The organism is Arthrobacter sp. 01L42, from assembly GCF_056400005.1.
Map to the genome: position 1 here is coordinate 115344 of NZ_JBFTSL010000017.1, position 54660 is coordinate 170003.

Annotated in this window: 60 protein-coding genes and 4 pseudogenes (2 of these 64 running past the window's edge); 37 read left to right on the forward strand and 27 right to left on the reverse strand. The window is 64.9% G+C overall.

The features are described from left to right. Positions 1-134, reverse strand: partial view of a DNA-binding protein gene (locus tag AC1DN2_RS15700; protein ID WP_476851047.1) — the beginning only. It extends 472 nt beyond the left edge of the window; 134 of the gene's 606 nt are visible here — the first part of the coding sequence; it begins with the start codon at positions 132-134; its stop codon lies off the left edge, out of view. Between the two features lie 381 nt (positions 135-515). Between AC1DN2_RS15700 and AC1DN2_RS15705 the strand changes: the two genes are divergently transcribed. Together AC1DN2_RS15705 and AC1DN2_RS15710 are read left to right on the forward strand one after the other, a co-directional pair. Then, a complete protein-coding gene (locus AC1DN2_RS15705) occupies positions 516-1010 on the forward strand; it encodes a GNAT family N-acetyltransferase (RefSeq protein ID WP_476851048.1) in 495 nt (164 codons plus the stop codon). A gap of 446 nt (positions 1011-1456) precedes the next feature. Next, the gene (locus tag AC1DN2_RS15710; RefSeq protein ID WP_476851049.1) at positions 1457-1726 is read left to right on the forward strand and encodes a hypothetical protein; all 270 of its coding nucleotides are present in this window, start codon (positions 1457-1459) and stop codon (positions 1724-1726) included. A 378-nt stretch (positions 1727-2104) separates the two neighbouring features. On the opposite strand, the gene AC1DN2_RS15715 is transcribed toward AC1DN2_RS15710, so the two are convergent. Beyond that, a complete protein-coding gene (locus tag AC1DN2_RS15715) occupies positions 2105-2281 on the reverse strand; it encodes a CsbD family protein (protein ID WP_476851050.1) in 177 nt (58 codons plus the stop codon). A 457-nt stretch (positions 2282-2738) separates the two neighbouring features. Here AC1DN2_RS15715 and AC1DN2_RS15720 point away from each other — a divergent pair, with 457 nt between their 5' ends. The 12 genes from AC1DN2_RS15720 to AC1DN2_RS15775 all read left to right on the forward strand — a co-directional run bounded on the left by AC1DN2_RS15720 (position 2739) and on the right by AC1DN2_RS15775 (position 12880). Continuing rightward, positions 2739-3191: a hypothetical protein gene (locus AC1DN2_RS15720; RefSeq protein WP_476851051.1), complete on the forward strand. Its 453-nt coding sequence runs from the start codon at positions 2739-2741 to the stop codon at positions 3189-3191. Continuing rightward, a complete protein-coding gene (locus AC1DN2_RS15725; protein ID WP_476851052.1) occupies positions 3188-4417 on the forward strand; it encodes an Nramp family divalent metal transporter in 1230 nt (409 codons plus the stop codon). The genes AC1DN2_RS15720 and AC1DN2_RS15725 overlap by 4 nt, the downstream gene beginning before the upstream one ends. Beyond that, positions 4414-4818, forward strand: a complete 405-nt coding sequence (locus tag AC1DN2_RS15730; RefSeq protein ID WP_476851053.1) for a hypothetical protein — start codon at positions 4414-4416, stop codon at positions 4816-4818. Before AC1DN2_RS15725 ends, AC1DN2_RS15730 begins: the two co-directional genes overlap by 4 nt. Continuing rightward, complete coding sequence (locus tag AC1DN2_RS15735) at positions 4805-5152, forward strand: PRC-barrel domain-containing protein (protein ID WP_476851054.1); 348 nt, start codon at positions 4805-4807, stop codon at positions 5150-5152. Before AC1DN2_RS15730 ends, AC1DN2_RS15735 begins: the two co-directional genes overlap by 14 nt. A gap of 141 nt (positions 5153-5293) precedes the next feature. Beyond that, entirely contained in the window at positions 5294-5680 is a 387-nt protein-coding gene (locus AC1DN2_RS15740; RefSeq protein WP_476851055.1) for a hypothetical protein, read from the forward strand. A 194-nt stretch (positions 5681-5874) separates the two neighbouring features. Further along, entirely contained in the window at positions 5875-6375 is a 501-nt protein-coding gene (locus AC1DN2_RS15745; RefSeq protein WP_476851056.1) for a DUF6328 family protein, read from the forward strand. A gap of 203 nt (positions 6376-6578) precedes the next feature. Further along, the gene (locus tag AC1DN2_RS15750; RefSeq protein ID WP_476851057.1) at positions 6579-7400 is read left to right on the forward strand and encodes a hypothetical protein; all 822 of its coding nucleotides are present in this window, start codon (positions 6579-6581) and stop codon (positions 7398-7400) included. A 316-nt stretch (positions 7401-7716) separates the two neighbouring features. Then, positions 7717-7971 carry a hypothetical protein gene (locus AC1DN2_RS15755; RefSeq protein WP_476851058.1) on the forward strand — a complete coding sequence of 85 codons (255 nt, stop codon included), beginning with the start codon at positions 7717-7719 and terminating at the stop codon, positions 7969-7971. A gap of 294 nt (positions 7972-8265) precedes the next feature. Further along, positions 8266-8403 (forward strand): hypothetical protein, encoded by a 138-nt coding sequence (locus AC1DN2_RS15760; protein ID WP_476851059.1) that lies wholly within the window; start codon positions 8266-8268, stop codon positions 8401-8403. Between the two features lie 195 nt (positions 8404-8598). Beyond that, the gene (locus AC1DN2_RS15765; protein ID WP_476851060.1) at positions 8599-9492 is read left to right on the forward strand and encodes an SDR family oxidoreductase; all 894 of its coding nucleotides are present in this window, start codon (positions 8599-8601) and stop codon (positions 9490-9492) included. A gap of 425 nt (positions 9493-9917) precedes the next feature. Next, the gene (locus AC1DN2_RS15770; protein WP_476851061.1) at positions 9918-12422 is read left to right on the forward strand and encodes a molybdopterin oxidoreductase family protein; all 2505 of its coding nucleotides are present in this window, start codon (positions 9918-9920) and stop codon (positions 12420-12422) included. After that, positions 12419-12880 carry a hypothetical protein gene (locus tag AC1DN2_RS15775; RefSeq protein ID WP_476851062.1) on the forward strand — a complete coding sequence of 154 codons (462 nt, stop codon included), beginning with the start codon at positions 12419-12421 and terminating at the stop codon, positions 12878-12880. The genes AC1DN2_RS15770 and AC1DN2_RS15775 overlap by 4 nt, the downstream gene beginning before the upstream one ends. 150 nt (positions 12881-13030) lie before the next feature. Here AC1DN2_RS15775 and AC1DN2_RS15780 read toward each other — a convergent pair whose 3' ends face one another. Genes AC1DN2_RS15780 through AC1DN2_RS15790 form a run of 3 tightly spaced genes read right to left on the reverse strand, consistent with a single transcriptional unit; the run spans position 13031 to position 15579 of the window. Next, positions 13031-13552, reverse strand: coding sequence for a hypothetical protein (locus AC1DN2_RS15780; RefSeq protein ID WP_476851063.1), 522 nt, complete (start codon positions 13550-13552; stop codon positions 13031-13033). A gap of 54 nt (positions 13553-13606) precedes the next feature. After that, positions 13607-15301 (reverse strand): monocarboxylate uptake permease MctP, encoded by a 1695-nt coding sequence (mctP, locus tag AC1DN2_RS15785; RefSeq protein WP_476851064.1) that lies wholly within the window; start codon positions 15299-15301, stop codon positions 13607-13609. Further along, on the reverse strand, positions 15298-15579 hold the full coding sequence (locus AC1DN2_RS15790) for a DUF3311 domain-containing protein (protein ID WP_476851065.1): 282 nt from the start codon (positions 15577-15579) through the stop codon (positions 15298-15300). Before AC1DN2_RS15790 ends, mctP begins: the two co-directional genes overlap by 4 nt. Before the next feature lie 494 nt (positions 15580-16073). Here AC1DN2_RS15790 and AC1DN2_RS15795 point away from each other — a divergent pair, with 494 nt between their 5' ends. Continuing rightward, entirely contained in the window at positions 16074-16340 is a 267-nt protein-coding gene (locus tag AC1DN2_RS15795) for a GlsB/YeaQ/YmgE family stress response membrane protein (protein WP_476851066.1), read from the forward strand. Positions 16341-16938: 598 nt separating this feature from the next. Further along, positions 16939-17232, forward strand: a complete 294-nt coding sequence (locus tag AC1DN2_RS15800; protein WP_476851109.1) for a YsnF/AvaK domain-containing protein — start codon at positions 16939-16941, stop codon at positions 17230-17232. Positions 17233-17651: 419 nt separating this feature from the next. On the opposite strand, the gene AC1DN2_RS15805 is transcribed toward AC1DN2_RS15800, so the two are convergent. Next, a complete protein-coding gene (locus AC1DN2_RS15805; RefSeq protein ID WP_476851067.1) occupies positions 17652-17822 on the reverse strand; it encodes a helix-turn-helix domain-containing protein in 171 nt (56 codons plus the stop codon). A gap of 99 nt (positions 17823-17921) precedes the next feature. On the opposite strand from AC1DN2_RS15805, the gene AC1DN2_RS15810 reads away from it, so the two are divergent. The 3 genes and pseudogenes from AC1DN2_RS15810 (at position 17922) to AC1DN2_RS15820 (ending at position 20593) form a co-directional block, all read left to right on the forward strand. After that, on the forward strand, positions 17922-18788 hold the full coding sequence (locus AC1DN2_RS15810) for a sulfurtransferase (protein WP_476851068.1): 867 nt from the start codon (positions 17922-17924) through the stop codon (positions 18786-18788). 122 nt (positions 18789-18910) lie between these two features. After that, a pseudogene (locus AC1DN2_RS15815) lies at positions 18911-19912 on the forward strand (IS30 family transposase); the annotation flags it as partial. Between the two features lie 504 nt (positions 19913-20416). Next, entirely contained in the window at positions 20417-20593 is a 177-nt protein-coding gene (locus AC1DN2_RS15820) for a hypothetical protein (RefSeq protein ID WP_476851069.1), read from the forward strand. 191 nt (positions 20594-20784) lie between these two features. Here the strand turns inward: AC1DN2_RS15820 and AC1DN2_RS15825 are convergent, their stop codons facing one another. Both AC1DN2_RS15825 and AC1DN2_RS15830 read right to left on the reverse strand, forming a co-directional pair. Continuing rightward, positions 20785-21303 (reverse strand): SRPBCC domain-containing protein, encoded by a 519-nt coding sequence (locus tag AC1DN2_RS15825; RefSeq protein WP_476851070.1) that lies wholly within the window; start codon positions 21301-21303, stop codon positions 20785-20787. After that, the gene (locus AC1DN2_RS15830) at positions 21300-21626 is read right to left on the reverse strand and encodes an ArsR/SmtB family transcription factor (protein ID WP_476851071.1); all 327 of its coding nucleotides are present in this window, start codon (positions 21624-21626) and stop codon (positions 21300-21302) included. Before AC1DN2_RS15830 ends, AC1DN2_RS15825 begins: the two co-directional genes overlap by 4 nt. Positions 21627-22193: 567 nt before the next feature. Between AC1DN2_RS15830 and AC1DN2_RS15835 the strand changes: the two genes are divergently transcribed. After that, positions 22194-23129, forward strand: a complete 936-nt coding sequence (locus AC1DN2_RS15835) for an alkaline phosphatase family protein (protein ID WP_476851072.1) — start codon at positions 22194-22196, stop codon at positions 23127-23129. Positions 23130-23602: 473 nt separating this feature from the next. Here AC1DN2_RS15835 and AC1DN2_RS15840 read toward each other — a convergent pair whose 3' ends face one another. The 5 genes from AC1DN2_RS15840 to AC1DN2_RS15860 form a co-directional block, all read right to left on the reverse strand. Continuing rightward, on the reverse strand, positions 23603-23983 hold the full coding sequence (locus tag AC1DN2_RS15840) for a VOC family protein (RefSeq protein WP_476851073.1): 381 nt from the start codon (positions 23981-23983) through the stop codon (positions 23603-23605). Between the two features lie 128 nt (positions 23984-24111). Next, a complete protein-coding gene (locus AC1DN2_RS15845; protein WP_476851074.1) occupies positions 24112-24450 on the reverse strand; it encodes a YciI family protein in 339 nt (112 codons plus the stop codon). After that, the gene (locus tag AC1DN2_RS15850; protein ID WP_476851075.1) at positions 24447-25814 is read right to left on the reverse strand and encodes an RNA polymerase sigma factor; all 1368 of its coding nucleotides are present in this window, start codon (positions 25812-25814) and stop codon (positions 24447-24449) included. Before AC1DN2_RS15850 ends, AC1DN2_RS15845 begins: the two co-directional genes overlap by 4 nt. Beyond that, positions 25814-26140: a YciI family protein gene (locus AC1DN2_RS15855; protein WP_476851076.1), complete on the reverse strand. Its 327-nt coding sequence runs from the start codon at positions 26138-26140 to the stop codon at positions 25814-25816. The genes AC1DN2_RS15850 and AC1DN2_RS15855 overlap by 1 nt, the downstream gene beginning before the upstream one ends. A gap of 334 nt (positions 26141-26474) precedes the next feature. Then, on the reverse strand, positions 26475-27254 hold the full coding sequence (locus AC1DN2_RS15860) for an alpha/beta fold hydrolase (protein ID WP_476851077.1): 780 nt from the start codon (positions 27252-27254) through the stop codon (positions 26475-26477). A 520-nt stretch (positions 27255-27774) separates the two neighbouring features. Between AC1DN2_RS15860 and AC1DN2_RS15865 the strand changes: the two genes are divergently transcribed. From AC1DN2_RS15865 to AC1DN2_RS15875, 3 genes are all read left to right on the forward strand, one after another. Further along, a complete protein-coding gene (locus AC1DN2_RS15865; protein ID WP_476851078.1) occupies positions 27775-27939 on the forward strand; it encodes a hypothetical protein in 165 nt (54 codons plus the stop codon). Between the two features lie 354 nt (positions 27940-28293). Then, on the forward strand, positions 28294-28455 hold the full coding sequence (locus AC1DN2_RS15870) for a hypothetical protein (RefSeq protein ID WP_476851079.1): 162 nt from the start codon (positions 28294-28296) through the stop codon (positions 28453-28455). Between the two features lie 78 nt (positions 28456-28533). Beyond that, the gene (locus AC1DN2_RS15875; RefSeq protein ID WP_476851080.1) at positions 28534-28836 is read left to right on the forward strand and encodes a putative quinol monooxygenase; all 303 of its coding nucleotides are present in this window, start codon (positions 28534-28536) and stop codon (positions 28834-28836) included. Between the two features lie 103 nt (positions 28837-28939). On the opposite strand, the gene AC1DN2_RS15880 is transcribed toward AC1DN2_RS15875, so the two are convergent. Then, complete coding sequence (locus tag AC1DN2_RS15880) at positions 28940-29551, reverse strand: ANTAR domain-containing protein (RefSeq protein ID WP_476851110.1); 612 nt, start codon at positions 29549-29551, stop codon at positions 28940-28942. Continuing rightward, positions 29528-29638: pseudogene (locus AC1DN2_RS15885) on the reverse strand (response regulator receiver protein); the annotation flags it as partial. The gene AC1DN2_RS15880 and the pseudogene AC1DN2_RS15885, both read right to left, overlap by 24 nt. Before the next feature lie 36 nt (positions 29639-29674). Between AC1DN2_RS15885 and AC1DN2_RS15890 the strand changes: the two are divergent. From AC1DN2_RS15890 to AC1DN2_RS15910, 5 genes and pseudogenes are all read left to right on the forward strand, one after another. Next, positions 29675-30217: a hypothetical protein gene (locus tag AC1DN2_RS15890; protein ID WP_476851081.1), complete on the forward strand. Its 543-nt coding sequence runs from the start codon at positions 29675-29677 to the stop codon at positions 30215-30217. A gap of 219 nt (positions 30218-30436) precedes the next feature. After that, positions 30437-30628, forward strand: coding sequence for an ANTAR domain-containing protein (locus AC1DN2_RS15895; RefSeq protein ID WP_476851111.1), 192 nt, complete (start codon positions 30437-30439; stop codon positions 30626-30628). 271 nt (positions 30629-30899) lie between these two features. Then, positions 30900-30983, forward strand: a pseudogene (locus tag AC1DN2_RS15900) (recombinase family protein); the annotation flags it as partial. A gap of 370 nt (positions 30984-31353) precedes the next feature. Then, positions 31354-32202, forward strand: coding sequence for a Rieske (2Fe-2S) protein (locus AC1DN2_RS15905; protein WP_476851082.1), 849 nt, complete (start codon positions 31354-31356; stop codon positions 32200-32202). 190 nt (positions 32203-32392) lie between these two features. Continuing rightward, positions 32393-33142 carry a GTP cyclohydrolase II gene (locus AC1DN2_RS15910; protein ID WP_476851083.1) on the forward strand — a complete coding sequence of 250 codons (750 nt, stop codon included), beginning with the start codon at positions 32393-32395 and terminating at the stop codon, positions 33140-33142. A 137-nt stretch (positions 33143-33279) separates the two neighbouring features. Here AC1DN2_RS15910 and acs read toward each other — a convergent pair whose 3' ends face one another. Next, a complete protein-coding gene (acs, locus tag AC1DN2_RS15915; protein ID WP_476851084.1) occupies positions 33280-35259 on the reverse strand; it encodes an acetate--CoA ligase in 1980 nt (659 codons plus the stop codon). 6 nt (positions 35260-35265) lie between these two features. Beyond that, complete coding sequence (locus tag AC1DN2_RS15920) at positions 35266-35940, reverse strand: acetate uptake transporter (protein ID WP_476851085.1); 675 nt, start codon at positions 35938-35940, stop codon at positions 35266-35268. A gap of 296 nt (positions 35941-36236) precedes the next feature. On the opposite strand from AC1DN2_RS15920, the gene AC1DN2_RS15925 reads away from it, so the two are divergent. Further along, positions 36237-36932 (forward strand): hypothetical protein, encoded by a 696-nt coding sequence (locus AC1DN2_RS15925; RefSeq protein ID WP_441410677.1) that lies wholly within the window; start codon positions 36237-36239, stop codon positions 36930-36932. Between the two features lie 272 nt (positions 36933-37204). Next, positions 37205-38443, forward strand: coding sequence for an IS256 family transposase (locus AC1DN2_RS15930; RefSeq protein ID WP_476851112.1), 1239 nt, complete (start codon positions 37205-37207; stop codon positions 38441-38443). Positions 38444-38521: 78 nt separating this feature from the next. Here the strand turns inward: AC1DN2_RS15930 and AC1DN2_RS15935 are convergent, their stop codons facing one another. The 6 genes from AC1DN2_RS15935 to AC1DN2_RS15960 form a co-directional block, all read right to left on the reverse strand. Then, positions 38522-40288, reverse strand: a complete 1767-nt coding sequence (locus AC1DN2_RS15935) for a glycoside hydrolase family 15 protein (protein ID WP_476851086.1) — start codon at positions 40286-40288, stop codon at positions 38522-38524. Between the two features lie 82 nt (positions 40289-40370). After that, positions 40371-41477, reverse strand: coding sequence for an enolase C-terminal domain-like protein (locus AC1DN2_RS15940; RefSeq protein WP_476851087.1), 1107 nt, complete (start codon positions 41475-41477; stop codon positions 40371-40373). A gap of 5 nt (positions 41478-41482) precedes the next feature. Continuing rightward, the gene (locus AC1DN2_RS15945; protein ID WP_476851088.1) at positions 41483-43276 is read right to left on the reverse strand and encodes a thiamine pyrophosphate-requiring protein; all 1794 of its coding nucleotides are present in this window, start codon (positions 43274-43276) and stop codon (positions 41483-41485) included. Continuing rightward, a complete protein-coding gene (locus AC1DN2_RS15950) occupies positions 43254-44915 on the reverse strand; it encodes a GMC family oxidoreductase (protein WP_476851089.1) in 1662 nt (553 codons plus the stop codon). Before AC1DN2_RS15950 ends, AC1DN2_RS15945 begins: the two co-directional genes overlap by 23 nt. Then, complete coding sequence (locus AC1DN2_RS15955) at positions 44912-45562, reverse strand: gluconate 2-dehydrogenase subunit 3 family protein (protein ID WP_441410672.1); 651 nt, start codon at positions 45560-45562, stop codon at positions 44912-44914. Before AC1DN2_RS15955 ends, AC1DN2_RS15950 begins: the two co-directional genes overlap by 4 nt. Further along, positions 45559-46014 carry a hypothetical protein gene (locus AC1DN2_RS15960; RefSeq protein WP_476851090.1) on the reverse strand — a complete coding sequence of 152 codons (456 nt, stop codon included), beginning with the start codon at positions 46012-46014 and terminating at the stop codon, positions 45559-45561. Before AC1DN2_RS15960 ends, AC1DN2_RS15955 begins: the two co-directional genes overlap by 4 nt. Positions 46015-46098: 84 nt before the next feature. On the opposite strand from AC1DN2_RS15960, the gene AC1DN2_RS15965 reads away from it, so the two are divergent. Further along, positions 46099-46584, forward strand: a complete 486-nt coding sequence (locus AC1DN2_RS15965; protein ID WP_476851091.1) for a MarR family transcriptional regulator — start codon at positions 46099-46101, stop codon at positions 46582-46584. Positions 46585-46941: 357 nt separating this feature from the next. Here the strand turns inward: AC1DN2_RS15965 and AC1DN2_RS15970 are convergent, their stop codons facing one another. After that, positions 46942-47961 carry an SDR family oxidoreductase gene (locus AC1DN2_RS15970; protein ID WP_476851092.1) on the reverse strand — a complete coding sequence of 340 codons (1020 nt, stop codon included), beginning with the start codon at positions 47959-47961 and terminating at the stop codon, positions 46942-46944. Between the two features lie 370 nt (positions 47962-48331). Beyond that, positions 48332-48477: pseudogene (locus tag AC1DN2_RS15975) on the reverse strand (IS110 family transposase); the annotation flags it as partial. Positions 48478-49100: 623 nt separating this feature from the next. Here AC1DN2_RS15975 and AC1DN2_RS15980 point away from each other — a divergent pair. The 4 genes from AC1DN2_RS15980 to AC1DN2_RS15995 all read left to right on the forward strand — a co-directional run bounded on the left by AC1DN2_RS15980 (position 49101) and on the right by AC1DN2_RS15995 (position 51545). Further along, a complete protein-coding gene (locus tag AC1DN2_RS15980; protein WP_476851093.1) occupies positions 49101-49715 on the forward strand; it encodes a hypothetical protein in 615 nt (204 codons plus the stop codon). A gap of 394 nt (positions 49716-50109) precedes the next feature. Further along, on the forward strand, positions 50110-50502 hold the full coding sequence (locus AC1DN2_RS15985) for a GntR family transcriptional regulator (RefSeq protein ID WP_476851094.1): 393 nt from the start codon (positions 50110-50112) through the stop codon (positions 50500-50502). After that, positions 50499-50657 carry a hypothetical protein gene (locus tag AC1DN2_RS15990; RefSeq protein ID WP_476851095.1) on the forward strand — a complete coding sequence of 53 codons (159 nt, stop codon included), beginning with the start codon at positions 50499-50501 and terminating at the stop codon, positions 50655-50657. The genes AC1DN2_RS15985 and AC1DN2_RS15990 overlap by 4 nt, the downstream gene beginning before the upstream one ends. Before the next feature lie 60 nt (positions 50658-50717). Continuing rightward, on the forward strand, positions 50718-51545 hold the full coding sequence (locus tag AC1DN2_RS15995; protein WP_476851096.1) for a DUF1648 domain-containing protein: 828 nt from the start codon (positions 50718-50720) through the stop codon (positions 51543-51545). A gap of 346 nt (positions 51546-51891) precedes the next feature. Here the strand turns inward: AC1DN2_RS15995 and AC1DN2_RS16000 are convergent, their stop codons facing one another. Continuing rightward, complete coding sequence (locus AC1DN2_RS16000) at positions 51892-52296, reverse strand: VOC family protein (protein ID WP_476851097.1); 405 nt, start codon at positions 52294-52296, stop codon at positions 51892-51894. Between the two features lie 98 nt (positions 52297-52394). On the opposite strand from AC1DN2_RS16000, the gene AC1DN2_RS16005 reads away from it, so the two are divergent. Continuing rightward, complete coding sequence (locus AC1DN2_RS16005) at positions 52395-53582, forward strand: FAD-dependent monooxygenase (RefSeq protein WP_476851098.1); 1188 nt, start codon at positions 52395-52397, stop codon at positions 53580-53582. An 86-nt stretch (positions 53583-53668) separates the two neighbouring features. Then, the gene (locus AC1DN2_RS16010; protein WP_476851099.1) at positions 53669-53899 is read left to right on the forward strand and encodes an SRPBCC domain-containing protein; all 231 of its coding nucleotides are present in this window, start codon (positions 53669-53671) and stop codon (positions 53897-53899) included. Positions 53900-54007: 108 nt separating this feature from the next. On the opposite strand, the gene AC1DN2_RS16015 is transcribed toward AC1DN2_RS16010, so the two are convergent. Beyond that, positions 54008-54660, reverse strand: the 3' portion of a protein-coding gene (locus AC1DN2_RS16015) for an MIP/aquaporin family protein (RefSeq protein WP_476851100.1). 325 nt of this gene lie beyond the right edge of the window; only the last 653 of its 978 coding nucleotides appear in the window; its start codon lies off the right edge, out of view; the stop codon is at positions 54008-54010.

Genomic DNA, 54660 nt, shown 5'->3' on the forward strand with positions numbered 1-54660 from the left:
CACTCCTTCAAATAACGGGTCGCGTCGGCGTTGCTCACCCCCGCCGCGGCCCGCACCGTCGACACCGTGGGCCGGCGCTCGGCGCTGATCTGCTCCGCGGCAGCGTACACACGGTCCTTCACACTCAACGTCACGGCGCCAACCCTTCAAAAGTAGTAGGAATAGTAGTAATACTACTCCTAACTAACGGCGCGTCATGGCCGCGCGTTTCCGCCGCCATGTTCAGGCGGCCGCTGGCCGCCTCCGACAGAAACGGGGGCACGGAAAGGGGCCGCGTCGGACCGCGAGACCGGTCGAGTCCACTACGGGAAGCCCCCGCCGGAGTCCCGTCCCGTGGCGTCCGATCGTCCCCGGAAGCGGTGATCATGGGCGCTTTAGGACGGTTCATCCGCTGTGGCCCGGCCGGTGTCGGTTCCGCCGGATATCGTTGCGGTCCTGTGTCTTCCGCGCGCGCGGACGATGCCGGACACTGTGTTCAACGGTGCCGCCCGCGCACCGGGGAAGGCATCGCCGTCATGAACGCTTCGATCACCCTGGTTGCCGCGACCGGACACCAGAACACCGCGCCGGCCCGCATCCGGGTCCGGCCCCTGGAACCCGATGATCTACTCGAACTGGCCGATCTGCACCGGCACGCCTACGCCGGCCGTCCCGGACAGCGGGCCGGCGACCCGGTGTGGATCGGACCATCCACCGAGGAGGGCAGCGGCCGCACCACCGAGGCTGCGTCCCTCGTGGCGTTCGGACCCGACGGTCAAATCACGGCCGCCCTCATCGTTACCGAACGCGACGGCGAAGCAGTCATCGATGAACTTTTCACACACCCGGACCACCGCCGCAAAGGCCTGGCCGAAGGACTCATCCGACATTGCATGCACCTCCTGCACACCCTGGGCCGCACCACGGTGAAGGTCACCGTGGAGGACAACAACCCGGCAGCGATGGCCCTGTACCTCTCCCAGGACTTCCGCCGCCTCACCGACGATGACACGGACACCGACTACGACTGAAAACCCGCCCCGAACCACCCTCCACGCCGCAGACCCACAGCATCCCCGGGTCCTGATTCACCCCGGACGCCGCCACTCCTCGTACGGTCGGCAGGACGGGACCGTGGAGCCCCCTGCCGGGATCTGAACAGAGCCGGGGGCGCCGACGGTGCAGTCTCCCGACCTGAGGCAGGAAGGACAGCACCAAAAACGGTAGACGAGACAGGGCCAGAGTGTACGGAGCCCTGCAACGGACGCACGGAACCCCGACGGCCGGCCGCGCCAGCTTTGGAAAGAGACGACGTCTCCTCAGAGCCTCTCTGCCGTCTAGGGCTGCCGCAGCCCTTGGCCGGTCTCGACCCGGACCCTACTACGGAGGGAAGCACCGATGACCATCAAAATCAATGACACGGCACTGCGCCACGCCCGGCAGCTGATCAAGGACGCCAGGATCGCCCGGGATTCCCGTGACGACTGGAGCGAACACGCCCCCCGACACAGAGAAGGAAAACGCGTTCATCGCCAAGCACGGCTACACGGAATACGGAACCTGGCATCTGGGCGAAGACACCGAGAAAACCCACGACACCAAGGGACGCTACAGCTTCCCCTTCGGAGATTTCCGGCGGCTGCACCGTTGCGCGATTCTTGCCATCGAGAGCCGGGCCGCCCAGAACAACCACGACGACATCGCCAAGGCAGCGAAGTCCCTCCTCAACGAACTCGACAAGGACTAGTTATCGCCGCCGCCCTCGATGGGCCCGGGTTGCCTTGTCGGGACAAGGCGTGGGTCCGGTGATCCGCTCGTCCAACGCCGATGATTCCCCGGGCCGCGCACGCCATACGCCAGGCATCCTCATACCGGCCAATGCCACCTACCGCCGACCGGGTCCGGAAACCACACCGCTCAAAACCGGTGCCGGCTGGTCCAACACTGGCGGTTCTTGATTCCGGGTACGGCCTCAGCCGGTCCGCCCTCGCTGCAAAGGTTGACGCATGGGAACGGGCAGCTTTAACCTCATTGGATCCTTCGGCTGGGTCATGACAGCGCAGTAAGGGACGGCCGCACTGCGGCCGTCCCCTGTTACCGTTACCGGCTCCGACTGATCCGCGTGTCAATCCTTCTTGAATGCGTCTTTGACTTTCTCGCCGGCCTGTTTGAGGTCGGCCTTCGCCTGGTCGCTCTTGCCTTCGGCTTCCAGAGACCGGTCGTCGGTGGCTTTCCCGGCCGCTTCCTTACCCTTGCCGGCGAGCTTCTCGGCGGTGTTATCGATCTTGTCTCCCAATCCCATGACGGACCTCCGTGGCTGGACGCAGACACTACGCCTGCGGCGATACCGTCAATTTTAGGCGCCACGAGGACTCGGATAAAGATACTTGCCTCGGCTGCGGGCGTGCCGACCCGTCCTGGCAGATCCTGTTTTCATGCCAGCTAGAACCGTCTGGGTGTCGGCTCCGGATCAGCCACGGCTGGTTCAGTGCGGGGCTCGCGATGACGGGATCGGCCGGCAGTCGTGGCTGCGCCACGCCGGAGTGGGGAAATCGCAGGGGTGCCACTGCGGCTGAGGGTGCGGTTCTCCGCGGCAGATGTGGGACGGCACGTCCTGGTCTCAGTTGTGCGTGAGCTACGCCGTTCCGGGTTGTGCCTCAGCTTTTCTCAGGCCGGGAGTGCTATACCTAGCTCAATGGCGCGGTCCTGCCGCGGTCTTGCACCGTTGCGGGCTTGGACTCCCTTGAGGCGGAGGTGAAATGGCGATCTGGCCACGGAGCGGGCTCTGCCTCTGGATTGCGGGGTCGGCACTCCTCAGCGGCTGCAGCGGCGCGTCTGGCGGCACGCGGGACAGTGTGTCCACAGCGCTGAAGGACAGTTCCTCCGCGGTTGCCACCGCCCGGCTCGCGCTGGCGCTCGACGCCGGGGGCAAGCTGACCATGGCGGCAACGTCCACGACGCTCGACGACGTCCTGAAAGACCTCGAAACCACCCGGACCACCGTCCTCCAGCTCTCCCCCACCGTCCAGGACGACCGTGAGACGCGCCGGGAGGCCCTGACCGTCCTGGATGAAAGCATCGCAGGGGTGACCACGGCGCAGGACGCCATTGCCAGCACCGACGGCAGCCCCACACTCCAGGACGGCGACAAGCTGCTGGAGAACGCCGCCGGCAGGATGGCCACACTCAAGAATCAGCTGGGGGGACAATGAAGCGCCTGCTCGGGGTGGCCCTGGGGGTCCTGACCGCGATCGGCGGGTTCGTGGACATCGGCGATCTGGTCACGAACTCCGTCGTCGGCTCACGGTTTGGGCTCTCGTTGGTCTGGGTCGTCGTCGTGGGCGTGGTCGGTATCTGTGTGTTCGCGAACATGTCCGGGCGGGTAGCCGCCGCGTCGGGCCGGGCGACGTTCGAAGTGATCCGGGAACGGTTGGGGCCCCGGGCCGGTCTGGCCAACCTGTCAGCGTCGTTCCTGATCAACCTGATGACGGTCACGGCGGAAATCGGAGGCATCGCCCTGGCGCTGCAGCTGGCCAGCAGCGTTCAGTACCTGCTGTGGGTTCCCGTGGCCGTGGTTGCGGTATGGCTGGTCATCTGGCGGGTGAGGTTTTCCATCATGGAAAACGTCACCGGGCTGCTGGGCCTGACGCTCATTGTTTTCGCCGTGGCACTGTTTCTGCTGAAGCCGGACTGGGGTGCCCTTGGCGCCCAGGTCCTGGCCCCGTCCGTTCCGGAGCAGGAAACAGCCGCCTCGTACTGGTATTACGCGGTGGCACTGTTCGGGGCGGCCATGACGCCCTATGAGGTGTTCTTCTTCTCCTCCGGGGCCTTGGAGGAAGGCTGGACCATCAAAGACCTGGCCCAGTCCAGAATCAACGTACTCGTCGGGTTCCCGCTCGGCGGCCTGCTCTCGGTGTCCATTGCCGCCTGCGCCGCGGTGGTTCTGCTCCCGGCCGGGATCGCCGTCACCTCACTGTCCCAGGTCATCCTGCCCGTCGCCGAGGCAGCCGGGAAAGTCGGTCTCGCCTTCGCCCTCGTCGGGATCGTCGCGGCGACCTTCGGAGCGGCCCTGGAGACCACCTTGTCCAGCGGGTATACCCTGGCGCAGTTCTTTGGGTGGTCCTGGGGCAAGTTCCGCCGCCCGGCCCAGGCCGCCCGCTTCCATTTGTCCATGATCATCTGTCTCCTGATCGGCGCGGCGGTCCTGGCCACCGGGGTCGATCCCGTCCTGGTCACGGAGTACTCGGTCGTGTTCTCGGCCATCGCGCTGCCGCTGACCTACCTGCCCATCCTGATCGTGGCCAACGACCCCCAGTACATGGGTAAACACGTCAACGCCCGCACGGTGAATGTGCTGGCCATGATCTATCTGGTCATCATCCTCGCCGCGTCCCTCGCCGCCATACCACTGATGATCGTCACGGGAGCCGGATCATGACCACCGCACCCCTGCCCAGATACGTCCGGGCCGCCGGGCGGACCCTCGACGCGCAACTTCACCTGCTGGACCGGCAGGTACTCGATGTCGACGGCGTCCCCGTCACCACGGTCGATGACATCGAAATCAGCGCCCCTCCCCCGGACACACCCATACCGGCCGGAACCCCGGCCCCGACACTCACCGCGCTGCTCACCGGCCCCGTCCTTGGAACGCGGATTTTCGGCGGCCGGCCCCCGTCATCACGGCTCATCCGCATCCCCTGGCGTGACGTCGCCTACGTCGGGGTCGTCATCCGGCTGGGCGTCCGCGGCGAGCCCCTGGACGCGGACTGGGTCGAACGCTGGATCCGCGACAAGATCATTGCCCGCATCCCCGGAGGCCGCCATGATCCTCGGTGATCTCCTCGGCACACCCGTGCACGACCCCGGCGGACTCCGCCTGGGGCGGGTGGCTGATGCCCGGTTCACTATCGACGGACCACCGGGCCAATTGCTCGCCGGCGCCAGCTTATTGGGCCTGGTCGTCAGCCCGCACAGCGCCTCCTCGTTCCTGGGCTACGAACGAACCGGTCTCGCCCGGCCTTGGCCCGTGGCCCACCTGCTCCGGTGGCGGCATCGCGGCTCGTTCCTGGTGCTCTGGGCCGACATCGACATCATCGGCACGGACTCCGTCCGGCTCCGGGAAGGATTCACCCCGTACAGCCCGGTCCTGGGCGAATCCGGACAGGAATGACCGCCGGCCTGTCATTCTCGGCTCTTAGCGCCGGTTCCCGGCATTGGCCGGTTCCGAGGCCCAGGCAGGACCTTGAGCACTGGTGTCTTTGCTGTCCATGGGGGCTACTCTGTTGGCGAGACCTTCATGGAGGAGGGCCCGATGAGCGCCTCTGACGAACTGCCCGGCATCGAAGCGCGGCTCGCCGCGGACGGGACCGTGGAAAGCAACGCCAGGGACCGGTCCTTTCTCCTCTCCGTGGTGCGGGAGCAGGGTGCACGGCTCGAGAAATTGGAAGCCGTGGCATCTGATTTCGCGGAACGGGGCGAACGGATCGAACATCAGTTTGACGGCATCGGCTCGATCCACGCTGCCAGGACAGCGGGTCTTGGTGACGGGTATCGGGAAGCTGCCAGGCGCATCCGCGCCGCGTTGGGCATGGCGACGGAGCCGGCAGTCGACGATGCAACGCCAGCCATGGATCCATGTTCGAGTGCCAGCTTCGAGCCGGGCGTCCAAAGCTCCTTCCCCGGGGCTGCGGCAGGATGACGGCAGCAACGACCTCATACCCGAGCCTTCATCCGGGAGCCAGCGGCCGCAGGCGGGTGCAGCGCCGAGGAAATCGTTGCGGTCCTGGTCGTCCGGAGCCCGAAAGCCCCGCGTGATCGAGACGGAAGGGGGCCAAGCCGACGGCGCACACCGCGGCCGCTGGACAGGGAATTTCAGTCTCGCGAGGAGGAGTTATGACAGACCCGGTGGCGCCGCAGGATGACGGCAGGGACGAATCGCTCACTGAGCGGATGGACCGCAATTGGGTGGATTTGCTGCAGGAAATGCGGGTACTTCAGACAGGGGTCCAGATCCTCGCCGGTTTCCTCCTGACGCTGCCGTTCCAGGCACGTTTCGCGTCACTGGACGGCTACCAGATCGGGCTGTATCTCATCAACGTCATCGTGGCCGCCCTCACCACGGCATCGATCCTGTTGCCGGTGAGTTTGCACCGCCGGCTTTTCCGGCAAGGACTGAAAGCCACTCTCGTGGCCAGCGCCGATACCATCGTGAAGGTGTCATTGGCCGGCGTCATGCTGCTGAGCCTGGGCACCACATCCCTCGTCTTCGATGTCACTGCGGGCCGGACGGCCGGCGTAATAGCCGCCATTGGCCTGCTGGCTGTGCTACTGCTCCTGATGGTCCTTATCCCCGGAACACTCCGACGCAAAGCCCTAAAAGAGAAGCCACAATGACAGCCGTTGCATAGGAGCGGCCGGATGGCGCCAAGCGGCAAGTCTTCCGCTCCTTCGACAAGCAGCCCTCAAAACGGTGCCTCACAGCGAGTTTGCCTCCGCCGGATGGTCAGATGATGACTACCTGTTGGGGTGCAGTGGCTCTGGCTAGACTTGAATTGCGCCGGAGTAGACGCATGTATTCGTCTCGGGAGGGCAGGATCATGACAGACCGCAGCGACTCTGAATCACCCGCGGGCCAGGCGCCCACGGGGAAGAAACCAGAAGAACGGGAGCTACGGGGCCGGTACGTCGAAGGCAGTTATGGCAAGGCCGGCGTGCAGCGAGGCCGCCGCGCGGAGGACGAGGAAGGTCAATACATCGAAGGTGATTATGGTGCGGCCGGCAGGGAGGGTGGCCTGCCCGAACCATTGGGAGAGAAGGCCAAAGAATCCGGACGCTACGTACGGGCCGACTATGGCGACGCTGGTGCAGTTCCGGGACGTTCGGCCGGGTCGGAAATCGGTCAGTACGCCGAGGGTGACTACGGTGCGGACGGTACTGTGGGTCCCCTTCGCGAGGCCGCAACAGGTACGAGCAGCGAAATGCCGGCGACCGAGAATCCGCAAAGCGGCCACGAACCTGCATCGCAGGACCGGCCCGTATCGTCGGGTGCCGACGCCCAGGCCGATGACTCCCGCAGCGGTGCAGATGTCGGAGAGGCGGTCGATGTCGCGGAGGCGGGCACCCAGGCGGAAGGCGATCACTCGCATCCGGAACGGGCCAAGACAGGCCAGGCGCCCGTCGAGCAGGTCTTTAGCGACCCCGCCATGACCGAGGGACAGCGGACCGTCACCGGCCCCCCAGCGGCAACCGGGGCCATCCCGCCCGGACCTTCACCTGCCGAAGCCGGATCCGGTGGAGCACAATCCGTTGTCGGGGCTCGAGAGTCTGACCGTCTCGCGGCAGGCGAGCCGCCGGCCGCTGGCCCCCCTTTCGACACCGGCACGAAGGAGGAACGAACGACCCCGCGAGGCGATTCCTAACGTATTGATCCTGCCGCATCCCAGTGTTTTGCCCGTGCTGCCTGGCCGAGCCACTCCCCCATGGGCGACAGCGGCCAATAGGTCGCTGACCACTCGCCTAAAATTCGTACCGCGTGTCACCAAGCCGTTGTGCAGATTTTTCGTCAGAGGGGACTGCCCGTGCTCTGGACAGGGCCGCCGGAACTTTGTAAATTCGGAACAGTCCTAGTCAACCCTTCGGGGTTGGGGACCCTTTGCCGCCGGGTGCACGGCGGCAAAGAGAGCCGCTGTAGCCGAACGGTGGCATAAGGATGCACCCGCGGAGAAGAGCCCCCTGATGGCCACCTCGCACTTCGAACGATTCCTCCTTGAAGCCACCGTCCCGGATGAAACGCACCGGCCGTTGGGGCCGGATTGTCTTTACGGCCTGTACACAAGCTGGTGCCGGCTCCACAACATCACCCCCGTGGAGGACATTACCTTCCGGTCAGCCATGCAACGCCGCGGCATCGATCTGCGCAACAGCCATCGACGGATTACAGGACAGGCCGCAACAGACTACATCCTGGCCAGCTACCCCGCGACGGCCTGACCATGTTCCATCGACGTCCCGAGGCACGCGCCCGGATGCCGCCACATCGACGTAGCCGGCACACATAGCTGGAAATGATCGACCGGCGGTCATTAGCCCGCCCGGGATAACAATGCCCGGGAGAGTTCGCCGCCTCGGATTGAAATGGCGGCTGCGGAAGGCCATGTCGCCCACGCGCGACCTCAGCATAGGCCGAGCCACGCCCTCAACGGACCGAACGACCTGCCTTACCAGCACCTGGTCTGCCCTGCTTTCTGTTCGACAGGCCGGCCCCTCGACGCTAGGTTGGGCCTCATGACTGAGAATCCAGATGCAGACAGGGACCGCCGCGAGGAGGATGAGCCGGCCAAGGGCTCACTCTCCGGCTGCAGCGCCCGCGAAATCGATGGCGAAATCGACGCGCCTGATGCTGATCGTGAGGATCCCCAGTAGCCTTTCCGGACCGCCCTGCGCAGCGCCGGGCCCGCTCCCCCCGTTCAGCGTTTCGCCCCGGAGCCCGGCAGCTGCGCCGGATCCAAAGACGCTAGATGCGCTCAACGCCGCGGGCGCTGCCCACCACACCTTTTACACGCCCGAACACCGTAGCCGCACAGCTTTGACCCCCGCATCACCAGGTAGAGGAGCATCATGACGGACCAGTACACCTTCCGAAACCCTGTCACAGCCTACGATCACATCGAACCTCCCAAACAGCACCAGCCCGAGCCCGGACTGGACGCCGAACTCGTCCCCAAAGCCGACCTCGGAGAAGAGAGCTACCGCGGCACGGGGCGCCTCGAAGGCCGAAAAGCGATCGTCACCGGAGCGGACTCGGGCATCGGCGGAGCAACGGCCATCGCCTTCGCCCGCGAGGGCGCCGACGTCGTGCTGTCGTACTTGCCCGAGGAGGAAGAGGACGCCGCCCGGATTGCCGGGCTGATCGAAAACGCCGGCCGCAAGGCGGTCCGGGTACCGGGGGACCTGAAGGACGCAGCCATGTGCCGGTCCCTGGTGGAGACAGCGCTGCGTGAACTCGGCGGCATTGACATCGTGGTGAACAATGCAGGCAAGCAGATCGCCCGGGAAGACATCGGCGATATCAGCGACGAGCAGTTCGACCACACCATCAAGACCAACGTGTACGCCATGTTCTGGCTCACCAAGGCGGCGGTCCCGCATTTGCCGCCGGGATCGACCATCATCAACACCACATCCATCCAGGCCTACGACCCCTCGCCGACGCTCCTGGACTACGCCACTACCAAAGCCAGCATCAACAACTTCACGAAGGGGCTCGCCCAGCAGTTGGCGCCCAAGGGCATCCGGGTCAACGCCGTGGCACCCGGGCCGATCTGGACACCGCTGCAGGTCAGCAGCGGCCAGCCGAAGGAGGCCTTGCCCGAGTTCGGCAAGGACACCCCGCTGGGCCGCGCGGGCCAGCCCGCGGAACTGGCACCGGCCTATGTGTTCCTGGCTTCCGCGGAATCCAGTTTCGTCGTGGGTGAGACCCTTAACGTCAACGGGGGCAGCCCCACTCCCTGACACCCCGGGGGACCCAAACACAGCGGCCGCTGTTTCTTCCGTGTGCCCGGGGAGGATCGTTCTATCCCGATATTACGGCGCCGCGGGGCTGACCCGGCGGGCCTCTATTCGTCGTGACGACCCGTTCCCCGCGAGTGTCCGGATGCTCCGCGTTTTCCCCTTCCTGCGGAGGATCCGGGTTGGCCGGCATTTTCGGGAGAATAGGTGCTGGTCGTTCAGCCTTCCCCCGCAGGGCGACTCTGGACTATTTGCAAGCATGCTGATAATTCTGGAACCGTCCGAGGCTGGTGAGGATCCGGCCAAGGGGACGGGCCGGAGCTGAGGCATTTCCTGTCGCGACCGGCAGGGCACAGAGGACGGTCCGCGGCTTCCGCGCCCGGACGCGAACCAACAATGTTCCCGCCTGAAGGTAGAGGAGGAGTGACATGGTCGACCGGATAGCCAATATTTGGGGAACCCGGACCCCGTACTCGCGGGACAGTTTATGGCCGGTCCGGGTGGACCAGGTCCTGGACGACGGCATCGCTGAGGACGATGTTGACCGGTGGGTGCAGTCCGCCTGCGTCCTCTGCAGCAACGGATGTGCCTGCGACATCGCCGTCAAGGACGGCGCGATGGTCGGGATCCGCGGCCGGGCGCAGGATCTGGTCAACCATGGCAGGCTGGGACCGAAGGGGCTCTTTGCCAGCCGCCAGGGTGTGTCGCACAAGGACCGCCTGACGAGTCCGCTGGTCCGCGAGAATGGGCAACTGGTCGAATGCGACTGGGACACGGCGATGCGTCGGATTGTGGACCGGAGCAGGGACCTGCTGGCGGAGCGAGGTCCGCTCAGCCATGGCTTCTACACCAGCGGGCAGCTGTTCCTGGAGGAGTACTACGCGCTGGCCGTGATCGGGAAGGCCGGCATCGGCACCCCGCACATGGACGGAAACACCCGGCTGTGCACTGCTACCGCGGCGGCGGCCATGAAGGAGTCGTTCGGCGCCGACGGCCAGCCCGGATCCTATACCGATATCGACAGCTGCGACGCGCTCTTTCTCTATGGCCACAACATGGCCGAGACACAAACGGTGCTTTGGTCCAGAGTCCTGGACCGGATCGCGGGCACGGACCGGCCCCGGATCGTCTGCGTGGATCCGCGCGACACGGAGGTCGCCCGCCACGCCGATGTCCATCTGGCCATCCGGCCCGGCACGAACCTTGCGCTCATGCACGCCCTGGTCCGTGAGGTGCTGGCCCAGGGCTGGGATGATGCCGGCTATGTCCGCGACCACACCTTGGGCCAGGACGCTCTCCGGAAGGTGGTCGAGCCGTGGACGGCCGAGGCGGCTGCCGCCGTCTGCGGTGTCCCGGCGTCGGACATCAGGGACGCAGCCAGGATCTTCGGCACGTCCGATCGGATTGTCTCCACGGTGCTGCAGGGCTTCTACCAGTCCTCGCAGGCGACGGCGGCGTCGTGCCAGGTCAACAACCTGCACCTGCTGCGCGGGATGCTCGGCCGCCCAGGGTGCGGGGTCCTCCAGATGAACGGCCAGCCCACGGCTCAGAACAATAGGGAATGCGGCGCGGACGGGGACCTGCCTGGATTCCGCAATTGGGAAAGTCCCGATCACATCCAGGAACTGGCCCGGCTCTGGAACGTGGATCCGATGACCATCCCGCACTGGGCGCCGCCGACGCATGCCATGCAGATCTTCCGCTATGCCGAACAGGGCTCGATCGACTTTCTGTGGGTCTCGGCGACGAACCCGGCAGTGTCCATGCCCGAACTGCCCCGGATCCGGAACATCCTCGCCAAACCCGATCTCTTCCTCGTCGTCCAGGACCTCTACCTCACCGAAACAGCACAGTACGCGGACGTGGTGCTTCCGGCAGCCGGGTGGGGCGAGAAGACCGGGACGTTCACCAACGTCAACCGCATTGTGCACATCTCCGACAAGGCGGTTGAGCCTCCAGATGGGGCGCGCAGCGACCTGGACATTTTCCTCGACTACGCGCGCAGGATGGATTTCACGACGTTAAATGGCGGGCCGCTGCTGGACTGGGCCGGGCCAGAGGACGCGTTCGAGGCGTGGAAAAACTGCTCCCGCGGACGCCCGTGCGACTACACCGGAATCACTTACGACAGGCTGCGCGGCGGCAGCGGCATCCCCTGGCCCTGCAACGAGGACCACCCCGACGGAACGGACCGCCTGTACGGAGACGGCGTTTTCCCCACAGACCCCGACTATTGCGAAAGTTACGGCCATGACTTGCTCACCGGCGCAACGGTGGGAGCCCAGGCCTTCCGCGCCCAGGGCGCCGGTGGGCGGGCCCTGTTCAAGACCGCCCCGTTCCACCCGCCGCACGAGGAACCCGACGCAGACTACCCGCTCCGGTATACGACCGGGCGCACCGCGTACCATTTCCACACTCGCACCAAAACGGGCCGCTCCCGGCCCCTGGCCGACGCGGCACCGCGGGCCTGGGTAGAACTGGCCCGGGAGGACGCGGACCGGCTCGGCATTTCCGAAGGCGACCTGGTCCGGGTCACCTCCCGCCGGGGCCGGATCGAGGTCCCCGCACGAGTCAGCGGCATCGCGCCCGGCACCGTGTTCGCCCCGTTCCACTACGGCTACTGGGACACCGGCGGCCGCCCCGGGACCCACCCGACGGCCGCGAATGAACTGACCCTGACCGAATGGGACCCCGTATCCAAGCAGCCGATGTTCAAAAACGCGGCGGTGACCGTGGAGAAGATCGGCGATGCCACCGGACCGGCGCCGGCCCCGACCACCACAGCGTCCCGGCCCGCCGCGGCGCCTGGCACCGCGCCGGTCCCGGCCACGGCCGGCGGCGACGGGGCCCAAGCCACGGAAACAACGGACATCGAACCTGCACCCCAGTTCCCCGACGCGCTCAGAAACACCACGGAGGGTGGCCGGCCGTGAACCTGAACATCTACCTGGGCATGCTCCGTCAGGCCGAGAACACGCTCGCCGATTCCTTCCGCCAAGTGGCCGAGGGCCACGGGGCCGAGCCAGATGTTCACTTCCTCTGCCGCACCCTGGCAGCCCAGTGCGACCGGCACGGGGAACTCCTCGGGCCCGTCGTGCAGCGCTACGGCGAAAACAGCTCCGACAACGAGCCCGAACGGCTCCACGCCCAGGGCCTGGCCACAACCCGGAACGGTCCCGTCGGTCTCCTGCGCGACCTGCAGGACCTCTACCTGCTGGCCAGCCTCGTCGACGTCACCTGGACGATGGTCAAACAGGCCGGGTCCGCGCTGCGCGATATAGAGTTACTCGCCGTCGTGGAGAAATGCGACGCCGAAACGGCCACCCAGCTGCGCTGGCTGCAAACCCGGATGAAACAAGCCGCACCCCAGGCCCTCATCGCAGCACGCTGAGGCCATCGAAAGGGACCACACGGCGGCGTCCGGAAGGATGACCCCAACGGACTCACTGCGATGGAACCCGGGTAGGGGTGCCCCGCCACGTTGCTAACGTTGCAGCGCTGTGGTCCGCAGGTCGAAGGATCGTCGACGAACGTCCGGGTCTCACTGACCGGCGTCGGTGAACCGTTCCGCCGCGGTTTCCAAGAGGAGACCCTCGAGTTCGCGGAGCTGTGCCGTTGCCCGGTCCAGCAGACTCGCCACCTGCTCCTGTCCAACGTGCGGGTCCGTGCGGGACAGGAGACCCAAGGTCCTCCAGAGCAGCGACTTGCCCGTGACGGCACTGATCAGCGCTTCGAGTTCCAATTGTTCGGCTGCGCCGATCCTGGCGTGGAGCGGATTGAGCGGGCCTAGGGACGCGAGGTGCGCCCCTGTCCAGGCGAAGGGCTTTTTGTAGGCCGGGATGCCTAGACCGAGCCCCTCGGTGATGCCCTCCAGGGTTGCCTTGTCGGCACTGATTTCCGTCGCGAGCCGCGCGATGGTACTGCCGCGTGGCGAGTCCTTCCACGTCTTGGCCGCCTGTTCGAAGAGTCGCTCCCCCGCCGCCGCGGCTATCAAGTGACTGTGCAGGTACGCGGCCAAGGAACTCTCCCCGGTTGTGCCCTTGCCGTGCTGTCCGGCGTTCATGGTCATATACCTTTCGTCCCTCGGGCTCCTGTGCGGTCTCGGGTCCCCAGTGACCTAGAACGTGGGGGCGCCGGGTTCAGCGAGCGGCTGCTCGCGCTCGATCTGGGCGATCTTTGGATCGTTCTCGTCGGCGCCGTAGTCCGAGCTGCGGGTGATGTCATTCCCACCAGGGAGCTTCATTGCGTGGAAGAGCAGAGATAGGCCGGTGGCAACCACAAGGTTTATCGCAAACGCCACAACGGCGATGTAGACCTGTATGTCGGTTCCGGGGATGGCCGCGATCGAGCCCCCGAAGTAGGCCTTCGTGACCGGGTTGACCACGTTGTACGCCGCGATGGTGCCATAGATGATTCCGGCTGCCCAGCCGCCGAAAAGCGCCCATCGGTGGAACCAGCGGGTGTAGAGCCCGGCCACGATCGTCGGGAAGGTCTGCAGGATCCAGATGCCGCCGAGGAGCTGCATGTTAATTGCTGCCGACTGGTCCATGGCAATGACGAAAATCAATGCACCGAATTTCACCACAAGCGACGCAATCTTGGACACCTTTGCTTCCTGCCGGGGAGTGGCGTCGGGCTTAATCAGATCGCGGTAAATGTTGCGGGTGAACAGGTTCGCCGCGGCTATCGACATGATCGCGGCCGGGACCAGAGCCCCGATGGCGATGGCGGCCAGGGCGATTCCGGCAAACCAGGCCGGGAATTGATCCAGGAACAGCTGCGGGACCACCAACTGCGGGTTGACAGCGCCGTTCACGTCAACGGGATTGGTTCCGGCGAAGATGGCCACGTAGCCCAGCAGAGCCAAGAACCCCAGCATCAACGAGTACAGCGGCAGCACCGCGGCATTCTTCCGGATCGTATTCCTGCTCTTGGTCGCCAGGACGCCCGTGATCGAGTGCGGGTACATGAAAAGCGCCAAGGCCGAGCCCAGAGCCAGCGTCCAGTAGGCCGAGTAACTGTTCGCGCCCGGAATGAAGACTCCAGTGGGTTTACCGGTGGCAGGGTTGACCGCAGCGAGTTTCGCCTCGGCAGAGTCGAAGATGGGACCCCAGCCGCCGAACTTGATCGGCAGGTAAATTACCGCGACGATCACCGCCAGATAGATCAGCAGATCCTTCACAACGGCGATCAGGGCCGGAGCCCGCAGGCCCGAGGTGTACGTATACGCGGCCAGGACCACGAACGCGATGATCAGCGGCAGGTCGGTCAGCAGTACGTTCTCCGCACTGCCCAGGCCCAGCACCGTGAGCACGGCCTTGATTCCGACTAGCTGAAGCGCAATGTAGGGCATCGTCGCGACGATGCCGGTGACGGCGACGGCAAGGGTCAGCGCCCTGCTGCCATAGCGGCCGCCGACGAAGTCGGCCGGCGTGACAAACCCATGCCGGTGCGAGACGGACCACAACCGGCTCATCAAAAGGAACACGATCGGGTACAGAACGATTGTGTACGGCACCGCGAAGAATCCGCTGACGGCGCCAGTGGCCCACATTGCAGCCGGAACGGCCACGAAAGTGTAGGCAGTATACAGGTCGCCGCCGAGCAGGAACCAGGTCACCCAGGTTCCAAACCCGCGGCCCCCAAGGCCCCACTCGTCAAGGCTGTGCAGCCCTGTCCCCTCTCCCCGCCGCCACCGCGCAGCCACGAACCCCAAGACCGCCACCAGGACGAAGAGAATGATCACAATGGTCAGTGGAACCCAGCTAATGGGCCGGTCCGGAGCGGCCAGCGGCACGGCTGCCCCGCTCATCGCTCCTCCTCATCACCGGTCACGCCGCGCACGGATTCGCGCCGGCGGCGATCCTCCTTGCCGACCAGCCAGTAGGAGATCCCCACCAGGGCCGAGGTGATCGGAATCCACATCATCTGGTACCAGTAGAAGAACGGCATACCGGCCAAACGCGGCTCACCGACAGAATACGCGGGCACATACAACGGAATCACAATGGCGATGGCCAACAGGATTCCGGTGACGACATATGGACCGGGTCTGGCCGGCCCGCGCGTTGGCACATCGGGACTGGACATCGACGCCTCCTCATTGAGACGGGCCCCCGGAGCGGGAGGACTTCCCGGGACGTGCCGGCGGCCTGTGGACCGTCTGTCACAGCGGTCTTTACACACAGGATAGACACTGGATTTATTCTCCAACAGGGCAAATGCATCCGCCTCCGACGGCGAGGAGCAAGCCAACAGCGGCGCCGATGTCCCCAATTCAGGTTGGTTGCCCAATCAGCCCCCCACGCCAGACTTCAGGCCGTCGACACGAGCTGAATACGATCCGCCAGCCGATCGACGCTCAGCTACGGTTTGGCCTTGTCCGCCACCGCGCGGGACCGTCTGGCATGAAAGGGTCGCCCCGGCGGAGTCCCAACGATCCAGTCTGATCTGTGAGGCCACTAGCGGCGGATATTGAGCACTGACGCGCCACCGCCCACGAGGTATTGCGTGCTACTAAGCATGCTGATTAGATCTTGATATCGGCCGCATTCCACGACCGGCAACCGAAAGGACGGACAGTCATGGGAATTCTTGCATTCCTCATTCTCGGCCTTATCGCAGGAGCTATCGCCAAGGCGGTCCTTCCCGGCCGGCAGGGAGGCGGCTGGGTGATCACACTCGTAATTGGCGTCGTGGGCGCCATCCTCGGAGGCTGGATAGGTTCGTTGATCTTCGGCGGAGGCCTCGCTGACTTCTTCGATTTGCGGACCTGGCTCCTCTCCATCCTCGGGGCCGTTATTGTGCTCTTGATCTATGGCGCCGTTGCCGGCCGCAGAAGCAGGGCATAAGGTCCACCGGCCCATTGCTGCCCCTGCTCAACCAAGGCGCAAATGTTCTTTCAGAGGACGGAGAATAGATCGGCTCCATCGGCCAGGCCTTCGTGGACAACAATGACGGACAGCCGAGCTGGGTAACCGCCAGGACGGGCCTATTCGGAATGTCCGAATCCTTCGTACCCCTGGAAGGAGCCCGAACAGAGGGAAATGACATCGTGGTCCCCTACAGCAAAAACCAGGTCAAGGACGCGCCGAGGATCGACGCCGATCGGCCACTGGAGCCTGCCGAGGAAGGCCGGCTCTACCAGCACTATCAGCTCGACACCGGACGCACTTACACCGAGGCGACGGCAGATGCGGCAGATTCCACCCCCGACCCCGGAACGCAACGCACCGGGACACCGACCACCACCGGGTACAACGCCACCACCGACGAGACCTTGGCCCCCGCCACACAAGACACCACCGCAACAGACCGCAGTACTCCCCCTGCCGCCACCGGCACCCCGGATACGACGCCACCGCGCCCACCACTGAAGACACCACAACCCGGCCCCAGCCGCGCCCGGCAGGGGGCGGCGCCGAACAGCCGGCCGCGGGCGGGGCACGCCTGCGCAAATACGTCACCTCGGAATACGAAACCAGGACCGTTCCAGTGCAGCGCGAAGAAGTACGGATCGAGCGAGAACCGATTACGGAGGAAAACCGCAACGACGTAGCGGACCGTGCGGACGATGAGAACGAGATCATCCTCCACGAGGAACGAATCATCGTCACCAAGGAGACTGTCCCGGTCGAACGGGTCCACATCGGCACGGAAACGGTCACCGAAGACGTGACCATCAAGGAGAAGGTCCGCAAAGAACACATCGACACCGAAGGACCCGAGGAGAGCGGCGGCTAAACCCTAGAACCAGCAAATGCCCCCAGGCAGGAACAGTCGCACTTGCCTGGGCGTTGGATCGAGCCCGTTGGAATAGGATCGGGCCTACCTGCGCCTTGGCACTGAGCTCCATTTCGGTGGCGCCAGGGAGTACTTGAGCACCGGTTCCATTGCCCCGCATTGGGACTAGTCTGTTGGCAAGATCTTCATAGAGGAGGGCCCTCATGAGCGCCTCTGACGAATTGGCCGCAATCGAAGCGGGGTCGTCGACAAGAACGTCCGGGACCGGCCCTACCTCCTGAATATGCCAGTCTGATGGGTGCCCGCCAGGACGGCCAGACCGGCACCCACCGGCGGGACGTGCCGGACATTCGCGGACGAGGGCTGGGCGGACCGCTTGGATGTCATCGCCGCGTTGTCGGGATCGCTCTCCGCGTTGCCTATATAAGGTATCGGTAGACCGTGGCGCGGGATGCTCCGAGCATCTTGCCGATGTCGCGGGCGCTGATTCCTTTGCCCTTGAGTTCCTTGGCCCTGGCAGCGGCAGCGTCGTCCACTTTGCGGGGTCTTCCGCCGTGGCGGTTGTTGGCGGCGGCCAAGACGTGCGGCACGTTTCCTGGGCACGGTGATCGACCGGCTTACGGGCGCCTGCCGTGGTGCGGCGCATCCTCTGCAGAATGTCCACATCATAGAACATTTTTGCTCAAATTATGGACACATCCTCTAGCCTGCACTGTATGGACGACAGCCGGATAACCCAAGAAGATCTTCCACCCTTTATTGATGCCGCGTGGCTCGAGGCGAACCGACGTAACGTTGTCACCGCTGATGTTCGCTGGTACCTCGACGGCGGGTCGGGCCGTGCAGCGTACGACGGCGGGCATCTTCCAGATGCGGTGTTCGTGGACCTGGCCGCATGGCTGTCGGGCAATTCGGGACCACACGGGCTGAACCCGCTTCCCGACTCTGAAGTGTTCGCACATGGAATGTCCTCCTTGGGAATCGGCGACGACACGACCGTCATCGCCTACGACGACGCGGGGGGAGTCATCGCCGCGCGGCTCGTGTGGATGCTGCGTGCGCTCGGGCACCGGGCGGCGTTGCTCGACGGCGGGATTGCCGCATGGACGGGACCGCTGGAGACGACGCCCGTGGAGCCGGCGCCCGCGACCTTCACGCCGTCTCCGTGGCCCGAGGCCCGTCTCGCCCAGCTTCAGGACATCACCGCAGGGGCTGCCGGGATCATCCTCGACGCCCGCAATGCCGACCGCTTCGACGGAAGCGTCCAGCTGCCCACCGATCCCCAAGCCGGACACATCCCCGGCGCAGTGAACGTCCCGTGCCGTGGGAACCTCGCCCCCGATGGACACCTGCGCCCGATCGCCGAGGTCCGACGAGCGTTTGCGAAGGTTGGGATCGAAGACGCGACTGCCGTCATCTCCTACTGTGGCTCAGGCGTCACGGCCTGCCACAACCTTCTCGCTCTCGAGCATGCAGGACTCGGCCGCGGCCGTCTCTACGCAGGCCGGTGGTCAGAGTACGGAGCCGAGCCTCGCCGCCGAGCCGAGCTTGGCTGACAACCGACCTACGATGCCCGCTCGGGTCGAAACCACGACCTCCATCCTGAAGAGTGGAGACAGTCTCAGTCTGGCCCGGTAAGGGATCCTTGGGTTCTTGCGGTGATTGCAACACTTAGCGGATGGGTGTTGTCGTGGCGAGGTATTCAATTTATGTAAGACCGGATCTTCTGCAGCTGTTTTGGGCCGGGATGCAGGCCGGYGATTTCATCACKGACGCYGTTGYGCCGATCRATACRAGCAGGCGGACYGGKCGCCGGGTCCTGGYCGARGCCGGGGGTGTCAGGCCACGCCGSGGCCGGGATCTGAAGGGYAGGTGCCTGACCTTCGCCCAGCGTGAAGAGATCGCGGTGMTGCGCGCCCAGGGRCACTCGCTGCGCCGGATCGGGGYCGTGATCGACMGRTCKGCCTCGACGGTGTCCAGGGAGCTWCGGCGCAATTCGGTGGCCGGGTTGCCCTRCCGGGCRACRKCGGCYCACGCGYTGGCGTATGAGCGGGCTKCGCGGCCGAAACCGKCGAAACTGCACACGAACACGGTGTTGCGTGCGAAGGTGGAAGAGGACCTGAAAAAGAAGTACTCGCCGGAGCAGATCGCAGGACGCCTGCGGGTTGAGTTTCCCGATGAACCGGAGATGCGGGTGTCACCTGAGACCATTTACCAGTCCCTCTACGTTCAGTCCCGCGGAGCACTCAACCGTGATCTGGCCGCGTGTTTACGCACCGGACGTGCGCTCCGGCAGCCCTGCAGGAAGGCCGGTCAGCGGAAGAACCGGATCCCGGGGATGGTCAATATCTCCGAGCGTCCCGCGGAGGTTCAGGACCGTGCGGTGCCAGGGCATTGGAAGGGTGACCTCATCATCGGCAAGGGCAACCAGTCCGCGATCGGGACCCTCGTGGAGAGAACCACCAACTACACGATGCTCGTTCACCTGCCGGATAGATACAAAGCAGAACAAATGCGTGACGCCCTGGCAGCCAAGATCAAGACGCTCCCCGAGGCGCTGAGGCATTCCCTCACCTGGGACCAGGGCATCGAAATGCAGGACTGGAAAACCGTGAAAGTGGACGCCGGTATCGACATTTACTTCTGCGATCCGCACTCACGCTGGCAGCGGGGCATCAACGGGCCTAGTTGTTGCATGCGAAACGGAAGGCAGTCCCGAGTCCTATCCATTCCAGGTGCTTTTTGACTCTGCAGGGGGCGACGTGATGCCCGGCCGCACGCCGGTTGAGGAGAGCGTGCGGCCGGAGTCTTTGGGTCGAAGGCGGAGCAGGGGTCGGCATTTCGGGGCTATTTTCAATGTCCCTCTTCGCGCTGAGAACAGCCTGAGAGCCGACCCTCCACTGTCCCGCATCCCACCGGCCGGACCGGAGCCGTCAGCCCACACGTTTAGGTGGTCGGCCCGGGCGGGTTCCCACGCCACACCCGGGTCAACCACCGCCGCGCGGCGCGCCCCACTGCGGGCGGACGGCCACGGCTTGCAAAACCTACCTCCGCACCCGCCGCGCGGCAAGGGCCCGAGGCCCACCGGATCAGAGTGCCCGCGCTGCATCGACGCATGGGAGAGCCCCGCAGCTAGTGTTGACGAGAACGAGGCAAATAGAATCTGGCTGGAGGTCACGGTTGCATGAGCGAACCTCCAACGTTGAGTTTTACTCTGACGTACGCCGCCACACTTGGAGTGGCGCTGCCATTCTTCCTGGCTCAGATCATCGCCATGAGCGCACTACTGGCCTTGGCCGGAATCAGCGCTGCGCTGGCCGGGACAGTCCAGTCCATGGCTCGGCTCCTGTCACGGTTCTGATGGTTGTGTCACGTATTTCTGGCCCCTCGAGGGCGGTTGAAACTTGCCCCACCCTGCGATGACTGGGAAGTCTTGTCGCGGGCCCGTCTTCGGTGCCTCATCGACTTGGGGTCTCAGTCAGGGCGCCGCGGACGAAGGAGTTTCAACGTTGGAACCCGCTGGGGGTTGCGACCGGCAGATCTGCCGTCGTGCTAGGTGAGCCTTGCGGCCAGCTCCTGGTATGCGGGGTGGAGTTCTTGCCACCGCACCCGTGCGTCGCAGCGGTCACGTCCGGCGAGGTAGGCGGCGAGATCTTCGACGTGGATCTGGTCTCCTGCCCCGTAGGCGGCGATCTGCTCCAGAGGCAAGCCGCGGTCCTCAATAACCAGGATGGTTTGATCGCCGTCAGCGCTAAGCGTCGCCTCGATCACGCCGTCCGGTTCGTCTGGGGCCGTGGTCAGAATCCGGAGCCACTGTGGGGGCTGGCACACTTCCACACGACAACTGCCTTCCCACCCGCTGGCAAAGTAGCGGGCCCTGAAGTCACCGCCCTCGCGAAGATCGCCTTCTACCTCGCCGAGCCAGCGGGCGAGACGGCCGGAATCGGTGAGCGCCGACCACACGTCCTCCCTATCGGTGTCGAACCGGACCTCAAGTCGCACGATGCCGTTGCCCTCCACCGCTCGCAGGGTGCCCAGCGTGCGCACGCTTCCAGGGGTGTTGTTGGTCACGGGGTGCTCCTTCGCTCACGCTTGCCGCGTGCTATTTCGGTGTGCAGGACATCCAGCCGCTGTTCCCACAGGGCCACGTATCGATCCAGCCAGTCGTAGATCTCAGTGAGCGGCTGTGGGCGGAGGGAGTAAACCCGCCGTTGCGCTTCTTGGTGCACCTCGACCAGACCCGCTTCTCGCAGCACCCGCAGGTGCCGCGAGACACCCGGGCGTGCAATCGGCAGGAGCGCTGCCAGTTCACCCGCGGTTGCCGGGCCGTCAGCAAGGGCCTCCAGCATTCTCCGTCGGCTATCATCCGCGAGGGCCTTTAGAGCGGCTTCCATGACCCTTTTGTACCAAGTCGGTTACGTACCAGTCAAGGTACTTAAGCCGCCTTCGATTCCATCCGGACCGGCCTTCCGCCGCATCCATCCACTGGTGAATCCAACGCTGAAGGCGGTCACAGGTAACCGTCGCAAGTGCCCGGCGGGTCACCAAGTGGGGCCAGAAATAGCCGTCCTGTCTCTGGAAAACGTGCGGGGGCCCAGCCGTGGAGTCCCGAGCCCGAGAGGCTTCACAGGGCTTACTCAGGGGCTACAGACACAATGTTGATTCTGGTGTGGAACGGTAGACGCCACTTGACACCTGGCCCATTGGGAGCCGGGCCAGAGAGAAAGCCGGAACCGATGAGCCAGAATGTCGCAAAATTCTTGGGCCGGAGCCGCGCGGCACGACCGGCGGCGCTGATTCTTGCTGCAATCCTCGCCGTGGCGGCCACGGCTTGTGAGCCCACCCCGCCAGGAGGCGGGCCATCGCCGGGCCAGGGCAAGACAACGGCCGCCCCCGGCACTCCTACGACAACCCCCTCCCCACAACCCACACAGGCCTCGGGGAAACCCGGCCACGTCTTCGTGATCAACCTGGAGAACCACGACTACAACGACGTCTGGGGCCCCGAGTCGGCGGCCACCTACTTATCGAAGACCCTGCGCGCACAGGGCGTGCTGCTCTCCCAGTACTACGGGACAGACCACAACTCCCTCCCCGACTACCTGGCCCAGATTTCCGGGCAGGGCTCGAACGCCATGACGCGCGCCGATTGCCCTGTATATGCCGAGTTCCAACAAACCGGGACATCCGAGGCGGGCCAGGTGCAGGGTACCGGCTGTGTGTACCCCGCTTCGGTTCCCACCCTTGCAGGCCAGCTCAGTTCCGCCGGCAAGACCTGGAAAGGCTACATGGAGGACATGGGCACGCCCTGCCAGCATCCCGAGCCCGGCTCCACGGACGACCATCACAAGGCGAAGGAGGGCGACCAATACGCAACGCGCCACAACCCGTTCGTGTATTTTGACGAAATCACATCGTCTCCGGACTGCCCGAACAACGTGGTGGACTACACCCACTTCGCTGATGACCTGAAGTCCACGGACACGACACCGAACCTTTCCTACATCACACCCAACCTGTGCAACGACGGACACGACAGCCCCTGCGTCGACGGCAGCCCGGGCGGCCTCGAAAGCGCCGACAGCTGGCTGCAGCAGCAGATCCCCGCCATCCTGGACTCCCCCGCCTACAAACAGGACGGGGTGCTGGTCATCACCTTCGACGAAACCGAAGCCAAGACCTCCGGCCCGTCGGGAGTCACCGGAGGCACCGCGGGCGGCCGCGTCGGCGCACTGGTGATCTCCCCGTTCACCAAGGGCGGGACGACGTCGGACACGATGTACAACCACTACAGCCTGCTCGCCAGCATCGAGGACATCTTTTCAGTACCCCGGCTCGGATACGCGGGGGCACCGGGCCTGAACAGCTTCGGCCCGGACGTCTTCAACGCCCGGTAACCGCCCGCGTCACCGAACCTCCACATTGCCGTTCCCCGATCCGGGGCTCCCACAGTGCAAGAAAAAGCGCAGCTTCAGAACCTACTGTTGCGTTGTGGCACAGCAGCCCAGTCAGGGGCACGCCACAACGTCATTTCACCCTCAGAATGACGAAGCGCACCCCAGAGACCGGCTCCACCTCCCTTAAAGATGGAGCCGGTCTGAGCGGACCATGGAAAAACGCGCGGAGCGATGCCCTGCAGCTAGCGATCGACTTCGCCCAACGACAGCTGAGGACACCGGAGGAACTTGATCTCGACTTCGATCTCAGTGACTAGGAGTCGCGGCGCGACCTATGCGGATGGGGCCCATGGTCAGCGGAGCGTGCGCAGGTACCGTGGGCGCACGATTCGCTGCCCGATTCGACGGAGTGGGTAGGGTGTCCGCCAGGGTTGGTGTGAGGCCGCCGGCGTCGGTGAGCACCCCGGGCGGGGTCACCCCTTTCCGATTTCTTGTAGCGCCCACGAGTTGCCGTCGGGATCGCTGAAGTACGCGAACTTGACGCCTCCCATGTCCTCTATTTCGGTCACGGCGGCCCCGTGCTTGATGAGTTGGTCGCGCGCCGCAGCGATGTTTTCGACCACTAGGTGCAGGCCCTTGACCGTGCCGTCGTCTGGGCTGCTGTTGGCCATTCCGGCGCCGATGACTATGGAGCATGCTGAACCGGGTGGCGTGAGCTGCACGATCCGCATGCCGTTCCCGGGCTGCACGTCATGATCCAAAGTGAAGCCGACGGTGTCCGTGTAGAAGGTCTTACTCCGCTCGACGTCTGCTACCGGCAGCGGCACCAGTTCCAATTTCATTGGTACGCGCATTTACCTCTCCTAATTTTCGTCAAATGACGCTTGGATCTTGGGGTGAGCCTGTTCCAGCTTCCTCTGCCCGGTTGTGACGAGGCGGTACGGCGCAACTCTGATCACACAACTATTCAAGGCCGTGCGGGTCAGGGGTCGATCCGGCGTATTTCGATCGGCCAAAACTTGGCCTCTCCGAATTTTCCGGCGATTTCCACGGCGCGGGCCATGCCCACACAGTCGACGATGTAGTAGCCGGCCACGATTTCCTTGGTCTCAAGGTACGGACCGTCGGTCACGGTGCAGGTGCTGCCGTCACGTCTTACGAACTTCGCCTCTTCACCGAGCTGATGTGCCTCCACGAACTCACCGGATGCCCTGAGTTCCTGCTGCAACGAGGTATGTGCCTGCATGATCGCCTCGATTTCGGACGGGGAGAGTGCGTTCCAGGTGTCAACGTCGTTGGGGATCAGCATGAGGTGTTTCATTTGTACTCCTTCGCGGCGGTGCGGGGATCGGGTGGGGATGGGGACCCGGCGCTTGTCTCGGCCAGGCGTTTGGAGAGGTAGCGGCGCTCGGCCTCGGAGGGAGCGAGGTCACGGGCCCGCTCATACTCGAAGCTGGCCTCTGACTTTCTGCCAAGGCGGCGCAGGAGATCAGCCTTCGCCGCGGGCAGGAGGTAGTACCCCTCGAGGGACCGTGTCCGGTCCAGCTCGTCGATGAGGTCAAGTCCTGCTTCCGGTCCCTGAGACATCGCGACGGCAACGGCACGGTTGAGCTCGATGACCGGTGACGGTGCAATGTGCGCCAGGCGGTCATACAGCTGTGCCACCCGGGCGAAGTCCGTGCTGCCAGAGTCCGGGGCGATCATATGGCAGGCAGCAATGGCGGCCTGCACACGGTAGCTACCTGCTCGGGAACGGCGTGAAACGCCCATTTGCTCCGCGGCCGCCAGCAGCGCCACAGCCTCCGCGACCGCAACCTTGTCCCACAATCCGCGGTTCTGCTCCTCAAGGGTCACCAAGTCCCCTGCGGCGTCCGTCCGCGTCCCCCGCCGGGCATGGTGGAACAGCATGAGCGCAAGGAGGCCCAGGGCCTCAGGTTCCTGCGGGGACCCGTCGAGCAACACAACCAGCAGCCGGGTCAGGCGAATCGCTTCCCGGGCGAGTGGTTCGCGGATCAGTAAGTTGCCCCCGGTGGCCGAGTACCCTTCGTTGAACATCAGATACAGCACGGCCAGGATTCCGGCGGTGCGTTCGGATATCAGCTGCGGCGGCGGCACCCGGTATGGGATCCCGGCATCGCGTATCTTCGCCCGGGCCCGAACGAGCCGTTTGGCCATGGTTGCTTCGGAGACCAGGAACGCGCGGGCGATCTCCCCGGTCGCGAGTCCCGCGACTGTGCGCAAGGTCAGGGCCACCCGGGCCTCAAGCGGGAGGGCCGGGTGGCAGCAGGTGTGAATCAGCCGCAGCGTGTCATCCTCTGCCGCCGTCCCTATGCCGGCCTTGTCTTCGAGCCCTTCGAGCTCGGTGAGAATGGCGAGTTCACGGACCGCCCGCCTTTCGCTGGCGGCGCTCCGCATGCGGTCGATTGCCTTGTTCTTGGCCACGGTAGTCAGCCACGCCCCGGGATTCCTGGGAACGCCGTGCTCCGACCAGTCGACGAGGGCCCTGGCGAACGCATCCTGGACACAATCCTCGGCCAGGCCCCAGTCGCCCGTCACGCGGATGAGGGTTGCGGTGATTCGTGCTGCCTCACCGACGGACGCGGCCTCCACGACGGCCCGCACGTCCGTCAGCTCCGGCGCGTCTTCCCTACCCTGATCATCAATGCCGGCCTCGGGGCGAATCACTATTCCCCGAGCGGCCACACGGGCCTGATCTCGATCTTGCCGAACCGGGCCATGGGGTGCTTGGACGCCACCTCGATAGCCTCATCAAGATCGGCACAAGCGATGATGTCATAGCCCGCGATCCATTCCTTCGTCTCCGCGAACGGCCCATCCGAGACCACCACTTCGCCCCCGCGCACCACTACCGTGGTTGCGTCCTCGACAGGACGCAACCTGTCACCGTGACGGGCGACGCCCCGCGCCTCCATCTCGGCCCCCCATTCGACAATGTTGTCCTCGGCGGCCACATATTCCGGCGCTGTGGGATCGCTACAGATGAAAAGCATGTACTCCACGACGTCTCCTTCTTTCGTTAGTTACATCAGCACGACGACCGGGGAGCCGCCAAAAGGACATCTGGTGGGAAATTCTTTTCCGGGGCCATCCCCACGCATTCAACGCCAGGGCTCAGCACGAACTCAAGGCGGCGCGGATGTCCCAGACCGCGAACGGCTTCCCGTCCGGGATGAGATCACGTCGCCACGAGGGACGATGTCCAGTATCGTCGCGCGCCCGGCGGGAACATAGGCTCTACATAGGCTCGGGGTTCTCACCATCGGCCGAGTGGGTTAGCCTCAACGTCGTTTTCCAAGTTCCCGCCGTATTGGGGTCGATGGCAGCCTAGGCTGGGGCGCCGTTGAAGAACTTGATCAGGACCGGTGCGACAGCATCGCTGGCGACTGCGTGGTCCTGGCCTTCCAGCTTTTCTTTTTTCATGCCAGGAACGGCTGCGGCGACGGCATTGATGGCATTCCCGGCCCAGGAAGGGCTCGCACCACCGTAGATCCCGAGCGTGGGAACCTGAATATTCGACAGCCTCTCCGGGACGCTGCCGTCGGCCGTGAGGGTGAGGTCATACGGCAGGGTCTGGGCAACGCTGAGGAGCGCGGGCCACCACGGCATGGTTTTGATTCCTTCGTCGAAGTCAGAGCCGGTATGGCGGATGAACAGTTCCACGGCGGCTTCCCGGTCTCCCCCGTTCAGTGCCTCCTGGACCCGGTCCCTGAAATTTTCCCAAGGTTCTTCGGGGGCATGCCCGGTCAGATATGGCGGCTCGTAGGCCGCCAATTTGGAGATGCCCGCTCCGGCAGCCGCTGCTTCAAGAATCAGGATGGCACCCGAGGAATGGCCGTAAGCGTAGGCCGAACCGCCCGCCGCGGCTATCAGCGCTTCCAAATCCTCTAGTTCACGGCCGGGACTGTAGGGAAGGGTGTCGGAGCTCTCGCCTCTCCCCCGACGGTCATAGGCGTACACGGTGAAGTGCGGGGCCAGCCAAGGCACCAGCCCGTCGGCCGAACGCCGGCTGTTCAATGCACCGCCGATAATGATCAGAGGTGGTCCTTCACCTGTCCGTTCGAAGGCGATTTTCGTGCCGTCGGCCGAGCTCAGAAAGTCAATCATTTGCGCGTCCTGTTCTTCAGTGCCGGATGTCGGGCCGGTTCGGGTGAATGCTGAAGTTCATGCCGTCCCCGAACGGAAAACTCACCGTAACATCCCCTCCCTGTAAGCAGCAGAGGCGGTGGATAAACGGATCCGTGGGTAGCGGCCAACGAAACCCGACCGCGGTCCATCAAGACCCGCGACGGCATCGCAGATTCCGGCGCTGGCGAGCAACCCGAACAAGAACTCGTCCATCGTGGACAACAACCAAGAAATGTCGCAGACACAGTCAGTGCCCGATTTGGACCGAGCCTGCGTCGGACACCATTGGAACCTCTAGCTGGCCGCGCCAGCAGAGGCCGTCACAGGTTGGAGCGCGGCGGAAACCACCATCTGAGTTCGGCGGGAGTGTCTTGGGTGGGCTTCTCGCAACCGAGTTGGGCCGCCTGACCCGACGTTCCCTCGCGCCAGGCGGCCATCTGCTGTCGGCTCAGTGCGCGCCCGGACCGGGATGGACCGCAGCTTTGCCTAGACTCGGTGAATGTCTGAGATCGCAAATCTGAAGGACAGCGCCGAACACCGCTGGCCGGCCGTAATCGGGCTGCTCATCGCGCTGGGCCTCTATGCCGCCCTTCCCAGCGCCTTCCTGCCGGCCATCCGCTACACGGTGGTGGGAATCGGACTCCTGATGCTGATCCCCCGCTGATCCTCAACCCCCGCCGCCTGCACAAAGAGACACGCTGGTCCAAACGATTAGCGACGAGCCAGGCACTCCTCCTCGTCGCCGCCAACGGCGTCGCCCTGGTGCAGCTCATCATTCTTCTGACCGACTCCGGCAGCGGCGACGGGCGGCGCACGCTCCTTCTGGCAGCACTGCAGATCTGGGTAACGAACATCATTGCGTTCGCCTTGGTTTCTGGGAAATGGACCGCGGCGGACCGGTCGCACGGCGCAATACCCACCGGGGCAACCTCCCGGCCGCGGACTTCCGGTTCCCCCAAGACGAAGACCACGACGCCGTCACGGAAGTTGCGACACGGTCCGCTGGGTCGCTTCTTTCGTGGATTACACCTACTTCTCCCTGTCCAACTCCATGGCCTTCAGCCCCACCGACACCATGCCCCCGTCGCCGCGGACCAAAATGATGATGGGACTCGAAGCCGCCGGAGGCTTCGTTCTCCTGGCCCTCGTGATCGCCCATGCCGTCCCCCTGCTGGGCTAAGCCTCGATCCGACGCATTCCGGGCGCTGCGGGAGGGGCGCAGCAGGCCATATCTGCAGCCTTCGATGAGTATGGACTCATGACACACGCACGTTTGGCGACTCTCGGCACCAAGCCGGGCGCGCGCGATGGCCTCATAGAACTCCTCACCAGGCGAGCCGACGGGCTTGCGGAACTGGGTTGCCTCCTCTACGAAGTAGGGGTAAACGACGACCAACCCGACACGGTGTTCGTTGCCGAGTTGTGGATATCCGAGAGCGCCCACAGGGCCTCCCTGGAACTAGACTCGGTCCGGAGCAGCATTGCCGAAGCGATGCCGCTGCTGTCGGGATCGATGAGCAGCCAGGGTTTCGAAGTCGTCGGATCTCCACTGCACGATTGAGGTTCGGATTTTTCGATACCGGTTCCTGATCAAAACGACGCTAGGCCACTTTCTGTGGTGCCTCGGCACAGCCTTGCGCGAAGGCTTCCCAATACGCACGCCGCTAAAAAGCCGGCCCGGAACTTCGGTGTTCCTGGCGACGCGGCTTTCGTGATCGTTCGAGGGTGTCGCGCCGGATGGCCCCCCGCTGGAGCGTGACTGCAGTGGTTGGCCCAGCGGCGGACCGCCCGGAATTTCCAGGTTCGATGACTCTGGGAACATGAGTTACCGGACGACTGTATTGGGGGATCCAGCCGCCCGGACTCACTTCAACGTTACTCCGTTTCGTCGGTGAATAGGGTGAAGTGGATCTGCCCACGTCGCTACCGTGCAGGCCCAGCAGGCAGGCGTCGCAGTACGGCCGGACTGTCGGGTCTTGTGAAAGAGAGGCGACCACTGATGCGGCGATGTCCCGGAGTTTGACGTATCTGGTGCTGGAAGCAATTTTTAGGATTTTTATGGCCGTGTCCTGACTGCAGCGGTTTTGCGCCATGATGGCGCCGGTTGCCAGGTCGATGATCGTCCGGGATTCTATGGCAGCGGTGGGGTTTGTTTTCGCCTCGGCCAGTTGGCTGATCCGGACCGCGAGGCGGAGTGCTTTGGACGCGTGGTATGAGTACGCTTCGACCGTGTCGATATCCTCATCGGTGAAGCCATGGGACCGGGTGGAATACAGGTTCAGGCCCGCTTCTGCTTCTCCCTCAAGGACCAGTGGTACAGACAGGCCGGATCCCACACCCGCCTCCAGCGCGGGCGCCGTGTAGGCGGCCCAGCGGTGCTCGTTGGTTAGGTCCGGAACATGTACGACGACTTGGTTGCGGGCGCTACCTGCGGCGTCTCATCGCAAACCGCCCGACGCCGGGTGGAACGGTTTCTCGCTTCCGGTTACATCACGCTGAGGTGCGACGCGTCCTCCGCAGCGAACCGGGGCCTCCGGGAGGTGACGTTGATGCTCAATGTCCCGGCGCAATACGTTGACGATGCCGGCCGTTACTTCGCCGCCCAAACAAATTGCCGGCTGAGCGCCCAGGTTCTCGGCGCACAGAACCTGGAGGTCACGCTGTGGGTCCGCGACTACTTGGAGGCGCCGGCGTTTGAACGGGAACTGGCCGAGCGCGCGCCCGGCAGCATAGTCATCTCACGTCAGGCTGTGGTCCGGGCGTACACGCGACTTGGCCATATCCTCGATGAATCCGGACGGAGCCTCAGCGTGGTGACGCCGCCGCCGTGGAGGCACGACACACCACAGAATGCCACTGGCTTGCCTCGGGCTGCACAAAAACATTGGGCTGCACGGCGGGAAGAGGAAGCGTCGGCGACCGGCCGTCGGCGGCGGGTTTGACCGCGGCTCACCATGGAGCGAGACGCTGATGGGCCGACGGCGGGGTCAGGTCTACGATTTTGAGAGCCGGCCGCACGTGGGTTGAGGTTGGACGTGCGGCCGGGGCCTGCAACGACGCCAGAGGGCCAGATCTACAGCGTCCAGATACTAATCTCCCCCCTCGGCCTGAGAACAGCCTGAAAGTCTTTGGGCGCGTAAACCAATCCCCCCACTGCAGCCATCGAATCCCGGACCATTATCGACCTGGCGACCGGCGCCATCATGGCGCAGAACCGCTGCAGCCAGGAGACCGCCATCAAGATCCTGAAAAACGCTTCCAACACGCGAAACGTCAAACTCCTGGACATCGCCGCCTCGGTCGTCGCTTCACTATCCCAGGACCCGAGAGTCCGGACGCACTTCGACGCGTAAGCACGTTGCTCAAAAGGCCGGAAGCGCACCGGTGCGGGAGGTAAAACAGCGGTATCGACAGTGCGGCGCGGCAACGCCGCACCTGCGGCTTCGATGTAGGTGGCGATAGGGTCTACAAGCCCGCGGGGAAACGTCCCCCGCGAGGGTGTCCCGCACCTGTCAGGCCCCCAGACCAAGGTCCCGCCCGCGAACACCGGCAAATCCTGAGGTCGGCATAGGACCCGCCCGAGAAAATGCCCGGTGGCTGGGGATAAACGGTACGGGCACGACCATGACCGGACTGCTGATCGGATATGCGCGCGTATCCACCAACGACCAAGACCTCACCGCCCAGAACAATACCCTGGCCGCTCTGACGACGCCGAGCTCCGCGGCTACTGGGAGAAACTCTCAGCACCGGCATGAGAGTTGCGGTCTCCAGTGACTCCTTCCTCGCCTCGGGACCCGACTCTGGACCTGAGTTCGGGCATCTGACTCCGCCAGGCGGGCGTCCGGCTGGGGCGGGCCATGACGTCGGCGCTTCGTGAGGATCGAAGACGTATCCACGCGGCTCACGTACGCCGCTCATTCACGCCCCGGCGGCTCGGACACCTTGTCACGACGGCCGTTTCGGTGGAAAGCTTTGACCATTCGCCACCCGGACTTCCGCCGCTTCAGTGAAGACCGGTTGTAGACACAGTCCTGAACACTCCAGATTCAAGAACTGACGAGACAGAGGAGCTGCCGTGAACCCGCTGAATTCCGTGGTCGCCGCCATAGAACATTCCGAGCGGCTTGACGGGGTGGCTTCAGCCGTTGCCGCCGCGGTCGGGCGGGCAGTGCGGGCGCGCACTGTTCGAAACATCGTCAGCGGCACCGCCCTGGGCCATCCGCTGCATCCGGTCCTCACGGATCTGCCCATCGGAGCGTGGACCATGGCAATGCTCCTTGACACGATAGGGGGCGTGGATTCCGCCCCCGCCGCCGACATCCTGGTGTGCGCGGGCATTGCCGCTGCTGTTCCCACTGCGGCAGCCGGGCTCAACGACTGGTCGGACACCCAGGGGAAGGCAAGGAGAACAGGGCTAGTTCACGCGGTCGCAAACAGCACAGCCCTCTGCCTCTACACAATCTCCGCTGTGGCCCGCGCGCGCGGACACCGCGGTGTCGGAAAGTCACTGGGCATGGCTGGGTTCGGGATCCTGATGTTCGGCGGTTTCCTCGGCGGACATCTCACCTATGCCAGCGCCGTGAACGTCAACAAGACCGCAGACAGGAACGGCCCTACGAAGTGGACACCTGCGCTCAGTGAGAATGACTTGCCCGACGGCGACCAGCGCAAGGTGGACATTGCCGGCGTCTCCCTGCTGCTGCACCGCGCAGGCACCCAGATTCACGCCCTGGACAGCATGTGCAGCCACATGGGCGGCCCACTGGATGAAGGGAAAATCGCCGACGGCTGTGTCACCTGCCCCTGGCACGGAAGCACCTTTCGCCTCAACGACGGGAGCGTCGTGCGCGGGCCAGCCAGCCACCCGCAGCCCGCATACGAAACGCGGCTCAACGACGGTCAAATCGAGGTCCGCCGACGATAGGGCCGGCACTACGCACGCCTCAACCCGCAGCGCTCCGGGGAGCGTGAGGGCCTGCGGACGTCGGTCCAGGCCTGAGGCCGCGCCACCTCGCGACGATGTGCGCGGACCAGGAGCGCAATCGAATTCACGACGGAAAGGTCATCGCCAAAAACCAGACGCCGCGATTCCAAATCCCAGAAGGAGGGGCTCAATGTCCACGGAACGACTCACTGCAACAGGACCGGGGGCTGGAATGGACGGTGTCGGCACGGCGTCCGCCGACTCAGCCTCGTTTGGATCCGCCGGACGGGAGCGCTCGGTTCCCCCTGGGGCCCTGGTGCGTACCCGGGTGCGTATCCCTCTCAGGTTCACCGACGGCTTCGCCACGACCGCAGATGCGTTCACTTTCCGGGATCTGGTGGACCGCAAGGAGCACCTGCTGCTGGGGCTCGGTGATTGGCACGGCGCCCTCGCCGCGGCTGCCGCCCCCTTGGTGCGCCCTCACAGCGAATGCCTCACCGGGGACGTCCTGGGATCGCAGAGGTGCGACTGCGGCCCACAGCTCCGCGAGGCGGCCGAGCGGATCGCCGGTGAGGGCGGCTTCCTGCTGTATCTGAGGCAGGAAGGCCGGGGCATCGGACTCTACGAGAAGCTCGACGCCTACTCCCTTCAGGACCGCGGGCTCGACACCTACGCCGCGAACGTCGCCCTCGGCCACGGTGAGGACGAGCGGGACTATCGTGCAGCGGCCCAGATGCTGCTCGCCGTCGGAGCGCACCGGATCCGGCTGCTGAGCAACAACCCCGACAAGGCCCTCCAGCTCGAGGCCAACGGCGTCGCTGTGGCCGAACGCGTGCCCACCCGGGTCCACCTCTCCTCCGCAAATGCCCGCTACCTGGCCACCAAACGCGACCACACCGCCCACACCATCGTCCTGGGACCGATCCCGACCGACATGTGAAGGAATTCCGTCGCCTCCGGCCACTACCAGTTCCTCAAGTTTGCCGGAGCGGACCTCCGAAGTATCCAGGTAAGCGAGGAAGTCATCCATGTCATCTCTCCCGTTGAAGGCCCCGGCTGAACGCCTCGACCTGGCAATTAGTGCGGGCCGGCGGCGCCGCCTGGCATGCCGGCTTTGATCAGATCCATCACTGAGGAGTCGGCCAGGGTGGTGACATCCCCGATCGGCCTGTCCTGCGCCACGTCTTTGAGGAGCCGTCGCATGATCTTCCCGGACCGGGTTTTAGGCAGCTCGGTGACCACCATGATCTGCCGGGGCCGGGCGATTTTGCCGATTTCCTTGGCTACATGGTCGCGCAGCTCCTGCACGACCTCCGGTCCGCCGTCGCCCGCATCGCTGCGCAGGATGACGAAGGCGACGATGGCCTGCCCGGTGGTGTCGTCGAGGGCGCCGACGACGGCGGCTTCGGCCACCTTCGGATGGGCGACGAGCGCCGATTCGATCTCCGTCGTCGAGAGCCGGTGTCCTGCCACGTTCATCACGTCGTCCACCCGGCCGAGAAGCCAAATATCCCCGTCCTCGTCCTTCTTCGCGCCGTCCCCGGCAAAGTAGAGCCCCGGGAACCGTGACCAATACGTCTCCACGTACCGGTCGTTGTCACCCCAGATGGTGCGCAACATGGATGGCCAGGGTTCCCTGAGGACCAGATAGCCGCCGGAGCCGTTGGCAACCGGTGCGCCCGCGTCATTGACGACGTCGGCCACGACCCCGGGCAACGTCCTCATGGCGGCGCCCGGTTTACCCGCTGTGACTCCCGGGAGCGGACTGATCATGATGGCTCCGGTCTCGGTCTGCCACCAGGTGTCCACCACGGGCGTGTGGTTGTGCCCGATGTTCTCGCGGTACCAGATGTAGGCCGCCGGGTTGATCGGTTCGCCCACGGTTCCGATCACGCGCAAACTCCTGAGACTGTACTTGGCCGGTATCTGGGCGCCCCATTTCATGAAGGTACGGATGGCGGTCGGGGCGCAGTAGAGAATCGAGACTTTGTACTTGTCGATGATTTCCCACCAGCGGCCCTGGTGCGGGGTATCCGGCGTGCCCTCGTACAGCACGGAGGTGGCACCGTTGGCCAAGGGACCGTACACGATGTAGCTGTGCCCGGTGACCCAGCCGATGTCCGCGGCTGTCCAGAAAATATCGGTCTCGGCCTTTAGGTCGAACACCGCCCAGTGGGTGTAGGCGCACGCCGTGAGGTAGCCCCCAGTGGTGTGCAGGATGCCCTTGGGCTTGCCCGTGGTGCCGGAGGTGTACATCACGTACAGGGGATGGTCAGCGTCGAAGGCCTCGGCGTCGTGATCGGCGGAAGCCAGCTCAACCGAGTCATGCCACCAAATATCACGGCCCGGTGTCCAGTCGACCTCCTGGGCTGTGCGGCGGACCACCAGGACGTTGCGAACGTCCGGACAGTCCAGCAGGGCCTCGTCGACGGCGGGCTTCAACCCATTGGCCTTGCCGCGGCGGTAGGCGCCGTCGGTCGTTATGACGATCCGCGCGTCGCAGTCGTGGATCCGCGTCCGGAGCGCGTCCGCGGAAAACCCGCCGAACACGACGGTGTGCGGTGCTCCAATTCGTGCGCAGGCCAGCATAGCCACGACGGTTTCCGGGATCATCGGCATGTAAATGGCAACCCGGTCTCCCGGCTTGACGCCCAGATCGGTCAGCGTGTTCGCCGCCTGGCAGACCATGTGGGTGAGCTGGGCATAGGTGATGGCACGGGTGTCCCCGGCTTCTCCTTCAAAGTAGTAGGCGACCTTGTCCCCGCGGCCGGCAGCTACATGCCGGTCAAGGCAGTTGTACGCGGCATTGAGCCTGCCCCCGACGAACCATTTGGCAAATGGCGGATTCGACCAGTCCAGGACCTCACTCCATTTTTGGGACCAGTCCAGCCGCTCCGCCTGCCGCGCCCAAAACGCCAGCCTGTCGCCGGCAGCTTCGTCATAGTCCGACGATGTAGCGTTGGCCTGCGCCGCAAAGCCGGCGTCCGGAGGAAAGCGCCGCTGCTCGTGCAACAGGTTTGCGAGGGTCTCATCCGATTCTGTTGGGTCTGCTGCCATGGCCTGTCACCGTCGTCCCACCGGAAGCACAGTCCGCTTGTAGGTGGAGTTCGCGACCACCGCGAGGGAGCAGTACCAGGCAATCAGCGCCGTCACGATGCCCAGCCAGCCGCCCAGCATCGACAGCCCGGCTGCCCCGAAGAAGGCGCCGAGAAACAGCGCAATGAAGGTCAGGGTCAAGAAGACAAAAACGGCAAAGACACCCATGCTGACGCGCCAAGCTGAAACGGTCATATAGGCGGTAAAGATTGCCCAGCCCAGAAGATAGAGGCCGACAGCTTTGCCGGCGTCCGCTGCCGGAAGACTGCCCGCGCTGAACTGGCTCAGGAACCAGAAGGACAGCCAGAAGGCTCCGTACGAGCAGAACGCCGTCGCGCCGAAAACGTTGCGGTTGGCAAATTCCCAGATTCCGGCGGCGAACTGCGCCATGCCGCCGTAGAACAGTGCCAGTCCCAGGACAACGGGTTCGACTGCTTTGGGGATCAGGCCGGCATTGATGACACTGAGGACAAACGTGGTCATTGCGAAAGCGCCCAGACCCAAAGCTGCCGGATCGGCAAAGGGTGGGCTGGTGCTCCCCTGTGGAGAAACAACTGCGTCTTGGGCTGGTACGGGATTTTCAGCCCTGCGACCACCTCCCGCCGGGACGGTCCCCGCCGCGGAGCTTGATTCGACACTCATGGCACGACTCCTTGGTCAACACCAGCACCATTGCTGGTGACGTATAACAGGCTACTCCTGAATGCGCAAGGAAATTATCTGAATTTGTTGTGATTCAGGTCGCGCACCCTTGTGTCGCAGATCACATTGCTTGGCCCAGTGGTGAAGTGCCGGCAGGACCATGCCCCCTCTTGGCCTGAACCGTACCGCCTAGGGTCGAGCATGCGTGTACCGTTCGAACCGAACGGCGCCACGCCGGGCGGACCAAAAGTCGACTCTGCGGCTCCCGTCCCGGCCCAGGACCTACACTCCTGACCATGACCACCCACAATGAACGGCAGGCCCGGGCGGAACACCGTTGGCCTGCCGTCATCGGCCTTCTCATCGCACTGGCGCTATACGCCACGCTGCCCACGACGTTCCTTCCGGCGGTACGCTACTCCGTTGTTGTCGTCGGCCTGGCCCTGCTGATTCCGCTCATTATCCTGAATCCACGCAGGTTGGTCCGCGAAACCCGCTGGTCAAGGCATCTTTCCGTCGGCCAGGCGTTGTTGCTTGTCGTGGCCAACGAGGCAGCACTCGTCCAACTGGTCATTCTCCTCACGAACTCCGGAAACAGCAACGGGCCAACGCTGCTGCTCGCGGCCCTTCAGGTATGGGTGACAAACGTCATCGCGTTCGCCTTGGTCTACTGGGAACTGGACCGGGGCGGTCCGGTCACCCGGCGCCACGCCACGCGCCATGAGCTGCCCCGGGCAGACTTCCGGTTCCCCCAGGACGAAGACCACGACGCAGTGCAGGAAGTTGCCGCCCGGTCCTCCGTGAAGACGGACTGGACGGCTTCATTTGTCGACTACGTCTACTTCTCCCTTTCCAACTCGATGGCATTCAGCCCCACAGACACGATGCCCCTTTCGGCCCGGGCAAAATCCCTGATGGGACTGGAGGCCTTCGGAGGATTCGTGCTGCTCGCACTCGTCATCGCCCACGCCGTCTCCCTGCTTGGCCAGTAGGCCGCCGGGCAGCAAAGGGCCGGACACGAACGACAGCCGTTCCACGATCGAAGCGCCCTGCCCCTATATGTCACACACACCGGTTCACAACGAACAACTGCTCCCCGCCAGCCAATTTTCCGCAAGGTGACTTGCGGCTGGTCTCAGTTTTCGTCGAAATATCTCGGCCTCCGTATGGTCAGTGGCGGGGAGTGTCTGAATATCGGTGGATTCAGGGTTGGCCAGACACACCGGGCGATGCCTGGCGGGGAGGACTGATCATGAGCGGAACCATGGATCCCATGGCGACTGAATTGGATCAGCAAGAGTTAGCGCAGCAGCTCCTGGCCCAGGCCAAAGAGCAGGGTATCGATCTCGTCGGCCCGGACGGGCTGTTGAACCGGCTGACGAAAAACGTCCTGGAGACCGCTCTGGAAGCGGAGATGGACGAACACCTCGGATACGAAAAACACGACGTGTCCGGGCGCGGGAGCGGGAACTCCCGCAACGGCACCCGCACCAAGACCGTCATGACGGAGATCGGGCCGGTGGAGATCGACGTGCCGCGGGACACCGGTGCGACGTTCGATCCGCAGACCGTGAAGAAACGCCAGCGCCGGCTGACGGGAGTCGACGAGATCGTGTTGTCGCTGAGCGCGAAAGGGCTCACGACCGGAGAAATCGCAGCCCACTTCGCCGAGGTGTTCGGCGCCAGGGTCTCGAAGGACACGATCTCGAGGATCACCGAGAAGGTCATCGGCGAGATGACCGAGTGGCAGAACAGGCCGCTGGACCGCGTCTACCCGGTGGTGTTCATCGACGCTATCCACGTCAAGATTCGTGACGGGCAGGTCACGAACCGGCCGGTCTATGTCGCTATCGGTGTCAGCGTCAACGGTGAACGCGACATCCTCGGGCTATGGGCCGGGGACGGCGGCGAAGGCGCAAAGTTCTGGCTCTCGGTGCTGACCGAGATCAAGAACCGCGGCGTGGAGGACGTCTGCATCACGGTCTGCGACGGACTCAAAGGCCTGCCGGAGGCCATCAACACCGTGTGGGAACTCGCCGTCGTCCAGACCTGCATCGTGCATCTGATCCGGAACACCTTCCGGTATGCGGCCCGGCAGTACTGGGACGAGATGTCCCGTGATCTGCGCCCGGTCTACACGGCACCGTCCGAGGCCGCGGCCAAGGAAAGGTTCGTAGAGTTTTCGACCAAGTGGGGCCGGCAGTACCCGGCGGTGACCCGGCTGTGGGAGAACGCCTGGAGCGAGTTCGTGCCGTTCCTGGACTACGACGTCGAAATCCGGCGGGTCATCTGCAGCACCAACGCCATCGAATCCCTCAATGCCCGCTACCGGCGCGCGGTCCGGGCCAAGGGCCATTTCCCCACCGAGCAGGCGGCCCTGAAATGCCTGTACCTGGCGACCCGGGCACTGGACCCGACCGGCAAAGGCAGGGCACGATGGGCCTCACGGTGGAAGCCGGCCCTGAATGCCTTCGCCATCAGCTTCGACGGAAGAATCAACTAAATGCCAACGGTGAATCCACCGTTAAACGGACACTCCCCAGTGGCGGTGTCCTCCTGCAAGAGGGTGTGTTAACTGTCGTCATGGTGCCGCCGGCCGGGCGAGGCGGTGAGCTGTTTCGAGCATGGCGGCGTGGACGAACGCCTGGGGGAAGTTGCCGCGCAGCTGGCGCTGTTCGACGTCGTATTCTTCGGTGAACAGTCCCGGGGAACCGCAGGCGGCCCGGTTGCGTTCAAAGAGTCTGAATGCGTCTGTGGTGTTGCCCTGCTCATGTTCGGTCAGGGCCAAGAAGAAGCCGCACAGGAGGAAGGCGCCTTCGGCGTCCGCCAGGGGGCCTGGCCCGTGCCTGAACCTGTAAACGTATCCATCATCGAGGAGTTCTTTCCTCACGGCCGCTGCCGTGGCGAGGGAGCGGCCGTCGCCGGTGGGGACGGCTCCGCGGATGGCGGGAAGAAGCAGTGCCGCGTCGATCCTCTCGTCGTCGGCCGATCGTTGCCATCTGCCGCTGGGGTGCGTGCAGGTGTCGGCTGTATGTGCCAGAATCCTGTCTGCCAGTGGTCCCCAGGCAGAGACCTGGGTGGCGGGGGCATACCGGGAGACGGCTTTGAGGCCGGCGACGCACATCAGCCGTGAATGGGTCCACCGTTCGTTCTCGAGTTCCCAGATGCCGGCATCCGGCTCGGCCCACTTCTCCTCTATGGCCGCCACCGCCTGCTCCACTGCGTGCCAGTGCCTGTTGTCGAGGTGGTCATGGCGGGCGGCGGTGGCGAAAAGCAGCAGGGCTTCGCCGAGACTGTCCAGCTGGAATTGCCCGTTTACCCAGTTGCCGACCTTGTCCGTCCCGCCCGGGTAACCCGGAAGGTCGAGTGTGTGCTCGTCCGGGACCCTGCCGCCGCGGACGGTGTAAGCGGGTTTGAGGCTGGTTCCGTCCGCCAGCAACCGTTCGCTGACGAAGTGCACCGAGCTGTCGAGGAGGCCGGTGGCTCCGCCGGCACCGGCGGCCTGGCCGGCAATGCATTGATCCCGGATCCAGGCGTAGCGGTAGTCGTAGTTGCGTTTTGCCTCGTCACGCTCCGGCAGGCCCATGGTGGCGGCTGCGGCCATGGCACCGGTTGCGCCGGTCATCCCGCGCATGACCGCGTAAGCCCGGCGGGCGTCGGCAGGGGCAACAGTCCCGTTCATTGCAGGTACCGTTGTGGCCCAGGCGCGCCCGGTGGCCGTCCAGAGATCCGCAGGGACGGGCGGCCGGGTCGGTAGCGGCCTGGCGGAAAGCTCCATCACGACGTGGTGTTCCTCTCCGGGCCTAAGCTGCACATCCTGTTGCAGCACGCCATCGTTCGCGTTTGCCCGGCCCATCCCGCTGACGCGAAGGTGCAGTCCGCCGCCCTCACCGGACCACACACCGTCCCCGCCGTTGGAAAGGTCCACCCGGCACCGGCCGAAGCCCGGCCGGGGGTGCAGGAGGACCCGGACCGGCGCGGTGCCCGATACAACCCGGATATGACGCATCAGCACCGCCAGGGCGGGGTCCCCCGGCATCGCGAGGGCCTCGCGGCATTCGACGATGCCGTCCGTGGTGACCCAGCGACTGTTCCAGATCAGTGTGCCGTCGTCGTAGTGCCCTCCCCACACATAGCGCGGGTTCAGGGGTGTCACGGAAAATGCCCCGGCGCCGCCCACCAGGGACGAGAACACGGCGGGGTCATCCCATTGCGGGGCACACAGCCAGACAACGTCACCGCGCGGGCCGATCACCGCGCCCCGTTCACCGTCCGCCAGCAGGGCATAGTCGCGCAGAACCTGGGGCGGGAAGAAGACTTCCCCGCCATCGGGCTGGGCTGGTGTCATCAGGTGTCCGCCAGGCCCGTACCGGCGTGCCTGCGTCCCTGAAAAGCTGAGTGTTTCAAGCTGGCTCCTTCTGCTCCACGGCCTAGATTCGGTATGGTTCGGCGTCCAGGGCCCGGAAAATGAGTCCGTTGCCGGGCCGGTCGTCGCTGGGCCGAACGCTGCCTCCTTGTGGATCGGGCGTCCCGTCGAAGAACATCTCCTCGATCCGGACGTGGTCGTGGAACCACTCCAGGTGACGGAAATTGCGGGTGCTTGCAGCCGCGGGCACGGTCAGGTTCGGTGCACAGTGCCCGGAGACTTCCAGGCCGTGGGCCGCGGCTACCGCGGCGGCCCGGAACCACTCCGTGATTCCCCCGCAGCGGCTCACATCCACTTGAAGGCAGTCAACGGCGCCGGCGCCGCACATCTGCTGGAAATAGAACAGGGTCGTACCGTATTCGCCGGCTGCGACATCCGCCGTGACAGACTGCCGGACCTGGCGAAGCCCCTCAAGGTGATCGCTGGATACCGGTTCTTCGAACCACGTCAGATCCTGCTCTGCCGCGGCGTCGAAAACCCGAACGGCTTGCTTGGCGGTGTAAGCGCCGTTGGCGTCGACGAACAGCTGGACGTGCGGCCCGATGGTGTCCCGTGCCTGACGGATCCGGAGGAGGTCGCGGGCCGTGTTCGCGCCGCGGTCCTCGCCGATTTTGATCTTGACCCGCGGGATCTGTTGCTGGCCGGTCCAGCCCTCCAGCTGGCGTCGGAGCTGGGCCTCTGAATAGGTGGTGAACCCGCCGCTGCCGTAAATCTCCACCTCCGCCCGCGCCGCCCCGAGGAGCCGGTGCAGGGGAAGGCCGAGGATCCGTGCCTTGAGGTCCCAGAGCGCGCAGTCGACGGCGGAGATCGCGTAGCCGGCCAGTCCGGGGCGTGGAGTGTTGCGCACCGCCCGGGCCATGGCTTCGGCCGCTGCAGGAACGTCGAAAGGGTTGAGCCCGGTAACGGCCGGTTCCAGGGTCTCCTTGATCAGCGCCGCGCAGGCCCCCGGCGCGAAGGTCCAGCCGATGCCGGTCCAGCTGCCGGCCACGGCCTGGACCAGGACGATGGTGGTGGCGTCCCACGCCAAGGTTCCGTCGCCCTCCGGCGCGCTGGTCGGCACCGTGTAGGCCGAGACGTCAAGACGTCCCAGCTGAAGGCTTGAATCGATCATGACGGTCAATCCTTCTTGTGCGGGAGGAACTCCTGGGCCTTGGCTTTGACGCCTTCTTTGATGATGCCCCAGCCGCTGTCGTCGCCCTTCATGACCGCTTTTGCGCTGTTGAGTGCCTGTTCCAGGGTGGCGTGGGGCGGGATTGGCGGGATGTCCGGGTCTGTGCGCACATCCAGAACGGTCGGCCGGTCCGCTGCGAGTGCCTTCTCCCATGCGTCCCCGAGTTCGTCGGGGGACCCCACGCTGATGCCCTGCAGCCCGAGGCTGGACGTGAAAGCCGCGTAGTCGACGTCGGGAAGGGCTTGGGATTCACGGAACGCCGGGGCCCCTCCCATGGCCCGCATTTCCCAGGTCACCTGGTTCAGGTCATCGTTGTGCAGGATCGCAACGATGAGCCTGGGATCAGTCCACTCGCGCCAGTAGCGCTGGATGGTGATGAGCTCGGCCATGCCGTTCATCTGCATGGCACCGTCCCCGGCGAAGGCGATCACAGGACGTGCGGGGTGGGCGAATTTTGCTCCAATGGCGTAGGGCACCGCCGGTCCCATGGTGGCCAGGTTGCCGGACAAGGAGCCGCGGATGTGGCCATGAAACTTCAGTTGCCGGGCGTACCAGTTGGCCGCGGATCCGGAGTCTGCTGTGAGGATTGCGTCGTCAGGCAGCCGGTCGGAGAGCTCGGAGAAGAGCCGCATGGGGTTGATGGGGCTGGCTTCGACCATGGCCTCGGCGCGCATGGTCTCCCACCACCGGGTGATTTTCGTTTCCAGGTCTGCGCGCCAGGACTGGTTCTGTTTCCGCTGCAGATGCGGAATCAATGCCCGCAGGGCGGTGGCGGAATCGGCGACGATGTTGAATTCGTAGGGGTACCGCAGTCCGATCATGCCTGGGTCGATGTCGATCTGGACACCGCGCGCCTGCCCTTCTTCCGGCATGAACTGGGTGTAGGGGAAGCTTGATCCGATGGTCAGCAGGGTGTCGCAGTCGCGCATCATTTCGTAGCTGGGGCGGGTTCCGAGAAGGCCGATTGATCCGGTCACATAGGGAAGATCGTCGGGCAGGGAGTCCTTGCCGAGCAGCGCCTTGGCAACGCCTGCGCCCAGCAATTCCGCGACCTGGCGGACCTCCGCGGCCGCGCCACGGGCCCCCCGGCCAATGAGCATGGCCACTTTGCTTCCCTCGTTGAGCAGCTGGGCCGCGCCGCGAATCGCGTCGTCGTTGGGCTGGATTTCAGGCCAACGGATGCCGAGGCTGGAAGGAACCATCTTGAAGGCGTGCGTCGGTGGCGTGTACTCCAATTCCTGGACATCGGACGGGATGATGACCGCCGTCGGGGCCTTCCTTGCCAGGGCTATCCGTACGGCCCGGTCCAGGACGTTGGGGAGCTGCTCGGGGACCGTGACCATCTGGAGGTACTCGGAGGCCACGTCCTTGAAGAGGCTCAGCAGATCCACTTCTTGCTGGTAGGAGCCTCCCATCGCGCTGCGGGCTGTCTGGCCGACGATCGCCACCACCGGCACGTGGTCCAGTTTCGCGTCGTACAGCCCGTTGAGCAGGTGGATCGCGCCCGGGCCGGAGGTGGCCATGCAGACCCCGACCTTGCCGGAGAACTTGGCATAGCCGACGGCTTCGAAGGCACTCATTTCTTCGTGTCGGGCCTGAATGAATTTCGGTTCGTTGCCGGCTTTCCCGAAGGCAGCGAGCAACCCGTTGATGCCGTCCCCCGGAAAAGCAAAAACTTTGTCCACGCCCCATTCGCGGAGCCGGGCCAGCAAATAATCAGCAACTGTCTGTGATGCCATGATCAGTTTCCCTTCCAGTGCTCAGTCTTTCGGCGGCGCGGGCCGCCACCGCCATGATCGTCAGCGCCGGGTTCGCGCTTCCCTGTGTCGGCAACACGCTGCCGTCGGTGATGAACAGGTTCGGAACGGCGAAGCTGCGGCACATCTGGTCGACCACGCCATGGCGTTCGTCGGCAGCCATCCGCGCCCCGCCCACCAGATGGGCGAAGCGTTTGATGGTCATGACTTCGTCCGCGCCTGCAGCTTTCAGGATCTTCTCCATGACATCCTGCGCGGCGCCCATCAGTTGCCGGTCGTTCTCGCATTGGCTGTAGCTGAACTCGGCAACCGGCAGCCCGGTCCGGTCTTTTTCCTCCGCCAAGGTGACACGGTTTCCTTCCAGCGGAAGAAATTCGCACAGCGCGCCCAGGCAGGCCCAATGCGGAAAGTCGCTCATGTAGCGGCGCAAGTCCGCTCCCCAATGTCCCTGGGCGGAGACGTGCTCGGCCCAGGTGATGGGCAGCGGCGAAACGGTCTGAATGGAGAATCCGCGCTTGTAGGGCTTGGTGGGGTCCGTTTCATAGAAGTCCTCAGTGCTGACTTCCGGCGGCGGAGCCTTCCACATGCGTACCTCCGCGTCGAACCGGCCCGCCGTTTGCGGCGCGCCCTGGACCATCACGTACCGGCCGACCTGGTCGAAGTCGTTGCACATACCCTGCGGGAATCTCGCTGAGGTCGAATTCAGCAGGAGACGCGGTGTTTCGATCGAATATCCGGCGACGGCCACCATCCGCGCCCGCTGGAACCGTTCCCGCCCGTGCCGGGTGTAGTGGACACCGGTGGCCCTGCCGGTCCCTTCGTCGAAGCCGATGCGGGTCACCATCGAATCGGCCCGCACTTCGGCGCCGTGGGCGAGTGCGTCCGGAATGTGGGTTATCAGGGGCGAGGCCTTCGCGTTCACCTTGCAGCCTTGAAGGCAAAAGCCCCGGTAAATGCAGTGTGGCCGGTTGCCGAAGCGGCCGTTGGCGATCGCGACCGGACCGACCTTGGCCGTGATCCCGCAGGCGCGTGCACCGCGGAGGAAGAGCTCTCCGTTGCCCGAGACGGGGTGAGGCCGGTGCGGATACCGGTGCGGATCGCCCCACGGCCAGGGTTCTCCGGCCACCGGGAGTTCCCCTTCGATGTCCTCATAAAAGGGACGCAGATCCGCGTAGTCCAGGGGCCAGTCGGCGCCGACGCCGTCCGTGGTGAAGGTGCGGAAGTCGCTGGGGTGGAACCGGGGCGTGTATCCGGCGTAGTGCACCATGGAGCCACCCACCCCGCGGCCTGAGTTGTTCGATCCGAGGGGCACGGGGTCATCACCGCCGATCACGCGCGGATCGGTCCAATACAGTTGATGCGAGCCGGCCTCGTCACTCACCCAGTCACGCTCAGGGTCCCAGAACGGGCCAGCATCGAGGGCGACCGCCCGCCATCCCGCGCGGGCCAGCCGTTGCAGCATGGTTGAGCCGCCCGCTCCGCACCCCACGATAACGATGTCCACTTCGTCACGGTCATCGAACACGCGCATGTCATCGCGCAGCCGGTGGTTGCTGCCCGGGCCGGCCGGCAGCAGCCACGCGGATTCATTACGGCTCCGCACGCTCCGCACGTGGCTCACCTCCGGGTTCCACCGTCCAGCGCCACGGGGTCCTCCGTGGGTCTGGTATCGGCCACTTCGAACGGTTCCAGCCGGTTGAGTCCCACATTTTTATACCCGCGGGGGTACGCGGGCCCCCCGAATCCGATCTCGTCCCACGCCCACGGATGTGAGTAAAAGGCTGTGCACGCGTAGCGGGTCCACAGCCCCCACACGCGTCCGGCCGGCAGGCCCTGCCATGACGAAGCGCCCAGGTCCCTGACGGTCCGGAGCAGGTCGGCCTGCCGGTCGTCGTTGCAGCTGGCGAACGTCTGGTTGAACGCCTCTTCCGCCGCACGGTCCAGCGCCGACAGCGATGTCCGCCAGGCCTGTCCGTCTTCAGGCATGTCCTCGAAGCGCCAGCCGTCGGTCTGGTTCTCGGCCAGGCGCGCGTCGACGAAGTTAACGACCGGGACGCGGGGCTCGGCATGCTGGTCAAGGAGTTGGTCAAAGAGTGCCCTGGCAGTGGCCTCTTCGGCCGGGGTGAAGAAACGGATGTCGGCGGGTCGCGCCAGCCGGCCCAGGACCACGCCCGCGGTTGCCCGGTCCCAATGGCCGGACTGGGCGAGCGTGCTGAATCCCGGGTACCGGCCACCACCGGCGCCCCTATCCAGGGGAAGCCGGCTCATCGCTCCCGCCTGAGAACGGAAGCCAGCAGCCCCATGCCGCCGACCAATGTCACCAGCAGCGGCGCCAGCAGCGGCGGTCCCATCTCCAGGTTGTAGCGCAGATTGGAGAATCCGCCCGGTTTTTGGGCTATTCCCCGGGCATGCAGATAGGTTCCCTGCAGCCCATTGGCCACTATCGCGGCACTGGCGATCGGCAATACAGTTTTGGCCATCCTGCGGCTGAAGACCCCGGCAAGCCCGGCCGCGGCGCCCACCGGACCAAGCGCCACGGGCAGCCACATCCATTTGTTCCCGAAGCTGGCCTTGTCATGTTCGAAGTAGATTTCTGCCGCTGTCACCAAGGCCCCCGCTGCGGTGAGCCCGGAAAGAGACCGTTCGAATCTGCCCGTTTTCACGTTGCGGACCAGGCGATCAACGAGGTGGGTCATTTCCCTTTCGGGTGCATGCTTCATGGTGCGCTCCTCCGCAATCAGGAAAAATACGTGCCGCTGGGCAAACTTTGCTGCTCCGCAAGCACCGGGGTAATACTGGGGTGCGTGGAAAGAAACAGCGACGAGCGCGCCGACGCCCAGATCGATGCGGTCCTTAGGGCCGCGAACGTCCTGCTGCGTGTCGTGGCCCAGTCAGTTGTCGAAGTCGAAGACATTGTCACCAGCCCCCAGCTGCGGGTGCTGGTAATGATTGCCTCGCGCGGACCGCAAAATCTCGGTGCGGTAGCCATGGAACTGGGGGTCCACCCGTCCAACGCCACCCGCACCTGCGACCGGCTGGTCAATGCCGGACTGATCGCGCGGCGCGATGACCCCGCGGACCGGCGGTACGTGGAGTTGTCCCTGACCCCTGAAGGCGCGTCGCTGGTCAACACCGTCCTGGAGCACCGGCGAAACGCCGTTGCCGCGGTGATGGGACGGATGACAAACGAGTTGCGCGGCGCCACGGCGCTGGGAATGGACGCGTTTGCCGCGGCGGACGGCGGCGAAGGCACCGAAGACGGCAGGTTCACCATCGACCTGCACGTGTGACCGGCGCCGCTGCCAGGCGCGCAAGCAACACCGCTGACGATGATCATCCGAACTCCCCCGCCGCGAAAACCAACGCAAGCGCCGCGCTGACTCCCGCAGACCTCCGATGACGGCTATCCAACACGGCGACCCCGGCCATACTCGCGGCGTGGACCACATCCACACTGCCTCCGACAAGGTGGGCAGAGCGCCCGCCGCGGACAGTCAGCACCGCCTGAACCAGGTGCCGTGCGCCCAGAATCCGGATCACCACGCGGGTCCTGCCATCCGGCATCTCACCCAGTAGCAGGCCGGAAACATAATCCGGTGCCAACAGCTCGCACATCCCGTACGCCGCCCGGACCAATTCCAGCGGCTTCACCGGTTCGCCGACCGCAAAAGCGCGCGGCCCGCGACGGCCACGGAGGCGAGGAGCCCGGCTGCGGCCGCGCCCACCGCTGCATAGTGCTGGGAGGCCCACAGCTGCGCGCTGCGGTTGGAGGCCCTGGAATCAAAAATACCGCGCGTCCCGAAATCCTTCCGTTTGTCGGCAGGTTCCCAGAGATTCTTGGGCTGGTCGGGATGGCGGGGTTCCGCGGTCTGCTGGGCGTTGAAGCCTGTCTTGGCCAGGTAGCGGTCGAGCAGGCCTGGGGCGACGGCGTTCGCGATGAGTGTCCCCGCAGTGCTGCCGCCGACCCAGTACTCCCGACGCTGTGGATGCTCCGCCGCGTACACGACCGCCCGGGCGGCCAGCTCCGGCTGGTAAATCGGCGGCACGGGCTGCGCCTGTCGCGGAAGGCGGGACAGGACCCAGGAAAACTGGGGCGTGTTGACCGCCGGCATTTGCACCATCGTGGTGTGGATCCCGCTCGACTCATGCAGCAGTTCACACCGCAGCGATTCATTGAAACCCTGGATAGCATGTTTCGCGCCGCAGTAGGCGGTTTGCAACGGGATGCCCCGGTAGGCCAGGGCCGAGCCGACCTGCACTATGACGCCGCGGTTTCGCGGCCGCATGCGCTTCAAGGCCGACATGGTTCCGTAGACGTAACCGAGGTAGCTGACCTCGGTCACGCGTGCGAACTCAGCTGCGGAAATTTCCGAAAAGGGGGAGAAAACCGAAGTGAAGGCAACGTTGACCCAGACGTCGATGGGCCCCAACTCGCGCTCAATTCGCTCGGCGGCAGCATCCACAGCATCGGCGTCGGCGACATCGACGCTCAAAGTCCACGCGCGGCCGCCGGCGGCCTCCACCTCCTGCGCGGCCCCGGCCAGACCTGCCTCGCCACGGGCAAGCAAGGCAACGGTGGCGCCTTGACGGCCAAAGGCAACCGCCGATGCGCGCCCGATTCCGCCACTGGATCCGGTAATAGCGACGATACGCCGGGCCTTGTCCATGAGGGTGACTCCTTAGAGTGTCAGCAATCGCGTCAGCTTCCCGCCCTTCCTGCACGGGCGCCGAGCCGGGTCCCCCACTAAGTCTTCAATCTAACGGGAATCATTGCGTAACCGCAACAGTATGCAGGCTTATGGATCTCAGGAAAATACCTGACTGTGGCGGCCCTTGGGTCGTTCTGGTCGACATGGCCCTTCCGCATGCTGGCGACTCTGCACTATTGCAAAGCATGCGTCACGACCAGGAACCCCGGATCAACCGTTATCCAGATACTCCTGGAGAGGGTTCCGTGGACGACCGATTCGGCACGAGTGGAGCTCCGCAGGCCCGTGTCGTCAGGTGGCCATAGAGCCCGCCTGCGGGAACTCGGATGTAGGTGGTGCCGTCGCGGAGCACGGCCCAGAGAAGGTTGAGGCGGCGCCGGGCCAGGGAGAGCATGGTCTGGGTGTGGGTCTTGCCTTCGGCGCGCTTTCGGTCGTAGTAGGTCCGGGAGGCGGGCTGCTCTTCAGGGCCGAGAGATCCGACCTGTAGAAAACCCGCAGGAGCTGCCGGTCGTAGCCGCGGGGCGGTGGAGGTTGCCGGGGCTCCTGCCGGAGTCCCGCGGGGGTCCGGTGTTTGGTCCGGATCACGGCCGGTGTGAAGCGGGGCGGCCGGGCTCCAACGCCCCACCCGGTCGAACCACAAATCGGGAATTTCCTGTCTCCGGAGCAACGACCGTGGCCTGCACTCCGGCTCCCAAGCTCGGAGATCGCCGCGGCAACGGCTTCCGCCAAGGCAAAAAGACCCCGGCCCCTCGCGGACCCTTCGGACGACGGTCAACGCGAGAGAGTCTTGAGCGGTTCGTAACTTGCGGCGGTGATGGCGTGGAAGTGGTTATGGCATGAGTGTCAACGCCGACGACAAACCGACGGAATTGCGCCACGATAGACACACCTGCCCCTTGTCTCGTCCCCGTTTCGCGGATAACCAGGCCGCGTTCGGTCGGACCCAGTCCGGTAGAGGTGACTCGGAACAGCACCGTCCCAACCCCGCCGCACGGGCTTCCGGGTCAAGTTACCGGGCGGCGAGCAAGTACCGTCGATGCCCGCGGACGGGCAAATTCGAAGGGCAGTTGGACCCAACATGACAGAAAGGAACCCCCATGAGCCCCGACTCGCGCAACGCGGGCACACCCAAGACCGGGCCACTTAACACCGACCCCGTTGAACAGGCTCCGAGCGCCAAAGATCCGGCGGCGGATGAGAAGGTGCAGCTCCAGCTGGCCATTTTCGAAGTCACGCAGGTCGCCCGGGGCAAGAGCCTGGGTGAGATCCAGCAGATGCTCTTGGCTGCGTTCTCGCGCCGCGGGGTGGAACCCCCGCCCGGCATCTGGCTGGACTCGGTGGCTTCGGCGGCCTATTACGGTGAGCCCTACATCGTTGACCTCCCCGCCGCGGTGGCAGCGGACGGCGTAATGCCCGCTCCGAATGAGAAAGTGCGGCGCAGGCTTGCCTCACGTCGGCGTCTCCGACAGCAGAGGCTTCCGGCCGGTATCTTCCCCTCCTCTGCCGAATGGGAGGTGACGGACAACGAGGTCACAGGTGGCAGCACCGGCCAGCCCGCACACGGGTTTCCCCGTGCCGTCACCGGGCGGCTGGGTGGACCGGGCACGGCCTTGGCCGCGGCCGTGCTGATCGTGGCCGCCGTAGTTGCCGTGCGCGCCGTGAGCGCGGTTCGCCAGGAGCGTGCAGGCAGTCGGTCGGGCCGCCCCGGGTAACCGAGGGGCAACGACGCGGTCCTGACGAGAGCACCGAACAAGAAGAACGAACAAGCTTTTCAAGGATCTGCGGGGTGACAAAATAGCGCTGCGAAAAGACCGCCATTTATCGCTGCGAGTCACAAGCCAGCACCTGCACGGAACGTAGCGGCGCGTTCCTGGGCACGGTGATCGACCGGCATACGGACAGCTGGTTCAGGGAAAATGAAGGGGTTTATCCTCAGTCGATGGAGCGATTTGAGAAACGGTTGATAACAGTTCGCCAGGGGAATGTCCGCCCGACCGGCTCGTGGCTTTATGTGTGGGTTGATACTGCTGATGGCGCGATGGCGTACGTCGGCGCCACCGGCTTTGACCCTGAGCTGCGATAGAACAACCGTGGGAGGTGGGAAGGATGATCCTCAACGTCGACCTGGCCAGAGAGATACCGATCTATCAGCAGCTCCGGGACCAGATCGTGGAGGCGATCGCCGAAGGCGCGCTGACCGAGGGCAGCACCTTGCCGGCCACCAGGACGGTCGCGGCCGACTTCGGCATCAACTTCCACACCGTGAACAAGGCCTACGACCTCCTGCGCCAGGAAGGCCTGATCCGGCTCAACCGCAAGACCGGTGCGGTGGTGACCCCGACGGTCGCGGATCCGCCGTTCCCCGCAGAGTGGACCGCGAGGGCTCGGACCCTGCTTGCCGAGGCCTTGGCCAGAGGCCTGCCGGCCGACGAGGTTCTCGCGACCTGCCGGGCGATAGTCGAGTCATTTGATGCCAAGAAGCCAGAGGACACGCCATGACCGTTGCCATCATCCTGAGCTCCGCGGTGCTGGCACTCGCGCTCGTAATCGCCCTGGCGCTGCCCTCGATCACCAGCCCCGCCGTGCCCTTCGGGGTCCGGGTACCGCCCCAGCATGCCGGGGACCCGACGGTGGTCCGGCAGACCAGCATCTAACGCTGGCGGGTACTCCTCGGTGGAATCGCCACCGCCGCGGCCGGCGTGCTCATCTTCGCCGTGACCGGCGCAACGTTGGTGTTGCCGCTGTCGGTGCTGGTGCTCGAGGGCGTCTGGTACGGCTGCTTCTTCCTGGCCAACCACGAGATCCGGGCCGCCAAGGCCGCCGGGGGCTGGTACCGGGGCCTGCACCAGGGCATCGCGGTGGACACCGAACTGCGGACCAATCCACCGCGGTTTCCCTGGCTCTGGCTGGCCCCGGCACTGATCATCACGGCCGCCACGGTAGTGATCGGCGTGATCAGCTACCCATCGATGCCCGAAGTTCTCGCGGTCCACTACGACGCGAACGGGGTGCCCAACCGCGTGGTCGCCAAGTCGGTCGGCGCCGCCTTCTCACTGGTGTTCGTGCAGATCGGCATGACCGCGCTGCTCGCCGGTATAGCAGCGGCCATCGTCCGCAGCCGGCCCGATCTCAACCCGGCACACCCCGTTACCTCAGCGCGCTGGTACCGCCATTACATGTCACTGGGTGCCGAGGCCCTGCTCGGGCTGACCGCGATGATCGACCTGGGAATGCTGGGATCATCGCTGCTGATGTGGACCGGGACGGTCACACCGTGGGCGCCGCTGGTAATCGTCCTCCCGATCCTGACCGCCGCCGTGGTGGCCGTCGTCATCCTGGCCAGGAACAGCCGGGAGCGGAACGACGCCGAGGAAGACACCGGCCTGATCCACCGGGACGATGACAAGCACTGGCGCGGTGGCCTGTTCTACATCAACCGCGAAGACCATGCGCTGGTCGTTCCGCGCCGGTTCGGTCTGGGATGGACGCTAACTTCGGCAATCCCAGGGCAGCGATGCTTCTGGCCGGTGCGGCCGCGCTGATCGGCCTGGCGGTCAGCCTCCGTTTTGGCGGCTGACCCAGACCATAGCGTCGCGAGTGGACTTGCGTCCCTCCCCAATGTCTATCGGTAACGGCGAAAGCCCCTGCCTCGAGAGGCTTTCCCATGTGCCGGGTGTGCGGGCGGGGCGGCGTTCACAGGCCGCCTGACCAGGGTCCCGGCGCGCCCCCGGCGACCCTCATGGAGCCAACTGCCGTCTGCTCGCAGCAACGGTGGCGGACGTTCGGGACCCGTGTCCTGCATGCCCGGCGTACGCCTAAAGACTTGATGCCTCATTCCCTCCGGACGAAGGGCACGACTGTGACTGTGTGGGCCCACCGCCATTGGGATCAGGATGTCGCGAGCCGAGCCTCGGGAATCGTCGGTTCGAATAGTTCGATCGGATTGCCCGAGGGGTCTTCGATCAGTACCTGATTTCCGCCCATGCCCGTCACGATGTCATTGCGGAACTGCACGCCTGCGTCGCGGAGGGTCCGCACGGTTGCCGCGAGGTCAGACACCTCCAGCGCGAATCGATTCCACCCGCCCGGCGCGGGCCTGGTGCCGTCGGGCATGCTCTGCCCTCCTCCGCCCTGGCCGCTCGGAGCGCTGAGCAGCAGCCGCAAATCACCGCGCTCGAGCATGGCAAAAGGCGGGGCCGGATGCATGACGAGCGTGAATGCCAAATGTTCGCGGTAAAAATTGATGGATGTATCGACATCATCGACGATGTAGCGCACGCTTACGGTGGCCATAAGGAGACCTCCTTGCTCTGCACTCAGGAATACGCGCCACCTCGCGGCCTGTCAACGCGCCGAATATCAGACACGCCTACGATCGTTCGGGGCAGGACATGAAGGCAGTGGTTGTCGGGGCGGGCATAGCGGGCCTCGTCGCGGCCCGCCAGCTCGGCTTGGCCGGCTGGGACGTCGAGCTTCTCGAGAAATCGGCCGCTCCGCGTCCCGATGGCTACATGATGGACTTCTTCGGTCCGGGAGTCGAGGCTGCGGAAAGAATCGGCCTCTACCCGCGGCTCGCAGAGGTGGCCTACCATGTCGAGGCAGCCGAGTATGTGGACGCAGAAGGCCGCCCGACGTCCAGCCTCGACTACGACCAGTTCGCCCGGCTTGCCGGCGGGAAGGTCCTGAGCCTGCTGCGCCCCGACATGGAGTGCGCAGCCCTCGCCGCGCTCGACGACGTGGCCCCGGGCCGGGTGCAGGTCCGCTACGGGATGCCCGTTTCCCTGGTGTGGAATGATGAGGACGGCGTGCGGGTCGCCGTCGATGACTCGCCGGACGTGACGATCTCCGCGGACGTCCTCGTGGGCGCTGACGGCATCCATTCCGGAGTGCGCGCCCGGGTCTTCGGGCCCGAAGAGGAGTACTTGCGCCCCTTGGGCATGCGTGCTGCCGCATTCATCGTGACCGAACCGATCCTGAATGCAAGCTTCCGGAACAGGTTCGTCCTCAGCGACAGCATCGACCGGATGGTCGGGCTCTACAGCCTCCGCTCGGACGAGGTGGCGGCATTCATGGTCTACCGGGACGCCACAGGCGCACCACGGCACCTGCGGCCCGGGAGCCCGCGGGAGCGGCTGCGCCGCGAGTTCGCCGGACTCGGCCACGCGGTCGACCGGCTGCTGGACTTGTGCCCCGAGCATCCCTACGACGATGTCGTCGCACAGATCGCCATGCCGGGCTGGCAGAGGGAGCGGACCGTTCTCGTGGGGGACGCCTGCGGGGCCGTATCGCTCCTCGCGGGCCAGGGCGGCTCGCTCGCCATCGCCGGTGCCGCGCTACTGGGGGACATCCTTGGACCCGTGGCCTCACCCGAGGGGATCAGTTCGGCCCTCACCGAGTTCGAGCGACGCTGGCGACCCGTGGTCGAGGAGGCTCAAGCCGCCGGGAGACGCACCGCGTCATCGTTCCTCCCCGCGAACCGGACCCAGCGCCTCCTGCGCCGGTGGACCATACGGGCAACCCATCTGCCAGGAATCGACCGACTGGTGGCCCGCCAGATCGTGGGCAGAATTGCAAAATAAGCCCGACCCACGCCATCCCCAGTGACCATTAGTGGAAGCCGCATGAAAGACCCGCACAACACCCTGGGAATCCGAAGGACACCCTGATGTCAGCAGGCAACGACCTGAACAGCGCGGTGACGTGGTCTCTGATTCTCGAAGGCGGCGGCACGCGGCTGATCCTCATTCACGAAGGGTTCGACCCGCAGGCGCATAGTCACGTGAGAGCTCACCGCCTCATGGCCGGCGGCTGGCGCGGACAGATACTCAAGAAGCTGACGGAAACGCTGCGCAGACCGAGGAGTGGGTATCCGCCAGTCCGGGGTAGTCGAACCTGACGACATGGCCTGCCATTGTGGTTATACGCCCGCCCGGGCCGAGCCGGCGCCTTTGAACCGGAGGAGCAAATCTCCCTGCGACGCCCATCTCTCAGAATCCTTAATCGCCTATGTTTCGGCCGTCCTTTTCGTTTCGGTCGCCGGAGGTGTCTCTCCGCCTGCCCGGCCCGGAGGCGTGGATTCCTGCAGCCTGATGCGCGCATGGAGGACGTCGCCGATGAACCAGTCGTAGAGCAGCACGCCGATCACTGCGCCGATGAAAGGCCCGACGATCGGCACCCAGAAATACCAGCTGAAGGCCCCGTCCACGGTGCCCGGCAGCGCCGTCTGCCCCCATCCGGCCAGCCAGGCAAACAGCCGTGGCCCGAAGTCACGGGCCGGGTTGATGGCATAGCCGGCGTTCGCGCCGATCGACATGCCGATGGCTGCAACGGCCAGCCCGATCATGAACGGACCCAGGTTCGCCTGGACCGCGGTATTGCGCATGTCGATGATGGCCACCACGAACATGAGGAGGAAGGCCGTGCCGACAATCTGGTCGACCAGCGGCCCCACGGGGCTGCCGTTGAAGTAGGGTGCGGGGAAGGTGGCGAAAATGGAGTAGCTGGCAAGCCCCTTCGGATCTGCACGCCCGGTCCCGACGGCCTGGTTATAGGCATCGATGGCGTCGTGATACAGCAGGTACACCATCGCGGCGCCGACGAAGGCGCCCAGAACCTGGGCGACGATATACGGACCCACTTTGCCCCAGGGAAATTTAC

Bases quoted from the DNA above. Each gene is read 5' to 3' on its own strand.
- AC1DN2_RS15745 (WP_476851056.1), top strand. From the start codon at position 5,875: ATGACAGACCCGGTGGCGCCGCAGGATGACGGCAGGGACGAATCGCTC.
- AC1DN2_RS15760 (WP_476851059.1), top strand. From the start codon at position 8,266: ATGACTGAGAATCCAGATGCAGACAGGGACCGCCGCGAGGAGGATGAG.
- AC1DN2_RS15740 (WP_476851055.1), top strand. From the start codon at position 5,294: ATGAGCGCCTCTGACGAACTGCCCGGCATCGAAGCGCGGCTCGCCGCG.
- AC1DN2_RS15770 (WP_476851061.1), top strand. From the start codon at position 9,918: ATGGTCGACCGGATAGCCAATATTTGGGGAACCCGGACCCCGTACTCG.
- AC1DN2_RS15970 (WP_476851092.1), bottom strand. From the start codon at position 47,961: ATGGACAAGGCCCGGCGTATCGTCGCTATTACCGGATCCAGTGGCGGA.
- AC1DN2_RS15830 (WP_476851071.1), bottom strand. From the start codon at position 21,626: ATGGAAGCCGCTCTAAAGGCCCTCGCGGATGATAGCCGACGGAGAATG.
- AC1DN2_RS15755 (WP_476851058.1), top strand. From the start codon at position 7,717: ATGGCCACCTCGCACTTCGAACGATTCCTCCTTGAAGCCACCGTCCCG.
- acs (WP_476851084.1), bottom strand. From the start codon at position 35,259: ATGGCAGCAGACCCAACAGAATCGGATGAGACCCTCGCAAACCTGTTG.
- AC1DN2_RS15910 (WP_476851083.1), top strand. From the start codon at position 32,393: ATGTCCACGGAACGACTCACTGCAACAGGACCGGGGGCTGGAATGGAC.
- AC1DN2_RS15735 (WP_476851054.1), top strand. From the start codon at position 4,805: ATGATCCTCGGTGATCTCCTCGGCACACCCGTGCACGACCCCGGCGGA.
- AC1DN2_RS15875 (WP_476851080.1), top strand. From the start codon at position 28,534: ATGACACACGCACGTTTGGCGACTCTCGGCACCAAGCCGGGCGCGCGC.
- AC1DN2_RS15935 (WP_476851086.1), bottom strand. From the start codon at position 40,288: ATGACACCAGCCCAGCCCGATGGCGGGGAAGTCTTCTTCCCGCCCCAG.
- AC1DN2_RS15720 (WP_476851051.1), top strand. From the start codon at position 2,739: ATGGCGATCTGGCCACGGAGCGGGCTCTGCCTCTGGATTGCGGGGTCG.
- AC1DN2_RS15925 (WP_441410677.1), top strand. From the start codon at position 36,237: ATGACCACCCACAATGAACGGCAGGCCCGGGCGGAACACCGTTGGCCT.
- AC1DN2_RS15860 (WP_476851077.1), bottom strand. From the start codon at position 27,254: ATGATTGACTTTCTGAGCTCGGCCGACGGCACGAAAATCGCCTTCGAA.
- mctP (WP_476851064.1), bottom strand. From the start codon at position 15,301: ATGAGCGGGGCAGCCGTGCCGCTGGCCGCTCCGGACCGGCCCATTAGC.
- AC1DN2_RS15730 (WP_476851053.1), top strand. From the start codon at position 4,414: ATGACCACCGCACCCCTGCCCAGATACGTCCGGGCCGCCGGGCGGACC.
- AC1DN2_RS15750 (WP_476851057.1), top strand. From the start codon at position 6,579: ATGACAGACCGCAGCGACTCTGAATCACCCGCGGGCCAGGCGCCCACG.
- AC1DN2_RS15845 (WP_476851074.1), bottom strand. From the start codon at position 24,450: ATGAAACACCTCATGCTGATCCCCAACGACGTTGACACCTGGAACGCA.
- AC1DN2_RS15820 (WP_476851069.1), top strand. From the start codon at position 20,417: ATGAGCGAACCTCCAACGTTGAGTTTTACTCTGACGTACGCCGCCACA.
- AC1DN2_RS15855 (WP_476851076.1), bottom strand. From the start codon at position 26,140: ATGCTTTTCATCTGTAGCGATCCCACAGCGCCGGAATATGTGGCCGCC.
- AC1DN2_RS15765 (WP_476851060.1), top strand. From the start codon at position 8,599: ATGACGGACCAGTACACCTTCCGAAACCCTGTCACAGCCTACGATCAC.
- AC1DN2_RS15840 (WP_476851073.1), bottom strand. From the start codon at position 23,983: ATGCGCGTACCAATGAAATTGGAACTGGTGCCGCTGCCGGTAGCAGAC.
- AC1DN2_RS15920 (WP_476851085.1), bottom strand. From the start codon at position 35,940: ATGAGTGTCGAATCAAGCTCCGCGGCGGGGACCGTCCCGGCGGGAGGT.
- AC1DN2_RS15890 (WP_476851081.1), top strand. From the start codon at position 29,675: ATGTACGACGACTTGGTTGCGGGCGCTACCTGCGGCGTCTCATCGCAA.
- AC1DN2_RS15780 (WP_476851063.1), bottom strand. From the start codon at position 13,552: ATGAACGCCGGACAGCACGGCAAGGGCACAACCGGGGAGAGTTCCTTG.
- AC1DN2_RS15940 (WP_476851087.1), bottom strand. From the start codon at position 41,477: ATGATCGATTCAAGCCTTCAGCTGGGACGTCTTGACGTCTCGGCCTAC.
- AC1DN2_RS15990 (WP_476851095.1), top strand. From the start codon at position 50,499: ATGACCGTTGCCATCATCCTGAGCTCCGCGGTGCTGGCACTCGCGCTC.
- AC1DN2_RS15865 (WP_476851078.1), top strand. From the start codon at position 27,775: ATGTCTGAGATCGCAAATCTGAAGGACAGCGCCGAACACCGCTGGCCG.
- AC1DN2_RS16010 (WP_476851099.1), top strand. From the start codon at position 53,669: ATGTCAGCAGGCAACGACCTGAACAGCGCGGTGACGTGGTCTCTGATT.
- AC1DN2_RS15945 (WP_476851088.1), bottom strand. From the start codon at position 43,276: ATGGCATCACAGACAGTTGCTGATTATTTGCTGGCCCGGCTCCGCGAA.
- AC1DN2_RS15715 (WP_476851050.1), bottom strand. From the start codon at position 2,281: ATGGGATTGGGAGACAAGATCGATAACACCGCCGAGAAGCTCGCCGGC.
- AC1DN2_RS15960 (WP_476851090.1), bottom strand. From the start codon at position 46,014: ATGAAGCATGCACCCGAAAGGGAAATGACCCACCTCGTTGATCGCCTG.
- AC1DN2_RS15955 (WP_441410672.1), bottom strand. From the start codon at position 45,562: ATGAGCCGGCTTCCCCTGGATAGGGGCGCCGGTGGTGGCCGGTACCCG.
- AC1DN2_RS15930 (WP_476851112.1), top strand. From the start codon at position 37,205: ATGGATCCCATGGCGACTGAATTGGATCAGCAAGAGTTAGCGCAGCAG.
- AC1DN2_RS15705 (WP_476851048.1), top strand. From the start codon at position 516: ATGAACGCTTCGATCACCCTGGTTGCCGCGACCGGACACCAGAACACC.
- AC1DN2_RS15790 (WP_476851065.1), bottom strand. From the start codon at position 15,579: ATGTCCAGTCCCGATGTGCCAACGCGCGGGCCGGCCAGACCCGGTCCA.
- AC1DN2_RS16000 (WP_476851097.1), bottom strand. From the start codon at position 52,296: ATGGCCACCGTAAGCGTGCGCTACATCGTCGATGATGTCGATACATCC.
- AC1DN2_RS15980 (WP_476851093.1), top strand. From the start codon at position 49,101: ATGAGCCCCGACTCGCGCAACGCGGGCACACCCAAGACCGGGCCACTT.
- AC1DN2_RS16005 (WP_476851098.1), top strand. From the start codon at position 52,395: ATGAAGGCAGTGGTTGTCGGGGCGGGCATAGCGGGCCTCGTCGCGGCC.
- AC1DN2_RS15985 (WP_476851094.1), top strand. From the start codon at position 50,110: ATGATCCTCAACGTCGACCTGGCCAGAGAGATACCGATCTATCAGCAG.
- AC1DN2_RS15810 (WP_476851068.1), top strand. From the start codon at position 17,922: ATGGACACATCCTCTAGCCTGCACTGTATGGACGACAGCCGGATAACC.
- AC1DN2_RS15795 (WP_476851066.1), top strand. From the start codon at position 16,074: ATGGGAATTCTTGCATTCCTCATTCTCGGCCTTATCGCAGGAGCTATC.
- AC1DN2_RS15725 (WP_476851052.1), top strand. From the start codon at position 3,188: ATGAAGCGCCTGCTCGGGGTGGCCCTGGGGGTCCTGACCGCGATCGGC.